The following is a 48,889-nucleotide window of genomic DNA, read 5'->3' as shown; positions in this document are numbered from 1 at the left end:
AGTGCCCTGTTTGCGGCGATATAGTCTGTATGGTTATTTCAATAAAACTGTCTGTAGGTCAATGCTGACAGGCATCAATCAATAATTTGGTTTTTTGAACTTTTTTCTGTCTTGTCCTGAGGCTTATAACTACATGTTCATCGGAAGTTACTTGCTTACTTGCTGAGGGCAGTAGGGGATCATTCGTTGGCGTTGAAAGTTTGAACCCATAACGTCCTGTGCTGTAACAGCGCAGACAGGGTAGAGCGCTTAATGATTCATTTATTAACAAGACAGGTACTGAAAGATGTTCAAGAAAATCACTGTTGCTATCCCTTTGGCTGTACTGGCGTTCACGTCGAGCGCAGCATTCGCCGCGGGTGAAGCCAGTCACTCGATCAGCATTGTCGGCCACGTGCCGACCAATGGCTTCTACGTGGTGCCTGTCGACCCGGACCTGGTCAACAAGGATCAGCGCATGGACTTCCGTCCAAGCACCGGCACCATGGATGAAGTCACTGGCTTCTTCGATGTGCGTAACAACAATGGTTCGGTACATGCCAGTGTCCTGACTGCACCGAAACTGCTGGCGGGTGCCGAGAGCATCGACTTGAAAGTTGAAATCAACGGCAAAGAACTCACCACCACTCCGCAAATGGTCGTGGGCGAGGCCGAGTCCGATGTGAACTATCGCGCGCCACTGCGTATCAGCGCCAAAGGCACCACGTTTGCACCGGGCGACTACACCGGTGTGGTTGCCATGATGTTTGACGCGGTAACACCGGTCGCTCGCTAACGTTGCGATCAGCGTCAACCGGCGGGCAAACAACTGTCTGCCTGCCGGACTTCTTATTTTTGTCTGTAATCAGAGTATGTGTTCATGTTCCCGATGACACCCATCGCGGCTGCGCTTGCGCTGTTGTTTTGCGCCAGTGCGGTGGCGGCTCCGGTTCCTGCCGGTTCTACACCGCGAAGCCTGTTGGCCCAGGCCAAAGGTTTGCCGGCGGATTTCGAGGAGCACTTTTTTGATGTGCCTCTGGCGGTTCGCGTGGAACTCGATCAACAACCGTTGGGCGAGGCGATGGTCGTACTGTCGCGCGATGACCGCATCACCCTGCTCGAATTTACCGACACCAGTGAAAGCCGACTCAGTGCCGCCGAGCGCGAGACCTGGGCCACGTACCTGAAACCGGGTGTGGCGCTGGGCGACTGCGTCGGGCACTGCCCGGAACAGATGTTGGCGGTGCACTACAACCTGGAAAATTCACTGGTGTCGATCCTCACCGAAAATGCTGAGCGCGACACCGGGGTCAAGCGTTACCACGACCAACCGGAAAACGGCAGCAGCGGCCTGATGTTGCGCAACCAGCTCAACCTCAATGGCGGCCAGGACCAGGACCTGGGCGGACGCTTTGGCCTGGAAGCCAGCGGCAGCCTGGGCAGTTGGAGCCAGACCTTCAACATGCAACTGGCCCGTCTCGGCGGCCCGGATGACCAGCTCTACCACGCGGTCCACGAGCTCTACACCCAGCGTGAATTACAGGGCCAGTTCTTGCGCCTGGGTTACTTCACCCCCAGCTCGGAAGGGTTGACCCGCCAGCCCCGCACCTTTGGCACCAGCCCCGACACGACGGTGGGCGTCATGTACGGCAGCTCCGACAGCCTGGCGATCAATAGCCCGATGCCCAGCGTGTACCCGATCTACGTCACGGCCAACCGCCAGGCGTCGGTGGAAATCTACCGCGACGGTTTGCTGATCAATACCCAATCGGTGCCCGCCGGCCTGCAGACCCTCGACACCCGGCCCATGCCCGGTGGCATCTACGAAGTCGAAGTGCGCCTGATCGAAGACGGCCAGATCACCAGCACCACCCAGGAATTGGTCTACAAGCCCAACAACTGGCGCAACCTCGATGAGCGCTGGCGTTACAACCTGTTTGCCGGGCAGGAAACCAAACTGCTCAGCAATTGGGACCAGCAGGCCAGCGGCAGCGCGACGGCCGGGGCCTCGCTCAATTACTTGCTGCATCCACGGGTGATTCTCGGGCTGTCGGCGCGCCAGATCCGCGAAAAAATGCAATACGGCACGTCCATCGACTGGACGTTGGCCAACCACATCAGCGTGTATGCCAACGTCTACCAGACGCAAGACCACGGCACCGGCGTCGATCTGCAAAGCCTCTACAACTATGGCTCCGGCAGTCTGGTGATCAGTCATAACCGTAGCTGGCTCGATACCACCAATACCTACGACACCCTGCCGGACGGCACCCGTGTGCGGCAACGTAATGTGTTTGTCGGCGAAACCAGCAACTCGTCCCTGGCGCTGAACCATCGCATCAGCAGCAAAAACTCGTTGAACGCCCGGGTGTCCCACAGCGAAGGCAACGTCGAAGGCCTCGGCGTGGACCTGGGCTGGACCCAGCGCACCGAGCTGTTTGGCAGCGACGCGAACTGGCGGTTGTCCCTGTTTGATCGCCCCGGCAGCTACAGCAGCGGCGATGCGCGCAATCGCGGGGTCGACCTGAGCCTCAACCTGGCGTTGGGCGCACCGGGCCAGCAGATCACCGGCAGCATCGGCTCGCGCACGGCCCGGGATGGCAGCCGCGATAACAACGCCTCCCTAGGCTGGCGCAAAGACTTGAAGGATCACGTGCTGCAAAACGTCTCGGTCACCGCGCTGACCGACACCTATGGCATGGGCCTGTCGAGCCTGGCCAGTTTTCGCGCCGACACCATCAGCGGCGATGGCTTTGTTCAGCGTTCGTCCTACAACGGCAACTTTACCGGTGGCTTGAACATGGACAGCACCCTGGCCATCGGCGGTGAATACATGGTCCTGACCAGTCAGCCTGATGTTCGAGGTGCGGGGCTGATTGTCGATGTGGAATCCGATATCGACGGCATCGTCTTGCGCGCCGACGACTTGAGCGGTGGCAGCGCGGCGTTGCGCCCGGGGCGTAACTTCATCCCGATCACCGCGTACCAGAACAGCTCGGTGAGTTTCGATTTCGAAGGCAATCACGTGCCGGCCGCCAGCATTTCGCCGCCGCGCACCCGCTATCACCTGAACAAGGGCGGCGTGGAATATCGCAAGGTCCAGGTGATGAAAACCCTGACGGTGCTGGGGCGTCTGGTCGACCCGCAAGGGCGACCGCTCAAGGGCCATCACGTGATCAACCATGCCAGCCGTGGCGTGACCGAAGTCGACGGGTTTTTCTCCATGGAAATGAACGCCGGTTCGCCGACCCTGGAAGTGCGGCGCGGCGAGCAGTTGCTGTGTCAGTTCCGTCTCGATGCGAATCGCCACCGCAGTGAAAACAACGTGTTGATGATCGGTGACCTGCGGTGCACGCCAGACACCCTGGCCGACGTCACCTCCACCGAGCAGAAGGCAGGTTGAAACCTATGAAAAAGTCGATGTACGGGCTCGGCATGATGCTGGCACTGGCGGCGCCAGCGGCCGAAGCCATCAACCAGGAGATCCGGGCCCTGTTCACGCCGGACCCGGCTCAGCCGCAGCGCAACGTATTTATCAACAAGACCCCGAACAGCGGTTATTGCGCGACGTATCCAGTGCAGTGCGAGCGGTACAACACGTTCAGTATCCAGTTGCCGATCCAGTTCGGGCCCAGCCAGCCCATCGAGGCCGGTACGCCGGTATCGATCAAGGTCCCGGCCAACTGGCGGCAACTGACGGTGATAAACAAAGACACCGGGGAAACGGAAACCGTGGAAGTGCGTATCGCCGGCATCGGTTCCCGTCACTACTACAGCGACCCGGTCACCACCCTGACCGGTGAGTCAGACGTACTCTCGGGGCACCGAAAACTGTGGGGCGGCAGGAGTTGGGTAAACGCTCCGGCGCCTTGTCAGAACAGCGGTGTCGGGGCGTATTCGCCGATATCCTACCTGTTTTTCTGGCAAACCCCGGTGGAGGCGTCCTGTTCCAAAACAGTGGCGTTCCGCATTCCGCATATGTATTTCAACACCATCGATTTCGCCTACGAGCTGCGCACGCCCAACCCGTTGGGCATGTCGAGCGGGCTGTACACCGGCTCGATGAATTACAGCATCGGCCCCGGTCTGGATTTCGACATGGGGGGCATTAATTCCAATGACGACAGCCTGACCCTGGACTTCGTCCTCGACGTGCAACACACCCTCAAAGTGGATATTCCACCGGGCGGCAATAAAGTCATCCTGGAGCCCCAGGGCGGGTGGCAGAGCTGGCTGGATCAGGGGCGCAAACCGGTTCGTTTAATGCGTGACCAGACCTTTCTGATCTCGGCCTCATCCAGGTTCACGATGCGGCTGGAGTGTGAGTTCGATCAAGTCGAAGGCTGCGCAATCACGGATCGCCAGTCCGGTTACACGGGGGTGGTGAATGTCAGCGTCAGTTTGCCCCATGGCCTGATGAACAGTAGCGGGCAACCCGTCAAACGCATGCTGTTGGGCCGCATGGCAAGCGCACCGTTCCAGCCCGGCATTTATGTCGATCGCAAACCGGGAACCTTGCACTTTGAAGTGCCCGAACGCGACACCAACTGGTTAATCACCAACGCCCAGGGCCGCCCCTTCAAGGGCAACATCACCGTGATCTGGGATTCGGAAGTTTGACCTTCCGCGATCGCGACTTTTTATTCTTACGAGGTTCAAGACGATGAAACGTCTGTTGTGGATGGGGGCGCTCAGTGTGTTTGCCCTGACGGTTCAGGCCGGGCCGCAGATCAATGTCGGCACGGTGTACGACTACCTGGATGGCGATAAAAGTACCTACCTCAAGCGCGTGTTCAACAGTGGCGACGCCACGGCGTTCGTGAAAATCAACGTGTTGGAAATCCTCTACGACGCCGACGGTTCGGCCCGGGAAGTCCCGATCGAGAACGCGGCGGATGGCGCCGCGCGCAAGGGCATCATGGCCAGCCCGGCCCGATTGATCGTGCCGGCCAAAGGCATGCAGGGCACGCGCTTGCTGTACATGGGCGAGCGGGACAGCGAGCGTTACTTTCGCGTGCGTTTCGTGCCCGTGGTCCCGGAAAAAGAAGATGAATTCGTCCTCTCCAATGAAGAACGCGACGACTATAAAAAGAGCCTGTCAGCGGGGGTCAACGTGATGACCGGGTTTGGCACGATCTTCTTTGTGCGGCCCAAAAATGCGCGCTTCGACACGGCGATCAACGACACCCCCAGCCGTTATGAACTGCGCAACAACGGCAACACAGTGATGGTGGTCGACGAGTTCAAAAGCTGCTCGATCCGCGATGAAAACGACTGCGGCCCGACCACCAAACATCATGTGCTGGCGGGCAAGTCCTTCGGTTTCGACAAGGAAAAGGGCCGTGAGTATCGGTTCATGGTGGTCGAGGGCGACACCAAGAAAGTGCTGAAGATAGCGAGTCAATAACGGTTCACCGGCCAGTCAAGACGAACACCTTGTGGGAGCGGGCTTGCTCGCGAAGACGGCGTGTCAGTCGACATAAGCGTTAACTGATACTCCGTCTTCACGAGCAGGCCTGCTCCCACAGAGAAGTACTTTTCCAGGGCTTAACTGATCGGCATTAGCCAACAGTGGCTGCTTTTAATGGACGTTGTGGGTAACCAACATGATCAAGCAATGCACAGTCGTCGCGCTGATGGCTGCCACGGGGCTGATGAGTCTTTGGGCCGTGGCGGCTCGCGAGGAACATACTTTCGAAGTGTCCGTGACGGTGCCGACACGGACGTTTTATGTGGTGCCGGCCGACCCGACCTGGATTCACCGCCAGCAGATCCTGCCGTGGAATGTGGCCACCTCAAAACTGGGCAGCCTGCGCAAATATTTTGATGTGCGCCACGACACCAGTGCGATCGAAGCGCGCCTGGAACTCAGGCCCTACTTGTCCAATGGCCGGGACGCCGACGATATTGCTTTGAGCGTGCGGTTCAACGGGGTCGAACTCAGTCATGACCTGACGCCGCGTCAGGTGGTGTCGGCGGCCGACGCGGCGGTGGGGTCGCGGGTGTTGCTGGAAATCGAGCCGCAGCAACCGGCCGGGGGCTATCACCCCGGCGATTACTACGGCAGCGTATTGCTACTGTTCAACGCCCGGGCGCCGGGCGGATGAGTCCTCCAGGCCGTATTGTTTCAACAGGTCGCGCGTCAGCCGGCGTCCCAGGGCCTGTCTGTTGTAGGCCAGTTCGTTGAGCGTCAGCGAGTAAACCTGATCGGTCATCGGCGGGTTATTACCGGGGTTGCTGCGCTGTTCTTCCAGCGCGTCCACTTGCCGATCAAAGGATTGATCGTTGGCCTGCCATTGCTCGGGGTAGGTTTCGCGCAAGTAGTTTTCCCAGAACGGTTGTTCGAGCATGCCGTTGACCAGCCCGTCGCCGGCCTCGCGCTCCAGTACGGTGTCGTAGGCCCGTTCGATGGCGTCGTCCGACACCGCCGCCAGGGTTCTGTAAAGCATGGAGTCGGACTGCCAGGGCAGGTCAAGACGTCGCGCCAGTGCGGTTTGATACGCCAGGTAGATTTCCACTTCTTCGGCCCGACTGGGGCGCGACAAGGAATCGGCCAGGGCGATTTCGTTAACCCGATCCAGGCGCGTGGCGCCTTTGCTCAACTTCACCATCAGCGGTTCGAGTTCAGTGGCGGAGGTCGAATAGGCGTAAGCCTGGGACACCAGCGCCTGCACGCCCATGCGGTTGAAGATCTCGGAGCTGGCGTCCTCGCAGTTTTCCGGGTTTTCGGCGGTGCGGAACAGTTTTTCGCGCAGGGGCGTGTCCAGGTCCATGGCATCGATCAACTCCCAGACCCGCCGCGACAGTTGTTCGCGTACCCAACCGCCGGCCCGGTAATCGGCCGAGGTGGTCAGGCTGTCGATGAGCCGGAAAAAACCTTGGCTGTTGGTTTCGCTCATCAGGTTGTCCCAGGCTTCGACCCGCCAGGTGCCCAGGCCGGGAGAGCGGTTGCCCCACATCGATGAATCGTCATTCAGCGGCCACTTGTCCCGCCTGCTTTGGGCAAGGGGTTCGTAGGCGTTCTCCCGGGGCAAGCCCACCGAGCGGCGATATTCGTATAACGCCATGCGGTGGGCGTCCAGCAGTTTTCCGGCGTCCAGTCGCGCCCGGGCGACGGTCCAGGCGTTGTTCGAGCCGCGCACGGCCCGGGGAATGGTTCTGATCGGGTTGCCCGACAGGTCGAGGAAAAAGCCCCGGGGACGATGCCTGCCCAGCAACCCCTCGGGCCAGGCGTCGATGCCGGTGTTGGCCAGGTTCAGGACCCTCAGGCGCGGCATGCGCCGCACGTTCGGTGCCAGGCCCAACGAGTTGTATTCCAGGCGCAGGGTTTGCAGGCGGGTCAGGTTTCCCAGTTGCACCACGGCTTCGTCGGTCAGCCGGATGCGGTTATCGCTCAGGCGCAGGGTTTCGAGCGCCGGCATTTTCCCGACGCCGGCCGGCAGCCCGGTCAGGCCGCAGCGGCGCGCGCTGAACTGACGCAGTTGGGTGAAGTCTTTCAACATGTCGTCCGAGCGTTGCGAGAACTCCATGCCATCCAGATTCAGGGTGGTGACCTGATCGAGCCAGACCTTGAGGTCCGGCAGTTTTCGCCACCAGCGTTCCAGGTTGTAACGGCGCAGATCGCTGGACAGGTCCAGCGCATAACCGCCGGTGAGGGGGGCGCTGCGCTCATCGAACACCCGTGGCTTTCTTTCGAAGCATTCGGCGAGGCGTTCGGCCAGGTGCTTGACGGCATCGGGTGCAATGGCTGAATCGTCGGGCAGTGTCGCGACTATCTGATCCCGCCAGACGCTGAGCACATTGCGCAGTACGTTCAGTTCGCGTTTGAGGGTCGAGAGCACCTGCACCGGGTCGGCATCACGGGGCAGTGAACGGATGAAGGCACTCACCTCCCGTTCGTTGAGGTGTGGATACAGGTCCTTCACCCGCTGCTCAAGGGTTCGGGCTTCCCGGGTCAGCGAAGCGCCACGCAACAGCAACGTCGTCTCCCATTCCGCCACCGGCCGGATCGGCGGCGCCAGCAACGCCGTACGGCGTTCGGCCGGTGCCTCGGATTTGGCGATCAGCCACTCCTTGAACCAGGCGCCCTGGCCGGGGCGAAAACCGAGTTCCAGACGCGCCGCTTCGGGTATGGCGCGCAGGATCGACTCGTACAGATTGAAGGACTTTTGCAACTTGCGATTGTTCCGGTCACGCCCCTCGTAGCGCCCGCGTTCGTCACGGACCAGCACCTTGACGGTGGTGGCCTGATCGGCCCCGACCTGGCAGCGCAAGGGACCGTCGAAAGTGCCGTCACGCACTTCGATGCGCAGTTCATTGAAGGTGTCGCTGTTGAGCCGCAACACGTTCAGGGCCAGGCGCTCGGTGTCGGCAGTTATCCGGGCGTTCTGGAAATAACCCTCACACGCTCTTGCCGCCCGGGTTTCAAATGCACATTCGCGGGCCTGGCCCTTGAGGCGCAGGGGGATGCGTTGCTGGTGGGCCAGCGTGTCCAGTTCGGTGCTCCGGGCGCCGGCCATCAGGGTTTCGGCAATGTCGGTCGGCAGGTCGGGATATTGCTGCTGCAAGCGCTGAACGTTGGCGTCCTGGCTGACCTCCCTGGCGCGATACAGGTAGTCCGAGAGATCGCCTCTGCGTCCCTCGACCCGCGCCGCCAAACGATCTCGCAATGTTTGCACACGCTCATCGGTCGGCAGATGTGAACCGAGCAAGTCGGCCAATTGCGCTTCGTCCAGAAAACCCACCACCCGTTCCGGGAGTCGCCCCGCCATCACCTCGCCGAGACTGATTTTCAATGTCTGACGGGTGGAGGCCCGGGCATGGCCGTAGGTGCGGAACAGGCCGGTCAGGTTCGGGCGTTCATAGACATTCAGTGCGTAATCCGCCGGCCAGCCAGGCAGTTCGGTGACCAGTTGTTCGAACCAGAAGGACGACGGGTCCATGGGCGCCCCGGTACGAATTTGCTCCCGGGCCACGCCAATGTCCTTGAAGGCTTTGTAGCGTTTGAGGGTGTCGTCCAGCAGCAACGGCGGCGGGGTTTGCTCGACGTGCATGCGGCGCAACACCCCTTCATCCGTGCCGCTGACCCGGCGGATGTTTTCCAGTTGCTCGGCGTTGAAACCATCGGTGCGATGGCCCAGGCGTTTCATCAGGGTGTTGGCGTCCCAGTCGCGAGGGTTTTCCCCTTCGAGCAGCCAGGCACCGTGCCCGTTGTGGGTGATCTTCGGTGAGTAGGCGTCCGGGCGGGCGGGGTGCTGGATGCGATGGGCGGCGGTCTCGGGGTCTTTTGTTACGGCGTAGAACCCATCGTCCAGCGGCAAGATGTCCTGACCGCCAATTCGGTGCAGGCCCAGGGGATCGGGCGTCGAGTCTTTGCTCAGGCTGATCTGCTTTTGCTCATACGGGCCAAGGTCGGGGTTCCACAACTGGGTGTCACCGCCGGGCATTTGTACCGGCGTCATGCCTTCGATCAGCGGCGAAAGCTTGAGCTTGAACTCATTGCCGATGGCGCCACCGACGCCGAACGCGGCCAGTTGAATCACGTCGGTGACCACGCCGACCACATGGTCGGCGGCTTCGGCATACAAGCCTTCGGCCAGATCGACCACGCCCTCGATCACATCGGTGGTCAGTTGATAGGCGGTGTAGGCCAGCATCAGTTCACCCAGGCCCGGCACGAACGGCGTCACCACCATCAGCGCGACATTGAAAATATCCGAGAGGATTTTCTTGAAGTTGTCCCACCAGGCCCACCGCGCACGGCTGTCGGCGTCGGCGGTGGAGACGGCGATCTCGCGGCCATCGTTGAGGATCTTGTTCAGGGCTCGCTGGTACAGGTGCTCCCAGAGCGGCGCGCTGATCGGCAACACGGACACTTGCAGGTTGGGCCTGGACAGCGGTGTTTCACGCCAGCTCGGGCTGGGGTCGTCAGGCTGCTTTTCGTGCCATTTGACCTGGCTCAGGCGTTGCTCCAGGCCGGCGAAAAAATGCCCGCGCTGTTGCTGGTCGACGAACTGGCTGAAGAACTGCCGATAGGTCTGGCCGGTGGACGGCAACACCTTGTTTGCCAGCAGTTGGCGGGTGATTTGCGTCATGCAGGCGGTCGCCGACGGGTATTCCTTGAGCGGGTGTTCGGGGTCGTGGGGGACGTAGGCCAGCACCCGGCTGGTGCCCAGGTTCTGCTGTTGTTTCACCGGGGTGAACACCACGATGCCGGTCAGGGTGGTGTCCATCAGGCGCAGGTCACAGGCCTGCATGACTTTGCCGTCCAGGGTCAGGTTCGTGAGCCCGTGGATCAGCCCCAGCACCAGGCTGTGGGCATTTTGGCCGATGTCGTTTTTGTGCAGCGCCAGGTGGGCGGCCGCTCTGAGTGCGGATTTCTGGCTGAGGCTGACCCAGTGCTGCAAGACCCCGGCGGCCACGGGGCTGGCCGGTAGCAGGATCTGTTCAAGATGACGCTTGTAACGGGCGCCGATGTCCAGTTCGCGGCACAGTGTCTGGAATTGTTTAATGCTCATTTGTTGATTGATCGGCAGCGAGTCAAAGTGCCCGCGATGATCGGGCCGGGTAATAAATCCCGACGGTGGTTCGAATGTTTCTGACTTTGAAAAGTTATGCAGCGCCGCATCCAGTAAAGACACCGTTCGAGTGACGACGGCATCGGAAGTATTAATCACATACCACGGCAGTTCTTTGGGGATGTAGAGCCGCAGCCAAGTTGCCTGAACATCCAGATCCAATCCGTAACGCTGTTTCAGTGCGGCACGTAGCAACGGCTCGGCAAACCCGCGGATGTCCTGAACCGAATCGAGCAGTCGATCTACCGCATTCTGGTTGTTCCAGGCCTCAATGTTGGCACTTGCCAGCTCCTGCCCGGCGCTGCGGTACCAGGATTCGCGGCCGAATGGGACATTGCCCAGTGCAGCGGCTCTTTTGCCGGTGGCCTGGGTAAAACAGTTGTTGAGGGTGTTTTTAATCAGGGCGTAATGACGCCCTTTATTGTTATTGGAGTTGTCTGGCTCAGCCCGGTTGATTACTGTTTGTAACTGAAACATGGTGAGTAGTCTTCACGTTAGAGGAAGTCTTAAAACTATCCACTGGCGTGAGGAATAAAAGTCTAAATCTCTGCTGCTGAAGCAGGAGGGGCGGCGTGTGAATGATTAAGAATTAGAGAGTCGAAAATAATTAATTACCACCCTTGGTACTAATGCGGTTTTCGGCGTAGGAAACATCGACAACACGCGCGGCCATTATCGCCACGCGACCGTCGGTGCCTGGCACTGAGTGTCGCTGCCCGGTTGCAAATACGGCGTCAGGATCGGCGCCATTCCTTTCAGGACTTGTACGGGCAACGCTGAAGTGAATTTGAATGTTTCAGCCGAGCGGCCCGGCACGAATGCGGTCAGGGTGCCGAAGTGGTGATCGCCGATGTAGAACACGAAGGTCGCGGTCCGGTTGATCGATTTCGAACTGAGAATCCGCCCACCGGCACCAATTGCTTCGATGCGGTTATCCCCGGTGCCGGTCTTGCCGCCCATGGCCAGCGGTGTACCGTCGGGCAATTTGAAGCTGCCGGAGACCCGTTTGGCGGTACCGGCGTCCACCACTTGCGACAGGGCTTCGCGCATGGCCGTGGCCACTTCGGACGGCATCACCCGTTTGCCGACGTTCGGGTCGTTGACCAATTGGGTTTCATACGGCGTGTTGGCCGCGAAGTGCAGGCTGTCGATGCGCAGGGTCGGCATGCGCACGCCGTCGTTGAGGATGGTGCCGATCAGCTCGGCCAGCGCGGCGGGGCGGTCGCCGGAACTGCCGATGGCCGTGGCCAGGGACGGCACGAGGTGATCGAACGGGTAGCCGACTTTCTGCCAGCGCTGGTGAATATCCAGGAACGCTTCGATCTCCAGCATGGTGCGGATGCGGCTGTCCCGGGCGCCTTTGTGCTTGCTCTTGAACAGCCAGCTATAGACTTCCTGGCGTTCGAACTGACTGGCGGTGACGATCTCGCTCCACTTGGCATCGGGGTGGTTGAGCAAGTAGCCGATCAACCACAGGTCCAGCGGGTGGACCTTGGCGATAAAGCCCTGGTCTGGCAGGTCGTACGAGCCGGGGCCATAGCTCAGATAGAGCCGCTCAAGGCGTTCGTCGGTGAGTTTTTCGGTGAGCTTGGTGCCTTTGAGGTGTGCGCGCACGAAGGTGTTGAAGGCGGCCTGTTCGGCGTCCGGGTAGAGATAGCGATGCACGGCGGCCATGCGGATCGGGGTCGGGCGCATGCTATCGAGAAAGGTTTCCAGGCGTGCGTCGGAGTCTTTGTTTTTGTACTTCTTCCAGAACTTCAGCAAAAACGAAGTGCCTTCCTTGTCGGCGAACCCGGCCAGGTATTCCTGGCGGCGCGGATCACGGTCGTCCAAGAGCAACTCGGCGCTGCTGTTGGGGCCGGAGTAGGTGGTGTAACGCACGATATCGCGCATCAGCCGAATGAACGGCAGGTTGATCGATTCGCGTATCGCATCGCGCAGGCTTGGCATGCGGCCATTGTCTTCGTTGCGAAAGTTATGGAACACGTGCAGCCCGCCACCGGTGAAAAACGCTTCGCCGGGGCTGGCCGAGTATTTGCGATCCAGGGCGGCGCCGAGCATTTTCGGCAGGCTGCGGTCGGTGTTCTGGATCAGGTAATCGACCACCCAGCGGGTCAGGCGATCCTGATCCGGGACGTTGGTTTTCTTCAGCTCGGCCACGGTTTTGTCGCCGTACTTGTCGTGCAGCTCGGAGATGATCTGCAAGTAGGTGGTCAGCACCCGCATCTTGGCGGTGGAGCCCAGCTCCAGTTTGCTGCCCTCATTGATGTCGAACGGTTGATCGGTGCTGTCGGTCTGCACCCGCACGCGGGAGCCGTCCGGGGTCAGTTCGAACAGGGTGAAGCTGTAGCGCACCGCCGTGGTGCTGGTGGGGGTGAGCAGGCGTTCGCCGATCAGGCCGATCTGCCCGGCGAACGCCGGGTCCGCCAGGTGCTTGAGGTATTCGGTGGCCTGGGCCTGCAAGTCGCTCTGCAAGGTGCTGGTGGCCGAGAGGTCAAGGCGATCGAGGTCATACAGCGGACGGTTGAGCATCGAGGCCAACCGGCTGCGGGCGGTGCTGATGCCTTTGTTGGTTTCGATTGGCTGGATGGTCGGCTGGGTCTGCCAGTCGCGGTAGGTCACTTGACTGGCCAGCGCGGCGGCGGCGAATTGTGCATCGATGACGTTGTTCTGGGCGAGCAGGCGAATGTGGCTGTCGGTGAGGTCGGCCAGTTCTTCGTGGCCTTTGGTCAGGTAATGAGAAGGGCGACGCTGGGCGATCATCAAGGACAACATTTCACGCAGGGCCAGGCCTTTGGCGGCCATGGTTTTTGCATCGGTGGCGGTGCTGGCCAGGGTTTCGTTGGCCTTGTTGAAATCGGCGCCGTACCAGACCCGCAAGCCTTCGGCCATGCCATGCACTTCACCATGCCCGGGGACCGCCGACAGTGGCACGCTGTTGAGGTAGTCGCGCACCACATTCTGCCGCGCCTGCAAGGTTTGCGGGCCGGGCTGATAGGCGCGCACGCTGGCGGAAATCATCTGCCGGATCTTCTCCGCGCCCGACACGGTCAAGCCATCGGGGGAGTGGCGGTATTTCTCCAGTTGCGTCGCCAGGGTACTGCCGCCCGCCGATTGCCCCGGCAAGTGCATCAGCTTGGCCACTTGCGACCACGCGGCCATGCCGAATCGCGGCCAGTCCACGGCCGGGTTGGCCAAAGGTTGCTTGGGGTCGAGCAAAAAGCGGTTTTCGATGAACAGCAAGCTGTTGACCACCACCGGCGGGATCGACTCGAAGCTGGAATAGAGTTGTTGCGGGTAATTGAACTTGTACAGCGGCGCTGCACGGCAATCTGTGATCGTCAGTCCGGCCTGGATTTTCTCCGGATAGGGCACGAAAAAGCCGCGTTCGCTGTACTTCATCAACGCCGGAGAAAAACGGGTTTGCGCGGCAATCACATAGTTGCGCTTGATCAGCCTGGGCAGAAAATCCCCCATTGAGCTATAGCCCAGGCGCAAATCAAACGGCCCGGCGCCGGGGTAGCGAATGGCATCGCTGGGACCGGGTTGCAGGTCATAACTCAGGGACGCGGCAAATTTGCTGACTTCCCGGGCCTGAAACTTCGAGGTGCGCATCTCCCTGGCGGCGGCCAGGCCCAGCGCGATCAGAATAATCAGCAGCAACAACCAGAAGGCTTTCCAGCCATGCCGGGTACGACGGGGTTTTTCAGGTGGAGGCGCGTCATCCATACGTTCAGTCGGAACTTCGGTCTTGCTCGAATCGGTTTGCCATAGCGCGCCCATAGTCGACTGATCCATTCACGCAGATTGATCGGACTTGTCTGAAGCTTAGACGGTGGTTGGCGCCGGTGAAAAAATTGTGAATAGAGAAATTTCGAAAGGGCATGAGTGGTTATGCAAGGGATTGCCCTAAACACCGCCCATCTCTGTAGGAGCAAAGCTTGCTCGCGATAGCGGTCTTACAGTCGAAAGGTGCATTGGCTGTCTGACCGCCATCGCGAGCAAGCTTTGCTCCTACAGAGGTCCGTAACAGCCGAGATAGACACGTCAGCAGGTAAATACGACTTAGGTCGGCGCATGACGATGCACCAAAGCTGTGCAATACTCGGCGGCGTTTTTGCAGCGGATAAAAGGGCAAAATCCCAGGTAATGCCCCTCCGTAAACCGGACTTTTGGCGGGAGTTGTCGCTGAATGTTGTGGTTTATAGAGTGAAAACCCCTGCAATAAGCTTTTTATACTGCACGCCCCGCTGATCTTGCAGGTTTTGTCCTACAAGACGGGTTTGCCCAAAAGGCAGGCCCGGTTTCAGACAAGCAACGGCTTATCGGTCGACGCTTGGGTACTCGGTGGTCACATCCAATAACAAGACGAGGTTGCACCCCTATGCCCGTTGGCAATCACCTGCCCCACGGCGAGACCGCTCAGGGCGGCCCGCTTAAACGCGAACTCGGCGAACGGCATATTCGCCTGATGGCCCTCGGCGCCTGTATCGGCGTCGGTCTGTTTCTCGGTTCGGCCAAGGCCATCGAAATGGCCGGCCCGGCGATCATGCTGTCCTACATCATCGGCGGTCTGGCGATCCTGGTGATCATGCGTGCCCTCGGCGAAATGGCCGTGCACAACCCGGTCGCCGGCTCCTTCAGCCGTTATGCCCAAGACTATCTCGGCCCGTTGGCGGGTTTCCTCACCGGTTGGAATTACTGGTTCCTGTGGCTGGTGACCTGCGTCGCGGAAATCACGGCGGTGGCGGTGTACATGGGCGTCTGGTTCCCCGACGTACCACGCTGGATCTGGGCGCTGTCGGCGCTGGTCAGCATGGGCACCATCAACCTGATCGCGGTGAAAGCCTTCGGTGAATTCGAGTTCTGGTTCGCCCTGATCAAGATCGTCACCATCATTGCGATGGTGATCGGCGGTATCGGCATCATCGCCTTCGGCTTTGGCAATGACGGTGTGGCGCTGGGGATTTCCAACCTCTGGGAACACGGCGGCTTCATGCCCAACGGCGTGCAAGGCGTGCTGATGTCCCTGCAAATGGTGATGTTCGCTTACCTCGGCGTCGAGATGATCGGCCTGACCGCCGGTGAAGCGAAGAACCCGCAGAAGACCATTCCCAACGCGATTGGCTCGGTGTTCTGGCGGATTCTGTTGTTCTACGTCGGCGCGCTGTTCGTGATCCTGTCCATCTACCCGTGGAACGAAATCGGCACCCAGGGCAGCCCGTTCGTGATGACCTTTGAGCGTCTTGGGATCAAAACGGCGGCGGGCATCATCAACTTCGTGGTCATCACCGCCGCGCTGTCGTCCTGCAACGGCGGGATTTTCAGCACCGGTCGCATGCTCTACAGTCTGGCGCAGAACGGCCAGGCCCCGGCCGGTTTCGCCACAACCTCGAGTAACGGCGTGCCCCGTCGTGCCCTGCTGCTGTCGATTTTCGTGCTGTTGCTGGGGGTGCTGCTCAACTACATGGTTCCGGAGAAAGTCTTCGTCTGGGTGACGGCGATTGCCACGTTCGGCGCGATCTGGACCTGGGTGATGATCCTGCTGGCGCAACTCAAGTTCCGCAAAGGCCTGAGCGCCAGTGAACGGGCCGGGCTGAAATACAAGATGTGGTTGTACCCGGTCAGTTCGTACCTGGCGCTGGCGTTTCTGGTGCTGGTGGTCGGCCTGATGGCGTACTTCCCGGACACCCGCGTCGCGCTGTATGTCGGCCCGGCATTCCTGGTGCTGCTGACGGTGTTGTTCTACGTGTTCAAGCTGCAACCGACCAATGTGACGCAAGGTGCGGTGCGTTCGATTTCTTGAAGCTCTGATGCCTGAAACGCAAAAGCCCCGGTCGTGATGATCGGGGCTTTTTGTTTTTGAAGATCAAAAGATCGCAGCCTTCGGCAGCTCCTACAGGGGAAGGCGTTTAACCGATGGTTGGCCGGTTGAACGCTTCTCCTGTAGGAGCTGCCGCAGACTGCGATCTTTTGACGTTAAGCAGGCACCACCGAAACCGACCGGTTCAACCGCTTGTTGAAATCCAGCCACGCCCCCAGCAACGCCATCAACCCGGCCCCCACCAGTGCGGTGAAGATCTGCATGGCAAACGCGTCATCCGTCATGGCATTGACCATGTCCGCCAACGGCGCCAGCAACACGCCCAGGCAAAAGATTTCCAGCGAGTAACGCCCCATCCGACAGCTTTGTTGCGCCAGCCAATTCCGCGTCCAGCCGTTGTCGGGCAACCACTTGGCGGTGACATAGGCCAGGGCCAGGAAGTGCAGCAGCCGCACCGGCGACAGGTCGGTCTTGCTGATCGGGTACAACAGATTGCTCAGCCACCCCGGCATCACCGCGTCGTGGATTTCCGGCCAGCGCCAGGAGATCGTGATCACCCCGGCGAGCACCGCATACACCGCCGCGCCGACAAACAACGGCTGGCGCATCAGTGGTCGGGCGTCGGGCAAGCGTGGTCGCTGCCCGTGAATCGCCGCCGCGCCACCGAGCACAAACAGCAGTTGCCAGACCACCGGGTTGAAATACCACACGCCATCCTTGATGGCCGCCAGGTTCCAGCCAAACCACGGCGCCAGCAGGTACACCGTCAACGACACCGCCACCACCGCCCAGGCTTTGCGCACAAGCATTGGCAGCACCAGCGGCAAACCGGCCAGCAGCACGATGTACAGCGGCAGCGGGTCCATGAGGTTCGGTTTAAAGCGCAATAGCAACTCATCTGTCAGCGCTTGCTGGGGGTTGGTGATGAAGTGGTGCATGCCCATTTCTTCCACCAGGTCGCGGGTTTCCACATGGCTGTTGGCGAAGAACACGATGCCCATCAGCATCGCCAGCAAGAAGATATGCACCACGTAAAGCACCCAGGCGCGGCGCAGAATCTTCACGCAAGCGATCAGGTAACCATCGCGCTGGAGAATCTTGCCGTAGGCCAGCACTGCCGCATACCCGGCCAGAAACACGAAGATTTCCGCCGCATCGCTGAAGCCGAAGTTGCGCGGGGTGATTTGGCCCAGAGGGTTGTGGGGCACGTGATCCCAGAAAATGAAGATCAGGGCCAGGCCTCGGAAAAAGTCGATTCGGTGATCGCGTCCAGACGTCATGACGGAAAGCTCTTGAACGGGTTTTGATAAGGAGCGTTGTACGGCGCAAAAGGTTGCGTGCCGCACATCGGCGGCGGCAGGGTGCAGGGATCGGCCGGTAATTGCAAAGTCGGGATATTACGGGATGTCTCCGGGGCTGTCCCGGAGCAACCGTCGGTCTAAACGCGGGTCATCAAACGCCTGGGCGCCGAGCGGTACAAGGCGCGCTACAGGCCAGTAATCAGGTTTGAAAAAGGTAGAACGTCAGAACGCATCCATCAGCAAGACGATGCAATCTTTGGCCTGAAATTGGTTGATCTGCGGCACCAGGCGCCGGAAATGCTCGGACTGGCAATGCGCATCCAGCGCCGCCTGGTCCGGCCATTGCTCGACGAATATGAAGTGCCCGGGGGCTTTCTGATCGACGAACAGGTCGTAGGCGATGCAGTCCGGCTCCAACCGGGTTTTCTCGACCAGTTCGGCGTACCACGGTCGAACGGTTTCGATGTGTTGCGGTTTGATGAAGTCTTCGGCGATCACTTTCAGCATGGTGTTCTTCCTTGATGTGCGCCAGCCTTCCCATGAGGCTGGCGTCTAGATATTCCTTAAGCGGCCGCCACCTCATTGGGCTCAAAACTGTCCGCCCGCGCCATTTGCCACATCCGCGAATAAAACTCGCCGTTCACTTCCCCGGTGAGCAATTCCCCCGGTTTCAAAAATACATGCAACTGCGAGAACAACTTGATCTCGGTCGCCGACATGCGTCGCACCAAATGCTTGGCGGACAGTTGCGAAGGGTGTTCGAGCCCGGCGGCGGCGAGCATTTCAGCTAAAGCTTTCAACGTATTGCGATGGAAGTTGAATACGCGCTGGGCCTTGTCCGGCACCACCAGCGCCCGTTGACGCAGGGCGTCCTGAGTCGCAACGCCCGTCGGGCATTTGTTGGTGTGGCAGCTTTGCGACTGGATGCAGCCGATGGCGAACATGAAGCCGCGCGCCGAGTTGGCCCAGTCGGCGCCGATGGCCAAGACGCTGGCGATGTCGAAGGCACTGACGATTTTGCCGCTGGCGCCAAGTTTGATCTTGTCCCGCAGGTTCAGGCCCACCAGGGTGTTATGCACGAACAACAAGCCTTCGCGCATGGGGACGCCGATGTGGTCGGTGAATTCCACGGGCGCGGCGCCGGTCCCGCCTTCCTTGCCGTCGACGACAATGAAGTCCGGAAGGATGCCGGTTTCCAGCATGGCTTTGGCGATGCCCATGAATTCCCATGGGTGACCGAGACAGAACTTGAAGCCCACCGGTTTGCCGCCGGACAGTTCACGCAGTTGCTGGATGAAGTGCATCAGTTCAATCGGCGTGGAAAACGCGCTGTGGCGTGACGGTGAGACGCAGTCTTCGCCCATCAGGATGCCGCGTGTCTCGGCGATTTCCTTGGTGACTTTGTGCTTGGGCAAGATCCCGCCGTGGCCGGGTTTGGCACCTTGGGACATCTTGATTTCAATCATCCGCACTTGCGGCGTTTGCGCCTGGGCGGCGAAGCGTTCCGGGTCGAAGCGGCCGTCAGCGGTGCGGCAGCCGAAGTAGCCGCTGCCCAGTTCCCAAGTCAGGTCGCCGCCGTTTTCCCGGTGATAGGCGCTGATGCTGCCTTCGCCGGTGTCGTGGGCGAAGTTGCCGAGTTTGGCGCCCTGGTTCAACGCACGAATGGCGTTGGCGCTGAGGGAGCCGAAGCTCATGGCCGAGATGTTGAACACCGACGCCGAATACGGCCGGGAGCACTGCGGGCCGCCAACCATGACCCGGAAACTGCTCGGGTCGCTCAGCGGTGCCGGGCGCATGGAGTGGCCGATGAATTCGAAACCCGACTGGTACACGTCGATGAGGGTACCGAACGGTTTGTCGGCGCTTTCGTTCTTGGCCCGGGAATACACCAGCGAACGCTGGGCCCGGGAGAAGGGCAGGGCGTCGCTGTCGGATTCGAGCAGGTACTGGCGGATTTCCGGGCGAATGCCTTCGACCAGATAACGAATGTTGCCGAGGATCGGGTAGTTGCGCCGCACCGCGTGGGGGCTTTGCAGCAGGTCGAACAGGCCGATCAGGCTCAGGACGCCGGTGATGGCGGTAAACGGCCAGAGCCAGTCGTGTTGCAGGAACGGCAGGCTGGCGAGGGTGAAAATCACGCAAGCGGCAAAGAAGGCGTAGCGGCTCAGGAGTGACAGGCTCATACGGTTTCCTTGGGTTCGGACTCGGGTTTTAAAAGATCGCAGCCTTCGGCAGCTCCTACAGGTCCGTGCACGGTTCGGCTTTTGTAGGAGCTGCCGAAGGCTGCGATCTTTTCAGGCAATCAGGCATTCTGGGCCTGCAGGAATATCGAAAACAGCTCGGACTGGGATTTGATCCCCAGTTTGCTGTACATGTGTTTCTTATGGACTTTCACGGTTTCGACGGAGATTTCCAGCTTACGGGCGATTTCTTTACTGGAGCAACCGCTGAGCATCAAACGCCCGACATCCAGCTCCCGAGCGGTCAATTGCGCGCCTTTGAGTTGCTGCACCGAGGCTTCCAGTTGTACTCGCCAATCAACCTGGGGTGGCGCCGGGGCCAGGGCCACGACTTCGTTGATTTCATAGGGCAGGCGCTGGCGCAACAAGCCAAGCACCCACGGCTGGATCAGCGACAGCAAGGCAATCTGCTGACCACTGAAACGCTGCTTGCTGCCCAGGGACAGGCACAGCGTACGGTCGCCTTCGAGCTGGCAATTGAACTGGATTTCGTCGGCCACCACATTCAGACGAAAGTAGCGCTGGTAATACTCGGTCAGCTCGAAATGCTCCGGTGCCACCTCCGACAGGCGATACAGCCCGGTGCGCGATTGCTCGCGGCAGGCGATGTAGAACGGGTCGAGCAGGTACAAGCCGCGCAAATAATCCTGAAACAACTGATCGGGGCTGCCGTCCTCGCCGGGGCATTCGGCGAACACCTGCGGGTGCTGGTCGGCGCTGAACAGCAGCACCACCCAACTGTCGAAATCCACGTATTGATCCAGCAGCCGGACCAATTGCGTCCAGAAATTCGGCTTGTCCAGGGCGTCGATCAATTGCCCCACCGAACGGTGCCAGGCGATGTCATCCAGCGAGAGTGTCATGCGTCTACCCCTATCGGGTTACCCCAGCCGCGTAATTCCCTGGCCGGTTGCTTGCTGCGCATACTGGCGCACAGACACCGACCGGGCAATCTTTCTCCCTGCCCGGTCTTAGAACAAGGAATACCCATGAAGGTCGAACTCTCGCAATTGGCGGGCCGTGACAACGACACGGCTTACAACCTCGAACGCGCACTGGCGGCGATTGCTGTCTGCGCCGCCGACACGCAGTTGATTATGTTTCCCGAAGGCCACTTGATGGGCTTTGCCTCGGAAGAGACCGTGGCCCAGGTCGCCGAAGCGCTGGACGGCCCGACCGTCAGTGCGGTGATCGACGCGGCCCGTGAACGCAATATCGCCGTGGTCGTCGGCATGGCCGAGAACGATAACGGTCGCTTCTACAACACCACGCTGCTGATCACCCCCGAAGGCATTGCGCTGCGCTACCGCAAGACGCATTTGTGGGCCTCGGACCGTGGCGTTTACGCGCCGGGTGATCGTTACGCGACTTGCCTGTGGAACGGTGTGCGGGTCGGCTTGCTGATTTGCTACGACATCGAATTCCCCGAGACCGCCCGTGCCCTGGCGCAACTGGGCGCGGAATTGCTGTTGGTCACCAACGGCAACATGGACCCCTACGGCCCGACCCACCGCACCGCAATCATGGCCCGCGCCCAGGAAAACCAGGCGTTCGCGCTGATGGTCAACCGGGTGGAAGAGGGCGATGGCGGGTTGTTGTTTGCCGGCGGCAGTGCGTTGGTCGATCCGTTGGGCACGCTGCTGTTCGAAGCCGGACGCGAGGCGGGGCAGTTCGCGGTGGAGCTGGACCTGAATCAACTGACGGCGGCGCGCCAGGATTATCGCTACCTGGATGATCAGCGGCTGAAGTTGCCGGGGGAGATTGTTGAGCATGCTTCTGGATTGCGGGAGCTGATGATTCCTAAAAGCTGAGGATCAAAAGATCGCAGCCTTCGGCAGTTCCTGCGCCGAACGCGATTTCCCTGTAGGAGCTGCCGAAGGCTGCGATCTTCTCGGCGCTCCACGATTCACCGGAAAACACCGAAAAACAACAACGCAACACCCGACATTTTGCGCCGAACTCGGCTCTGCCATAAATCTAATAAATTCGGAGTAGTCGCTCATGGCTCGTTTGCAACGCACCCTGTCATTGGGTTCGGTGGTGCTGTTCGGCATCGCCTACATGACGCCAATCATTGTGCTTGGCACCTTTGGCATCCTCGCTCAATCCACCGCCGGCATGGTCCCGGCCGCTTACCTGGCGGCGCTGGTGGCGATGTTCTTCACCGCCATGAGCTACGGGCGCATGGCCGCCGCGTTCCCGGTCGCCGGCTCGGCCTACAGCTATGTGCGCAAAGCCATCAGCCCGAAACTCGGCTTTATCGCCGGTTGGGCGGTGTTGCTCGATTACCTGTTCCTGCCGATGGCGATCTGGCTGATTGGCGCGGCGTACCTCAACTCCGCGTTCCCGGCGGTGCCGCAGTGGGTCTGGGTATTGGCGTTTATCGGCATCACCAGCGCGATCAACATCGTCGGCCTGAAACTGGCCAACGGCATCAACGCCTTGCTGATGCTGGTGCAAGCGCTGGTGCTGATCGCCTTCGTCGTGCTGTGTATCCATTACATCGGCGGCGATGCGAGCACGCCACTGTGGACGGTCAAACCGTTCTTCAACGGCGACATGCAAATGCCGCTGATCATGAGCGGCGCGGCCATCGCCTGTTATTCGTTCCTCGGTTTTGACGCGGTCAGCACCCTGACCGAAGAAACCCGCGACCCACGCCGCACCATTCCACGGGCGATCATGCTGATTACCCTGATCGGCGGTTTGATTTTCGTCGGCGTGTCGTACTTCGTGCAGATCGCCCATCCGGCGTTCCAGTTCGAGAACGTTGACTCGGCGGCCTATGAGATCGCCCGCAACATCGGTGGCGACCTGTTCGTGTCGATCTTCCTGATTGGCCTGATCGTCGGTCAGTTTGCGTCGGGCTTGTCGGCCCAGGCCAGCGGTTCGCGGTTGCTGTTCGCCATGGGCCGCGACGGGGTGCTGCCCAAGTCGTTCTTCGGCACCTTGCATGAGAAATTCGGCACGCCGGTCAATAGCATCCTGCTGTGTGCAGTGGTGGCGTTGCTGGCGCTGAAACTGGACGTGACCACGTCGACGTCGTTCATCAACTTCGGTGCGTTCCTGGCGTTCAGCCTGGTGAACCTGTCGGTGATCTTCCATTACTGGATCGGCGGCGAGAAAAAAGGCCCGCGTGAACTGGTGTTGTTCCTGGTGTTCCCGTTCATTGGCCTGGTTGCTGATTTGTGGCTGATGGTCAGCCTCGATCACCTGGCGATTTACCTGGGCCTGAGCTGGCTGGCGATTGGCGTGGTGTACCTGGCCGTATTGACCGGCGGCTTCCGCCGTCAGCCACCAGAAATGGATTTCCAGGAAGCCACCTGACCCACCCCCGGGGTAGGAGCTGCCGCAGGCTGCGATCTTTTGATCTTGATTTTCGGCGGCCTCTGAATCGCCAAGATCAAGATCAAAAGATCGCAGCCTGCGGCAGCTCCTACCCCGGGGTTAGCTCGCCAGTTTGGTTTGGCGCACTGGGAGCCCGACCCTGAAGGTCGTCCCCACCCCGACTTCACTGCGCACCGAAATATCCCCGTGATGCTTTTTCACAATCCCGTAGGACAGCGACAACCCGAGCCCGGTCCCTTGGCCTATCGGTTTGGTGGTGAAGAACGGGTCGAATATTTTCTGCAAGGTCTGCGGTTCAATGCCCGAGCCGGTGTCGGCGACTTCGATCCACACAGTTTCACCTTCCAGCCCGGTGCGCAGGGTGATGGTGCCCCGGTCCGGCCCGATGGCCTGAGAGGCGTTGACGATCAGGTTCATGATCACTTGGTTGATCTGGGACGGCAGGCACTCGATGTCCGGCAGCACGTTGTATTGCTTCACCACGTCGGCCTTGTACTTGAGTTCATTGGCGACGATGTTCAGGGTCGATTCGATGCCCTGTTGCAGGTTGGCCCACTGCCATTCCTGGTTGGAGTCCACCCGGGAGAAATCCTTCAGATCCTTGACGATCTGCCCGACGCGGTTGATGCCGTCCTTGGATTCCTTGATCAGCAACGGAATGTCTTCGCGCAGGAATTCCAGCTCGACCCGTTCGCGCAGCACCCCCAATCGTTCGAGCACTTCGGTTGAAGCAATCGCCTCTTCAGCACTGCGGTAGGCATCGAGCATTTCCTGAAGCTGCTTGAAGTAGCCGTCCAGGCACCCGAGGTTGGAAGAAATAAAGCCAATCGGGTTGTTGATTTCATGGGCCACCCCGGCGGCCAGTTGCCCGAGGGAGGCGAGTTTTTCCGATTGCACCAGTTGCTATTCCAACTGTTTGCGCTCGTCGATTTCCCGTTGCAGTTCGACGCTGGCCTCTTTGAACTGCCGCGTCCGGCGTTCGACCATTTGCCCCAAATGATCGACCTGCACGCTGGCCCGTTCGGTCATGTCCCATTTGGTCAGCAAGGTATTGGCCATCTGCTGGACTTCAATGTTGTCGAACGGCTTTTTCAGGATCAGCAGCCGGTCATGGGCCTGCAAACGGTCCAGCAGTTCATCCCACGAATAGTCGGAGTACGCGGTACACACCACCACTTGCAGGCGCGGGTCTTGTTGCCACAGGTGTTCGATGGTTTGGGCGCCGTCCCAGCCGTCCGGCATGCGCATGTCGACAAAAGCCATGGCGTACGGGCGGTTTTCCTTCAGGGCGAAATTGAGTTTGCCCAGGCCTTCCTGGCCGCCGAACGCCGAATCCAGTTCGAACAGTGCGCTGGCGGACTTCGGTTCGGCGCCGAACAGCGCCGTTTCCATCTCATCCAGCTCCACGTGTTGCACCGGGGTGGGGGTGAGGATCTTGCGAAAATCCACATGGATGGACGGTGTGTCATCGATCAACAAAATGCGTCGATTCGAGGGTTTGCTCATGCGTCACCTGCCACGGTTTTCAAGGGGATTTGCAAGATGAACTGCGCGCCCTTGCCCGGTCCGTCGCTGTGGGCGGTGAGGTGGCCGTTCATTTCGATGGCGGCCAGGGCGCAGCTGTGCAGGCCAAAGCCGTGGCCTTCCTTGCGGGTGGTGAAGCCGTGGGCAAAGATGCGCGTCATGTTTTCCTCGGGGATGCCTTCGCCGTCGTCCTTGACGCTGACTTGCAGCAGCGTGTCGTCGACGATTTTCACCCCAAGGGTCATCTGTCGCGGCCGGTCGCTGAGGTCGGACATCGCGTACTTGGCGTTGCTGATCAGGTTGATCAGGATCAGCAGCAAACGGTGCTTGTCGCCCATGACCCGAGGCACGTCGCTGTACTCCTTGACCACCGTGACATGGTGGCGGGTCAGGGCACCGGAGTTCATGCGCAGTGCGTCCTCCAGCAATTCGCTGATGTGCACCGGTTCCATCAGGCTGTTGGCGCCGGCATAGGACTGCTGCGTGGCGACGATGTCCTTGATGTGGTCCACGCTTTTGGTCAGTTGCGCCAGTTCGTCGGTCATGCCCTGCTGTTCGAGGGCGATGGCGTCCACCAGTTGATTGAGGTAACCGGGCAGCAATTTACCTTTTTCATCCTCGGTCAAGAAGCTGCCCAGGTCCGTCGGATGCTCATTGATCAGTTGCATCGCCTTGCCCAACCCCAGGGCCTTGCTGCTGCGCAGTTTGCGGGTGACCAGGTCGGCGGAAATGTTCACGCTGTTGAGCACGTTACCGACGTTGTGCAGCACGTTGGTGGCGATCTCGGCCATGCCGGCCTGGCGCGCCGTGTCGAGCAGTTCGCTCTGGGTATCCTTGAGTTCCTGGGTGCGTTGTTCGACGCGCAGCTCCAGCTCGTCATTGGCGGTTTGCAGGGCTTTGTTGACGCGGCTGATCTCGGTAAAGCTGCGCATCAAGCGAATCGCCAGGTACACCAGCACCAACACCAGCAAGGTCGAAAACACCAGCATGTACAAGTGGTAGCGCTGATACACCGCATCGGCCTGTTGCTGATCGGTGTTCAGCAACCGGGTAATGTCGTCCAGGCGTTCGGCCACGGGAATGGCTTCGATGTTATCCAGCAGGCGATTGACGATCGGTTGCTCGCGCAGAATCAGGGCGATGTGGTTGCTCAAGATATCGATGGGGCCATGGAACGGCTCCGGCAGCCGCAGTTTGTTCACCCCCAGTTTGTTCAAGCCCAGCAGGATGTCGGCGGCTTTGTCATCGGAGGTGACCTGGGCGAATTCCAGGGCGCTGAGCAGCAAGTCGTAAGTGTCGGTGGCGATGTTTTGCAGTTGCAGTTTGTCGCCATCCACCAGTTGGGTCAGGGGTTGCTGGATGTCGTCCTCGGCAGTTGGCAGGAACGCCAGGGAATTGCGCAGCACCGCGTTGTGCGACTTGAATTGTTCCACCAGCCGGGTCTTTTCCTGGATGGCCGCCAGGTACGCATCATGGCTGTCTTTCCAGAGCGGCGAATCGTTGCGCCCGTGATCCGATTCCATGCTGTCGAAGCGTTCCCACAACCGGGTCATTTCGGTCAGCGGTGTGACCAGCGGATCGTAGTTGTGATTGATGGTGATCCGCGCCTTGAGAATTTCGGTTTCCCATTGCGCGTTGAGTTGTTTCATCCGGCCGATCAAATCCCGGGACTCGGTGTAGGTCGAGGTCTGGTCGGAGCTGGATTTCAAATACAGAAACAACAGGATCGAGGCCAGCGCCAGGGCGACAAGGCTCAGCAAGGCGAGGCTGCGACGTCGGGACATTTTCATAGCGGCTTGCCCTCCCATTCACCGGTCAGGGTCTTGAGAAACTGGATGATCAGGGTCTTGTCGTCGGCCGAAGGCACACGGCCGAGCTGGAACTTGAACATCACATCCACCGCTTCTTCGAGGGTGTTCGCCGAGGCGTCGTGGAAATACGGTGCGGTCACGGCCACGTTGCGCAGGCTCGGGACCTTGAACACGTTGCGGTCCTCTTCATCCTTGGTCACCAGGTAACGACCCAGGTCGGATTCGGTCGGGTTGCCCCGGGCCTGGAAGTAATCACCCATGACCCCGAACTTCTGGAACATGTTGCCGCCGATATTCACCCCTTGATGGCAGGAAATGCAGCCGTAGTCCTTGAAGCGCTGATAACCGTATTTTTCGTCGAGGGTCAGAATGTCGGTGTTGCCTTGCAGGTATTGATCGAAGCGCGAATTGGCGCTGAGCAGCGTGCGCTCGTAGCTGGCCAGGGCGCTTTGCACATTGCCCATGGTCACGCCGTCCGGGTAGGCATTGGTGAATGCGGCTTTATAGGTCGGGTCGCTGGCCAGGGTCTGGACCACGTGTTCCCAGTTGCTGCCCATTTCGGCGGGGCTCTGCACCACTTCGTGGATCTGGGCTTCCAGGGTATCGGCCCGGCCATCCCAGAACTGGCGGAAATTGAGGCTGGCGTTGAACACGCTGGGGGTATTGATCGGCACGGGCTGGCCGTTGGACCCGATGGAAAACGCCTTGTTGTCGGCGCCGCCGGTTTCCATTCGATGGCAACTGGCGCAGGACAGATTGCCGTTGACCGACAAGCGCGGTTCATTGAACAACTGACGGCCGAGTTCGACCCGCAGCGGATTTTGCCTGGGCGCGGCAGGCAGCGGTTTGAGCGGTTCGTCCAGCGGTGCGCCGCTGGCGTTCAGGCTCATGGCCAACAAAAAAACCGGAAGCAGGAAGGCACAGTTCGGCGACATCAAATGTTTCCTTGGCGAGTGGCCTGAGTGTCGTTGTGCGTCGTTCATGTCTCGGCGGAGGGCAGCGGTTTCACCGACATCAGAAAATGCGCAAAAGCATCCGGCGCCACGGCTTTGCTGAAGTAGTAACCCTGGCCTTCCTCGCAATGATGAGCCTTGAGGAAGTCTAGCTGTTCGAGGGTTTCCACCCCTTCGGCGATGACGGTCAGCTTGAGGCTCTTGCCCAGGCTGATGATCGCGTTGACCAGGGCTGCATCACTGCTGTCACGGCTCAAGCCACGGATGAACGACTGGTCGATTTTCAGCACGTCGATGGGAAACCGCCGCAGGTAGCTCAGGCTCGAATAACCCGTGCCGAAGTCATCGATGGCCAGTCGCACACCCAAGGCCTTGATCCGGTTCAGCGCGGTCACGGTGGCATCGACGTTCTGCATCAACACACCTTCGGTGATTTCCAGCTCCAGCAACGTCGGCTCCATGCCGGTCTGCTTGAGGATCTGCTCGATACTCTCGACAAAGTCTCGCTGCCGAAAATCGATGGCCGAGACGTTGACCGATATGCAGACCTTCGGCAGCCCGGCGGTCTGCCACAGGCACGCCTGACGACAGGCCTGGGCCATGACCCATTTGGTCAGCGGCACAATCAAGCCGCTGTCTTCGGCCACGGCAATGAAATCCGAGGGGTAGACCCAGCCTTGCCCCGGTTTTTTCCAGCGGATCAACGCTTCGGCGCCGACCACCTGGCCCGTGCTCAGGTCCATTTTCGGCTGGTAGTGCAGAACAAATTCGTTGCGCTCCAGGGCCAGGCGAATACCCGATTCGATGCTCTGCTGTTCCCGGGCCCGCTGGTTCATTTCGTCGATGAAAAAGCTGAAATCGTTCGGGCCGTTTTCCTTGACGTTGCGCATCGCGGTTTCGGCTTTCTTGATCAGCACGATGGCGTCCAGGCCGTCTTCAGGGTAAATGCTGATGCCCAGGCTGGCGGTCACGCTCAGGTCGTGGCCGGCGATGTGCTGCGGCGCGCGGATCGCATTCAAGAGTTTTTCGGCGATGCCCTTGGTCTGCTGCGGGTGGCGAATGTCGGCGAGGATCACCACGAATTCATCGGAGCCATAGCGAAACACCGAATCGGATTCACGCACCGTGGCCACCAGGTTCTGCCCGACCCGTTTGAGCATCTCGTCGCCGGCCGGATGGCCCAGGGCATTGTTGATGCGCTTGAAACGGTCCAGGCCCAGAAACATCACCGCCAGTTGCTTGTCATGGCGTCGGGACAGGGCCAGGGACTGATTCAGCCGATCACCGAGCAAGGTGCTGTTGGGCAATTCGGTGAGCACGTCGTACTGCAACAGGTGCGAAACCTTGAGCAGTTCATGCACCCGAGCCTCGATGGTCTGTTCCAGGCTCAGCACTTTCATCGCCGCGTCCTGGGCCATCTGCCATTTCCAGGTCAGGGCGCTGGCCATCTGGCGGATTTCCAGGCTGTCGAAAGGTTTTTTCAACACCAATAGCTGATCGCCGAATTCGAGCCGTTCGGCCATCGCTTCCCAGCTGTAATCGGAGAACGCGGTGCACAGGGCGATTTGCAGGTTGGGATCGGCCTTCCACAGCTCTTCGATAGTCTCCAGTCCGTCCCAGCCCGGTGGCATGCGCATGTCGGTAAACGCCAGGGCATAAGGGCGTCCTTCGGCCCGGGCGCGTTTCACCAGTTCCAGGGCTTCCTGGCCCTGGTAGGCGGAATCGAGCTGGAAGGTCAGCCGGTCCGGTTGCACGGTGCCGAACAGCACTTCTTCGGCGCTGGCCAGGGCCTGCTCATCGTCAGGGTCGAGGATTTTGCGAAAGTCCTGATGAATCGACGGTGTGTCATCGATGATCAGGATGCGCCGGTTAGTCCGCACGAAAGGTGCTTTCATCCGTTTTCCTCCGTGGAATGCCGCGGATCGTCCAGCGGTGGGCCGGGTTCGCCACCCGTGGGCACGATGCTCCCGGCTTTCAGCAGTTCGGCGGCCTGTTGGCTGCTGACCGCTTTGCTGAAGAAGTAGCCCTGGGCGTTCATCGGGGAACCGGTGGCCATTAGCGAACTGCGTTGCTCCTGGGTTTCGACACCTTCGGCAATGATTCCGATCCCTACATCACGGGCGAAATTGATGATGGCCCGCAAAGTGGTAGCGCTGGCCGGGTCCTGGGCGGCGCTATCGATGAAGGCCTGGGCGAGTTTCAGGTGATTGACCTGGTAGGTCTTGAGGTAGTCGAACGAGGAATATTCGGTGCCGAAGTCGTCGATGGCGATCTTCACCCCCAACTCACGCAGGCGTGGCAGCACATCGTTGTGGGTCCATTTGGTCTGGGCCAGGGTCGCTTCGGTGACGTCGAAGCGCAGGTCCCAGGGGCATAGTTCCCAGCGCGCGGTGGTGCGCAGCACGTCATAGATCAGCTCCGGCCCGCTCTTGAGCTGGGCCAGGGACAACTTGATCGCAATCACCGGCGGCGCCATGCCTTCGTCGCGCCACTGGCGCATCTGCTGGCAGGCGCGGTCCAGCACCCAGTGGCCGAGGGCGACAATGGTCCCGGTTTTTTCGGCGGCCGGCAGGAACGCCGGACCTTCCAGAACCCCGCGCGTGGGGTGGTTCCAGGTGACCTGGGCTTCCATGCCGAGGATCTTGCCGGTGCTCAGGTCCACTTCCGGCCAGTAATTCAATTCGAGTTCTTCGTGTTCGATGGCCGATTTGAGGTCGCTGGCGATGGTCATGCGCTCGACCACTTCCTGATTGATCTCCTCGGAATGGAAGTGGTACTGGTTGCGGCCCTGTTCCTTGGAGCGATACAGCGCCATGTCGGCCTGGGTCAGCAAGCTGTCGGCACTGAGGATGTCCGGGGTGCAACTGCTGATGCCGATGCTGACCGAGGCCCGCACATCGTTGCCGCCCAGGGAGTAGGGCAGCACCAGCGCATCGCGGACCTTGACCGCCAGCGCTGCGGATTGGGTCGGGTCGCCGACATCGAGTTGCAGGATCGCGAACTCGTCACCGCCCAGGCGTGCGACCACGTCGTTTTCGCGCACACAGGCCTTGATGCGCCGGGCGACTTCTTGCAACAACAGGTCGCCCAGCGGATGGCCGAGGGTGTCGTTGATGCGCTTGAAGTGATCCAGGTCCAGGTAAAAAATCGCAAACGCTGCCGCCCCGCGCCGCGCCGCCGCGAAAGCCTGATGCAGCCGCTCGATCAGGGTGGCGCGGTTGGCCAGCCCGGTCAGCCCGTCGGTGCGGGCCAGCAGGGCGATTTTCTCTTCGGCCAGTTTGCGCTCGGTGATGTCGAGGATGATGCCTTCGACCTCCAGCAAGCGACCTTCGGCGTCGCGCACCGGGATGTAGCGGTTTTCGACCCAGCGCCAGGCCCCGTCGCCGGTGCGCATGCGGAACTCGATGGAGGCGCCCTGGGCATGGCGGTCCAGCACCCGCGCCATGGCGCTGTCGACTTTGGGCAAGTCTTCGGGGTGAATCAGCTCCTTGGCCCAATTGGCCGACGCCACCAGTCTGGCCGCGATGTGCCCGTACTTGGTGATGTTGTGGGAGATGTACATCAGCGGGAACGACGGCTCGCCGCGCAACCGATACAAAATGGTCGGGCTGTTCTGCACGATGATGTTGGCGTCGGACAACTCTCGGGTGCGTTCTTCGACCGCTTGCTCAAGCAGCGACATTTTCAGCGCCGCGTCTTCGGTCATTTGCCATTTGGCGGTGAGCGCACTGGCCATCTGGCGGATTTCGATGGCATCGAAGGGCTTTTTCAGGATCAGCAGGCGATCACCCAGTTCGAGGCGTTCGTCGATGTCTTCCCAGGAGTAGTCGGAATAGGCCGTGCACAGCGCCACTTGCAGTTTGGGGTCGGCCTGCCACAGCCGTTCGATGGTTTCCAGGCCATCCCAGCCTGGCGGCATGCGCATGTCGATGAAGGCCATGGCGTAGGGCAGGTCGTTGGCCAGCGCCGATTCGACCTTGTTCAAGGCTTCGAGGCCCTGGAATGCCGAATCGAGGTTAAAGCTTTGCAGCGTGATGGCCGCCGTTGATCCGAAAAGCGCCCGTTCGGTGCTGTCCAGATCGTCGTCCTCGATGGTTTGAGGGCTGAGGATCTTCGCGAAATCCTGATGGATCGAGGCGGTATCGTCGACGATGAGAATGCGCCGGTTGGTCCGGTCAAGCAGCGTATTCATTGGCATACGCCTGGACCGACAGCAATTCGAAACGGTCTGTTCATAGGGGCATCCTTTCCCTGATCACCTGGCCGAACGGGTACAGATTTGTGGATCCGAGTTCGCTGAGCATAGCCCCCTTGTCTGGAGTTCGCTTGGGTGCGTGGAATCAATCAGTTGCCGGCAGTGTCTGAAAATCATCTAGCCTGTAGGGCAGGCTCCGGCAAGAGAGGAGGTTTGCCGTTGGTCTGACAATACGAAAGGCCCGTTCCACTCGAGGTGACGTCATGGAAGAGCAAATCCCTACGAATTTGGCCGATAAGCCCAAGGTATTACTGGTCGACGACGAGGAATCGATCCTCAACAGTCTTCGGCGACTATTACGCGGCCAGCCCTATGACATTCTGTTGGCCAGCAGCGGCGCCCAGGCCCTGGAAATCATGGCGCAGCACCGCATCGACCTGGTCATGACCGACGCGCGCATGCCCAACATGGATGGCGCCACGTTGCTGGCCAACATCCATCAGCTCTACCCGACGACAACCCGTATTCTGCTCACCGGTTACGCCGATCTGCCGACGATCATCAAGGCGATCAATGAAGGGCAGATTCACCGTTACATCAGCAAACCCTGGAACGACGAGGAATTGCTCCTGACCCTGCGCCAGGCCCTGGATCACCAGCATTCCGAGCGCGAACGCCGGCGCCTGGTGCAACTGACCCGGCAGCAGAACGAGCAACTGAAAACCCTCAATACCACCCTGGAAAAACACGTCGCGGCCCGTACTTCAGAGCTGCAACAGACCGCCGACATGCTCGACCTGGCGTACGAAGAGCTCAAGCACAGCTATGTCACCGGCACCGAGGTGTTTTCGTTGCTGGCCAACCTACGCCTGCCGCCGGCCAAGCAGACCAATCGGCAGATCATCGAACTGGTGCGGGTGTACTGCAAACTCCATGGCCTGGACGAGGGCACCAGCCGCGACCTGACCATGGCCGCCGCGCTGTACAACATCGGCAAGCTGAGCTGGACCGACAGCATGATGAGCACGCCGTCGGACCTGCTCCATCACATCGATCGTGACCGTTATCGCGAGTATCCGAAGCAGAGCGAGTCGCTGCTGATGACCCTCGACCCGATGAAGGACGCGGCCCGTTTGATCCTGCACCATCAGGAGCGTTGGGACGGCAGCGGTTTCCCCGACCGGCTCAAGGGCGAGGCGATTCCGTTCGGTTCGCGGTTGCTGAAACTGGCGGTGGACTTCATCGAATTGCAGCGCGGGCTGATCCTTGAACGGCAGATGAACAGCGATGAAGCGCTGGTGTATATCCGGCAGTACGCCGGGCGGCTCTACGATCCGGAACTGGTGGAGGATTTCATTCAGGTCTGCGCCGCGTACCTGAGCGATGTGACGCTGGCTGATCCGTCGGTCAAGGTGCTGACCACCCGCGACTTGGTCGCGGGCATGATCCTGGCGCGCAACCTTAACGCCGACAACGGCATGTTGCTGCTCAATGCCGGCAAGGTGTTGAACGGGCCGCTGGTGGACAAACTGATCGCCTTCGAAACCATGGAAGGGGCCAAGTACAGCGTCTTCGTGAAAATCCCCGAAGAAGTCGAAGCGCTGTTGGAGCGCGCCACTTCCTGAACCCCGCAACGCAAACCTGTAGGAGCAAGGCTTGCCCGCGATGGCGATTTCAAAAACGCCATCGCGAGCAAGCCTCGCTCCTACAGGTTATTCTTGCGCCTTTTGACCAAGGCCAATCCTGCCCATGAACCGCATCATCCACATCGCCGCCGCCCTGCTGATCGGCCCCGACGGCCGCACCTTGCTGGTCCGCAAACGCGGCACCGAAGCGTTCATGCAACCGGGTGGCAAGATCGAGGCCCACGAGCAACCGGCCCGCGCCCTGGCCCGGGAACTCGAAGAGGAACTGGGCCTGGTCATCGATCCGACACACGCCAGTTATCTAGGCTCATTCTCGGCGCCCGCCGCCAACGAGCCGGGTTTTGTCGTGCAGGCCGAACTCTTTCTGCTGACCATCGACGCAAACGTCACCCCAGCCGCCGAGATCGAGGAAGTGCGCTGGATCGACCCGGCCACCGACGGCGACCTCACGCTGGCGCCATTGACACGGGACGTGATCCTGCCGTTTTATCGAGCCTCGCTGACCTCGATCGCCTGATCAAAACAAGACTAAGGACTGTCCCCATGATCCCGCTTCAAGACTTGCTGATTTTCGCCGCCGCTGCGTTGCTGATGGTGCTGACGCCGGGGCCGAACATGATCTACCTGATCTCCCGGTCGATCTGCCAGGGACGCAAGGCGGGCGTGACCTCATTGCTGGGCGTGGTGGCAGGGTTTTTCGTGCATTTGTTCGCCGCTGCGGCGGGTTTGACTGCGGTATTCCTGGCGGTGCCGCTGGCGTATGAAGTGTTGAAGTGGGCGGGCGCCCTGTACCTGGTCTGGCTGGCCTGGCAAGCGGTCAAACCGGGGGCGCGTTCGCCGTTCGAGGCCCGGCAGTTGCCGCCGGACTCGTCGCGCAAACTGATCACCATGGGCTTTCTCACCAGTGCGTTGAACCCGAAGATTGCGGTGTTCTACCTCTCGGTGTTTCCGCAGTTCATCAGCCCGGAACACGGCTCGGTGTTTAACCAGAGCATCATCCTCGGCCTGACTCAAATCAGTGTGAGCTTCTGTGTGAACCTGCTGATTGCAGTGTTCGCCGCCGGGATCGCCTCGTGGTTCGTCAAAAACCCGAGCTGGCTGGCGGTGCAGCGTTACGTCATGGGTTTCGTATTGGCGGCACTGGCGGTGCGGCTGATGCTTGAACAACGCAAGGCCGCCTGAACATGTGGATTGAACGCCTGGATGCCAGCCACGCCCTGGACTATCGGGAGCTAATGCTCGAAGCCTACGATCGGCATCCGCAAGCGTTCACCTCCAGCGTGCGCGAGCGCGCCGCGATGCCGCTGATTTGGTGGGAATCGCGCTTGACCAGCAAGCTGGACGTGGTGTTCGGTGCGTTCGAGGATGGCCGGTTGTCCGGCATTGTCGGCCTGGCCTTCGAACCCCGGGAAAAGGCCCGGCACAAAGCGACGTTGTTTGGCATGTACGTGTCCGGCAACGTCCGCCAGCGCGGGCTCGGGTTTGAACTGGTGCAAGCGGCGTTGGCTGAAGCGCAAAATCATCCGGGGCTGAGGCTGATCCAACTGACGGTCACCGCCGGCAATGAAGCGGCGTTCAAGTTGTACCAGCGCTGCGGCTTTATCCAGTACGGTCTGGAGCCTTTAGCCGTGCGGGTCGGCGAGGACTACTTCGACAAGATCCATATGTGGCGTGAACTCTAAAACCACCACGATGATCGTTCCCACGCGTGGGAACGATTGGTGCAAATAACCTGTAGGAGCGAGGCTTGCCCGCGAAGCTTTTGACTGCCTGAAGCACCCCTTCGCGGGCAAGCCTCGCTCCTACAGGGGGTGTGTCGTGTCAGCGCACCGCGCTAACACCGTCAAGGGTCGAAAACGACGTGTCTTTCGCCGTCAGCAAAAAGTCCCGCATGTACGGCGCGTCGAGCATGTCGGCGCGAATCCCGGCGTACAGCGTCGCAAACAAACCTTTCTCCCCCAGCCGCTTGGCCTTCACGTAACCCCGTGAACTGTATTCATGCAGCGCCCAATGGGGCATGCCGCACACGCCGCGACCGCTGGCCACCAGTTGCATCATCATCACCGTCAGTTCCGAGGTGCGGACCTGGGCCGGTTCGACGTCGGCCGGCTCCAGAAAACGCGTGAAGATGTCCAGCCGATCCCGCTCGACCGGGTAAGTGATCAAGGTTTCGCTGAGCAAATCCTCGGGCACGATGTAGGACTTGTTCGCCAGCCGATGCTGATTGGCCACTGCCAGCATCGCTTCATAAGTGAACAACGGCACATAAGTGATCCCGGCCAGTTCCAGCGGATCAGAGGTCACCACCAGGTCCAGATCGCCACGGGCCAGGGCCGGCAGCGGCGCGAAGGAGAAGCCCGAGGCCAGGTCCAGCTCGACCTCCGGCCAGGCGTCGCGAAACTGATCGATGGTCGGCATCAGCCACTGAAAGCAACTGTGACACTCGATCGCCATGTGCAAACGCCCGGCAGTACCGCCAGCCAGCCGCGCGATGTCACGCTCGGCGCCGCGCAGCAGCGGCAGGGTCGCGTCGGCCAGTTGCAGCAGGCGCAAACCGGCACTGGTGAAACGCACCGGTTTGGTCTTGCGCACGAACAGCGGCATGCCCATGCGCTCCTCCAGTTCCTTGAACTGGTGGGACAGGGCGGACTGGGTCAGGTGCAGGCGGTCGGCCGCATCCACCAGGCTATCGGCTTCGCGCAAGGCGTGCAGGGTCTTCAGGTGACGGATTTCAAGCACCGATGGCTCCATGAGGAAAACTTGTGATGAACACGAAAAGGTTGAGTTTGTCTCATGTTGGGTTGGCTGTCGACAATAGGCACATGTTTTCACAACCTCTTTCACAGGAAGAAACTCACCATGGCACTGGCCCACACACTTGGTTTCCCACGCATCGGCGCTGACCGCGAACTGAAAAAAGCCCTCGAATCCTACTGGAAGGGCGATCTCGATCAGGACGCGTTGAAAGCCGTCGGCCGCCAACTGCGCGCCACCCATTGGCAATTGCAGAAAGACGCCGGCATCGACCTGCTGCCGGTGGGCGACTTCGCCTGGTACGACCAGGTGCTGAGCCATTCCCTGGCCTTCGGCGTGGTGCCCGAGCGTTTCGACGGCACGTTGAATACCAGCGGCCAGCCGACCCTCGACACCCTGTTCGCCATGGCCCGTGGCGCGACCGCCAGTTGCTGCGGTGGCGAACACAGCAAAGCGCAATATGCCCAAGAGCTGACCAAGTGGTTCGACACCAACTACCACTACCTGGTCCCGGAATTCAGCGCCGATCAACAATTCAAACTGAGCTGGGAACAACTGTTTGATGAAGTCGAGGAAGCCAAGGCCCTGGGCCACACCGTCAAACCGGTGATCATTGGCCCGCTGACGTATCTGTGGCTGGGCAAGGCCAAAGGCAATGACTTCGACAAGCTCGAACTGCTCGAACGCCTGCTGCCGGTCTACAACGAAATCCTCGGTCGCCTCGCCGAACAAGGCGTGGAGTGGGTGCAGATCGACGAACCGATCCTGACCCTCGACCTGCCGCAAGCCTGGAAAAGTGCGTTCGAACGCGCTTACCACATCCTTCAATATTCGCCGCTGAAAAAACTCGTGGCGACTTACTTCAGTGGCCTGCAGGACAACCTCGGTCTGGCCGTCGGTTTGCCCGTACAAGGCTTGCACATTGATGCGGTGCGCGCGCCCGACCAACTGCTGCACGTACTCGATCGTCTGCCGACCTACAAGATTCTCTCGGTGGGTCTGGTCAACGGTCGTAACGTCTGGCGCTGCGAACTGGAGCCGGTGCTCGCAAAACTGCAATTCGCCCAGGAGCGCTTTGGCGACAACCTGTGGGTCAGCAGTTCCTGCTCGTTGCTGCACAGCCCGGTGGACCTGGAGCGCGAAGACAAGCTCGACCCGGAATTGAAATCCTGGCTGGCCTTCGCCGTGCAGAAGTGCGGTGAAATCGCCGTGCTGCGCGATGCCCTCAACGACCCGCAATCGCCCAAGGTGCAAGCCGCGCTGGCCGAAAGCCGCGCGATTCAGGCCAGTCGCGAGCAATCGCCGCGTATTCACAAAGCCGCTGTCCAGGCCCGAATCGACGCCATCGGCGCCAAGGACAGCCAACGCCATTCACCGTTCGCCAAACGCGTCGAGCAACAACGTGCGCGTCTGAAACTGCCCGCGTTCCCGACCACCACCATCGGTTCGTTCCCGCAGACCGGTTCGATTCGTCTGGCCCGTCAGGCGTTCAAGCAAGGCAAGCTGTCGGCCAACGACTATACCGACGCCATGCACAGCGAAATCCGCCACGCGGTGCAAGTCCAGGAACGCCTGGGTCTGGACGTGCTGGTGCACGGTGAAGCCGAGCGCAACGACATGGTCGAGTACTTCGCCGAGCAACTGGACGGCTACCTGTTCACCCGCTTCGGCTGGGTGCAGAGCTACGGTTCCCGTTGCGTGAAACCGGCGATCATCTACGGCGACCTGAGCCGCCCGAACGCCATGACGGTGGACTGGATCACCTACGCACAAAGCCTGACCGACAAGGTCATGAAAGGCATGCTCACCGGTCCCGTGACCATGCTGATGTGGTCGTTCCCCCGCGAAGACGTGTCGCGCAAAATCCAGGCGCAGCAACTGGCCCTGGCCCTGCGCGACGAAGTGGTGGACCTGGAAAACGCCGGGATCAAAATCGTCCAGATCGACGAAGCTGCGTTCCGCGAAGGCTTGCCGCTGCGCCGGGCGCAATGGCAGGAGTACCTCGACTGGGCGGTGGAAGCGTTCCGCCTCACGGCGTCCGGTGTGCGGGATGAAACCCAGATCCACACCCACATGTGCTACAGCGAATTCAACGACGTGATTGAGGCCATCGCGGCGATGGATGCCGACGTGATTACCATCGAAACCTCGCGTTCGGACATGGAATTGCTCGAAGCCTTCGAAGCGTTCGACTACCCGAATGACATCGGCCCGGGCGTGTATGACATCCACTCGCCACGGGTGCCGGACACCGCCGAAATGGTCAAGTTGATGAGCAAAGCGGTGCAGCGCATTCCCGCCGAGCGCTTGTGGGTCAACCCCGATTGCGGCCTGAAAACCCGCGCCTGGCCTGAGACTGAAGCGGCATTGGTGAACATGGTGGCGGCGGCGCGGCAGTTGCGCAGTCAGTTGGCTTGATTTGAACCGTTAGATCGTCACTCAATAAGCGCTCTGTTGTAAAAAAGCAGAGCGCTTTTTCAATTGGCATTATCAACTTGGATAATGCGGGTTATCGTTTTTATTTAAATGACTAAGTTGTTATTTCGAATGCTTCTAAGCGTTTTGTTTGAACCTGTCAACTCTGACAGTAGCCGACGGTACTGCTTTGAAGTTCAATGAGCTTGTCATTTACATTAATGAGAGGGTGAAATCATGGGGCAGTTGAAGGATATCAGGCGTGAGGCAACGGACGAGTTTGAGTTGATTGGGATTGAAGATTTGAAAGACTTCAAGTTAGGCGAGTTTAAAGAGCTCGATGGCTTGTATTTCAAGCTTACAGTCGATGCCTATGGGAACGGTGTCAAAACCGAAGTCGTTGAAGTCGCCGGCACCAGGGCTATTGTCATGCAGCGCCGGGGCGCGGTGGCGTTCGCGGAGTCACGAGGGCCGGAATTTCCAACTACCATCGAAATACTTTTCAAGTCGAATGAAATTCAACGGTTAGAACTTTTTGCTCAAGGCCAGGATTCGTGGAATGGCCTCGTTTTTTATGACGGCAATGGTAATAATTTGGGCGGCGGGGAGCGTCTGCCGGGTAATTGGCATAGGTGTGAACTACCAAATAATAAACAGCACATTAAAAAGGTTGAACTTAATTACTTGCCGGGCTATGGGGCGTTGAGTGTGCTTTCTTCGTTTTACATGTGGAGCAGGAAGTAATTGAAGGCTATGGGTAACCCTGATTATTCCTCACGATGAAACGGTTGCTCAGGTATGAAATTCAGTACAAATGAAAACACGCGAAAGGGAGAGGTTCGCGTGTTTTCTTATGGGCGAAAGCTCAAAGCGGTGCCAGGTATTTATACGCAACCCAAGGCCTTCTCAGGCGAGTCGTACCAGATGCCTTTCAGGTGGTGGCGTGATCGAATTGACGATCAGCCCTAGGGCTCAGGCACGACCACTCGGCAATCTTCATCAAACTGTCACGCAACTGTGGCAGCGCGCTTGAACAAACTTCATCAGACTCGCGCTCTACTGGGGTTCTGCGTTTCGGTGTTTTTCATGCGTGTATTTCTATTCCTGGCAGCGCTGCTGTTCAGCCTGCCGTCCTTTGCGGCTTCGCGTTGCGATGTCAACGTTCCGACCGAGCATGCCGACCTGGCGCAGGTGAGCCTGGCGTACCAGAGCATTGGCCGTGCGTCCGATCCGGCGTTGCTGCTGGTGATGGGGCTGGGCGGGCAACTGATCCACTGGCCCGACGAGGTGGTGGTTGCGCTGTGTCAGCAGGGCTTTCGGGTGATTCGTTACGACAATCGCGATGTCGGCCTGTCCACATGGCGCCAGGCCCCGGCCAACGCCAATCTGACGTTCGAAGTGCTGCGCTACAAACTCGGGTTGCCGGTGGCGGCGCCGTACACGTTGACGGACATGTCCGAGGACGCGCTCGGGCTGATGGACGCCCTGCACATCGAGCAATTCCACGTACTGGGCGCGAGCATGGGCGGGATGATCGCCCAGCACCTGGCGGCCATGGCGCCGCAACGGGTCGAGAGCCTGACGCTGATCATGACCAGCTCCGGGGCCGAAGGCTTGCCGGCTCCGAGTGCGGCGCTGGTGCAGTTGCTGTCGCGCCGTGGGGCGCCGAACCGCGAAGTGGCGCTGGAGCAGCAAGCCGATTTGCTCGCGGCCCTGAGCAGCCCTTCGGTGAGCGATGACCGGCAGGTGTTGCTGCAACAAGCGGCGGCGTCGTATGACCGGGCCTTCAACCCCGAAGGCGTGAAGCGCCAGATCATGGCGATCCTCGCCGAGCCGAGCCGGGTCGCGTTGCTCAACCAGTTACGGGTGCCGACCCTGGTGGTGCATGGCACCGCCGATCCGCTGTTGCCGGTGATGCACGGCGTGCACCTGGCGGCGCACATTCGCGGCAGTCAGTTGAAGCTGATTCCGGGCATGGCCCATCGTTTCCAGGAAGCGTTCAAGGCGCCGTTGCTGGCGGCGGTGTTGCCGTACTTGCAAACCCACCGCGAAGACACCTCCCATTGGGCGCAGATTGAGCCGGTGGCTGCGCCGAACCTCCTGTAGGAGCAAAGCTTGCTCGCGATTACGATCTGCCTGCCACATCAATGCTGACTGACACAGCGCTTTCGCGAGCAAGCTTTGCTCCTACGGGGGATATGAGGACAGGGATCTGCTGCACGCTCAGGTCCGTCGGGTGTATCGTTCGGACTTTCCGGCCCGATGTAAGTCCGCGAGGTGTGCGATGAGTAACTCCCTGAAAATCGATTTTGTCAGCGACGTGTCTTGCCCCTGGTGTGTGGTGGGCCTGTATGGCCTGACCCGGGCGCTGGACCAGTTGGGGGACGAGGTGCAGGCCGAGATCCGTTTTCAGCCGTTCGAACTCAACCCGAACATGGGCCCCGATGGCCAGAACATCACCGAACACATCACCGAGAAGTACGGCTCCACGCCTGAACAATCGCAAAAGAACCGCGAGATGATCCGCGCCCGTGGCGCCGAGGTCGGATTTGCCTTTCGCACTGACGGCAACAGCCGCATCTACAACACCTTCGACGCCCACCGCTTGCTCTACTGGGCAGGGCTGGAAGGCTTGCAGTTCAACCTGAAAGAAGCGCTGTTCAAGGCCTATTTCACCGACGGCGGTAACCCGTCCGACCCGCAGCAATTGGCCCTGATCGCGGAAAGCGTCGGGCTGGATCGCACGCGGGCCGAGGCGATTCTGGCGTCGGACGAATACGCCAAAGAGGTGCATGAGGAAGAGCAATTGTGGCTGTCGCGCGGGGTGAGTTCGGTGCCGACCGTGGTGTTCAACGGCCAATACGCCGTGACGGGCGGGCAACCGGTGGAAACCTTTGTCGGGGCGATCCGGCAAATCATGAGTGAGGCCAAGGGCGGCACCGTCAACAACTGACACCGCCCCCCGTAGGAGCTGCCGAAGGCTGCGATCTTTTGATCTTGATCTTTTTGACGCCGCCAAGAAGCAAGATCAAAAGATCGCAGCCTTCGGCAGCTCCTACGTAGAGCGGGGTTTAGCGGACGATTTTGTCCACGTGAATGCCGAGTTTTTTCAGGCGATACCAGAAGCTGCGCTCGGAGATTCCAATCAGTTGCGCTGCTGCGGCTTGCACGCCGTTGCTCTGTTGCAGCGCCGCCAGAATGTAATCTTTCTCGACCTGCGCCAGCGCCGCTTCCAGGTCTGCCGGCACGCCGTTGTTCTCCACCAGCGGAGCGCCACCCTCACTGGGCCGCGAAGCGAACAGATACGCTGGCAAGTCATCGTCCTCAATCACCGAGCCACTGGCGACAATGGTCGCGCGCTCGACACAGTTTTGCAGTTCGCGAATATTCCCCGGCCATGAATAACTGGCCATCGCCTGCAACGCCTCGGCACTGAACCCGCTAAAACGCTTACCCGCCGCCGCACCCAGGGTATGGGCGAAATGCCGGGCCAGCGGGGCGATGTCTTCGACCCGTTCACGCAGGGCCGGCAGCGGAATCGGGAACACATTGAGGCGGTAATACAAGTCTTCGCGAAACTCCTTGTTGGCCACTGCGTCCAGCAGATTTTTGTTGGTAGCGGCAATCACCCGCACATCAACCTTGCGTTCGCGTGGATCGCCCACCGGTTCGATCACTCGTTCCTGCAAGGCGCGGAGAATTTTCGCCTGCAAGGCCAAGGGCATCTCGCCGATCTCATCGAGAAACAGCGTGCCCTTGTCGGCCTGCTGAAAGCGCCCGATCCGATCCGTCACCGCGCCGGTAAACGCGCCTTTGCGGTGGCCGAACATTTCGCTTTCCAGCAAGCCTTCGGGGATCGCCGCGCAGTTGACCGCGACGAACGGTTTGTCGGCGCGATTGCCGTGTTTGTGGATCGCCCGGGCGACCATTTCCTTGCCGGTGCCGCTTTCGCCAGTCAGCAGAATGGTCGCGCTGCTTTCGCGCACCGAATCGATGGCTTGCAGCACCCGGCGGAAACTCGGGCTGTCCCCCACCAGGCTGTCGATCTGCTGGTGTTCGTCGAGTTCGGCGCGCATGCGCTGGTTGTCTTTGAGGATGTCGCGAAATTGCAGGGCCTTGCTGACAGTGATGTCCAGCTCATCGATGTCGAACGGCTTGGCGATGTAATCGAAAGCGCCGTTGCGCATCGACTGCACGGCGTTTTTCACCGTGCTGTAGGCGGTCATGACGATCACCGGCAACTGCGGGAAACGGTTTTTGATTTCCGCCAGCAATTGCGGGCCGTCCATGCCGGGCATGCGCCAGTCGCTGATCACCAGGTCGATGTCTTCGGCTTCCAGCACTTTGAGCGCGTGCAGGCCGTTGCCGGCGGTGAACACCGTGATGCCGTTCTGACTCAGGGCCGATGCCAGCAAGTCGCAGAGCTTGGGCTCGTCGTCGACCACCAGTACGTTATGTGTCATCGCTCGCCTCGTCGAAGTCGTCGCCATTGGCCGGAATGTACAGGGTGAAGGTGGCCCCGGCATCTTTTTCGCTGGTGCATTCGATGCGCCCGTCATGGTTTTCCATGATCGAAAACACTTTGGCCAGGCCCAGGCCGGTGCCGGAAGCCTTGGTAGTGACGAACGGGGTGAAGATCCGTTCCAGCATGTCCGGCTCGATGCCCTGGCCGGTGTCGGCCACGCTGATCAGGGTGTGGGTGGCGTCGCGGTGGATGCCCAGGGTCAGTTGCCCGCCGTCGGGCATGGCGTCGATGGCGTTGACGATCAGGTTCAGCCCGGCCTGCTTGAGCTGGCGCGCATCGGCGTACAGCGTCGCGCCGGGGGCCTGATCATCGATGCGCAGTTCAATGTTGTGGCTGGCCAGCTCTGGCGCGCAAAACCCGGCCAGTTCATCCACCAGCGGCCGCGCAGCCTGGGTGGTGCGCAGCGGCGCGCTGGGTTTGGCGAAGTCGAGAAAATCGGTGATCAGGTCGTTGATCCGGCTGACTTCGCTGACCACGTATTGCAGATGACGCTTGTCGGTCTCGGGCAAATCGGCGCGCCGGTGCAGCAGTTGGGTGGCGGTCTTGATGATGCCCAGCGGGTTGCGGATTTCATGGGCCAGACCCATGGCGACTTCGCCCAACGCGTGCAAACGGTCGCGGCGACGCAGTTGCGATTCAAGGTTTTGCAACTCCCCCAGGCGTTCGCTCATGTGGTTGAAGGTGCTGCTTAACTCGGCCAGTTCATCGCCGCCGGTCACCGGCAAGCGCTGGCGATAATCCCCGGCAATCACCGCTTGCACGCCGTTGGACAGCCCGCGCAACGGCTTGGTCAAACGCTGGGACACCAGCCAGCCCACCGCCAGGGACGCCGCCGAACTGAGGATGAAAATCAGGATGAACAGGTTGCTCTGGTTGACCAGTCCGACCAGGCTCGTATGGCGCAACAAACCGCTGAAAATCACCCCTTGAAGGTCGCCGTTTTCATTGAGGATCGGCCGGTAGATGCCGCTGAAACGGCTGGTGAATTGTTCAGTCGGTTGCTTGGTGGTGCGCAGGATCTGTTCGATTTTTTCCGGCACCGCCGCCGGGTGATCTTCGAAACGCTGACTGGAAAAGATTTCGGAAAAGTCCTCGCCCTTGGCCAGGTACAGGCGCAAGTCCAGCGAGTGCACATCGGAAACGCTGGTCAAAAAGCTGTTGTCGAGGTAGGTGGCAATCACCAGTTTGTAATCGACGCCGGCCTGTTCGGTCTCGAAGGTCGAGATCACCGTGCCGGTCGCCACGCCGCCGATTTGCAAGGTTTGCAATACGGCTTTGGGCGCGGTGCTGATTTGCCGGACGATGTCGTCGGCGGCGGTGCTGAACACCACTTTGTGATCGCTGTTGCGCACCAGGGCGACCACGTCGATGCCCATGGAATCGGCGATGTCGGTGGTCAATCGGTCGTGACGCACCGATAACTTATCCACCGGTGGTTGGGTGTAACGCAGGAACAACTGCGCGGCCCGGGCGTTGTCCCGCAGGATTTCGCTGATCTCGTCCTCGACAATTTTGGTCGATTCCTGCAGCCATATGCGCACGTTGCTGTCGAAGATCTGCGACAGAGTGGTGGCTGCCAATTCGGCGGCGATCATGGTCGGAATGACGCTGACCAGCCAGAAGGCCAGGACCAGTTTGCGTTGCAGGCTCCAGCCGGAGAGGGCGAAGGGTCGGGCGTTGGCGGGTCGGTGTTTGGTCATCGGGTTTCGCTTGTCGAAAGCCATGGCGGGATAAATCGTGGTGCCTGGTTCAATACAGTAGCCGACATTGCCCCGCCGGTGGCGACCCGTCTGCAACCGGGCTCGCCAAGGGCTCAGGCCAGTTGCCGATATTCGCGTCGCAGGGGTTGTGGCACGGAACGTTGCTGGATGAAGCGCTGGTGGATGAAGTCCACGCTCAGGTCGATTACCCGTTGGTATTGCAGGTCGACGGTAATCATGTGATAGCAGTCGTCCAGCAACACCTTGACCACCGGCCCGCCGAGCTTGCGTTCGACATAATCGGCATTCCAGCGGCTGGTGATGTCGTCTTCCAGGGAGTGCAGGACCAACGTCGGCGTGGTGATCGACGGCATGCGTTTTTTCACCACGGCGTTGAGTCGATGCAGTTCGCGCACGGTCACGCCTTCCATGGTCAGCAACCCGGCCGCGCTGCTTTCGCCTTGCTTCATCTGGCGCTCGACGATGGCCCGCAGGCGTTCATTCTTGATGCCGTAGGGCGGCTTTTCTTCGAAGCTGCACAGGTGCACGCCGAACGGGATTTTCATCAGCAACGGCGTGAGGAACGCCAGTTTGTTGATGCTCCAGCCGTCGTAGCGCAGGGTCGTGGAATACAGCAGCAAGCCTTCGATTTGCCCCGGATGCTCGGCGGCCAGGTACATCGACAGCACCGCGCCCATGGACAAACCACCGACGAATACCCGCTCGTGCTTGCGCCGCACGCCGACGAAGGTGTTGCGCGCGCTTTCGTACCAGTCGCGCCACCCCGTGGCTTGCAGGTCGGCATTGCCGCCGCAATGCCCGGCCAGGGTCGGCACGTAGACCGTGTGCCCGGCTTTCGCCAGGCCCATGGCCACCCGACGGAGTTCCGTCGGGGTGCCGGTGAGGCCGTGGATCAACAGCACCGCGACCTCGCCCGAGCCGAGAACGAAACCGGCGTTGCCTTCGCCTAGATCGATCTCGACCTCGTTCATCGTTTCATGGCCCGATGCAGCAGACGGTCGAGGAGGGCGATACCCAGGTCGATTTCCGGGTAGCTGATTTCCAGCGACGGGGCCAGGGTGATCACGTTCTTGTAGTAACCGCCCACGTCGAGGATCAGGCCCAGGCGTTTGCCGTCGATTTCGATGTCGCCCTTCATGCCTTCATCGACCATGAAATCCAGGGTCGCCTTGTCCGGCGTGAAACCGTCCGGGCCACAGATTTCGCAGCGCAGCGCCAGGCCCAGGCCATCGACGTCGCCGATGATCGGGTAGCGTTTTTGCAGGTCTTTCAGGCCTTCCAGGAAGTATTTGCCCTTGGCCATGACCATCGCGCCGTAATCGACTTCGCTGGTCATCTTGAACATTTCCAGGCCGACTGCCGTGCCCAACGGGTTGGACGCGAATGTGGAATGAGTCGAACCCGGCGGGAAGATTTTCGGGTTGATCAGTTCTTCCTTGGCCCAGATGCCGCCCAGCGGGTTGAGGCCGTTGGTCAGTGCTTTACCGAAGACGATCACGTCGGGTTTGACGTCAAAGTGTTCGATCGACCACAGCTTGCCGGTGCGCCAGAAACCCATCTGGATTTCGTCGACCACCATCAGGATGCCGTGCTGATCCAGCACATGCTTGAGTTCGCTGTAGAAGTTCATCGGCGGGATCACGTAGCCGCCGGTGCCCTGGATCGGCTCCACGTAAAACGCTGCGTATTCGCACTGGTTGGTTTTCGGGTCCCAGACGCCGTTGTATTCGGTCTCGAACAGGCGAGCGAAATTCTTCACGCACTCGCTACCGTATTCTTCCTTGGTCATGCCTTTCGGGCCGCGGAAGTGGTACGGGAACGGGATGAAGTTGGCGCGCTCGCCGAAGTGACCGTAGCGGCGACGATAGCGGAAGCTGGAGGTGATCGACGAGGCGCCGAGGGTACGGCCGTGGTAGCCACCTTCGAAGGCGAACATCAGGCTCTTGCCGTTGGACGCGTTACGCACGACTTTCAGCGAGTCTTCGATGGACTGCGAACCGCCGACGTTGAAGTGCACGCGACCGTCGAGGCCGAACTTGTTCTTCGCGTCGACCGCGATCATTTCCGAGAGCTCGATCTTGCCTTTGTGCAGGTATTGGCTGGCGATTTGCGGCAGGGTGTCGATCTGCTGTTTCAGCGCGTTGTTCAGGCGCGGGTTGGCGTAACCGAAGTTGACCGCCGAGTACCACATTTGCAGGTCGAGGTAGGCCTGGTCTTCGGTGTCCCACACGTACGAGCCTTCGCAACGGCTGAAAATACGCGGCGGGTCGATGTAGTGAACGGTGTCGCCGTAGGAGCAGTATTTGGCTTCTTTATCCAGAAGGATCTGGTCTTCGGCGGTAGCGATTCGAATATCAGACATGGTGGAAGAGTTCCTGTGTGTCTACGTTGAAAGAGGTGGCGTTGGCGGCGCTGGCGGCTGGCAATCTGGCCAGCAGGGCCGGGAGTTCGGCGAAGCTGTCGAAGCGGGCATAGGCAATGCCGTTGCGCTCGCAGTGCTCGGCCAGGCGATCCTTGGCAAACACGAAATCGGCGGTGGAGGCCACGCACATGTCGGATTGACCGTCACCGATTACCAGCACGCGTTTGGTCTTGGGCGTGGACTTGCATTTGCAGTTGCCGGAGGCGGCGCGGCAGGCGTCGCTGGAATACGGGAAGTCGATGCGCCAGCTCTCGTGATCGAGTTGACGCAAGCGATTGGCGAGGATCGGCAGTAGGGTCACGTAGTGGCGGGCGAGGATGCGGGCGATGCCTTGCTCGATGCCGTCGCTGACCACTTCCAGGGTGGCGCCGAGGCCAATCACATGGTCGACGAAGTCGGGGAAATCCGGGTCGATGTCGATCGTGTCGAAGAACGCGAGCAGTTCGGTCGGCGTGGCCTTGACCAGCGAGAGCTGGCGGCTGAGGCATTCACGGGAACCGATGTCGCCTTGCAGCCACTCGTTTTCGATCGCTTCCCAGCTCGGGTCGGCGAAACGCTGGAGGATGCTGTCGATCACGTCGGTGCGGGTGATGGTCCCGTCGAAATCACACACGATGTGCCAGTCATTCATCTTTATTACCTATTTGGCAGGACGCGCTGTTTGCGCTTGCCAAGGGGGTAGAGCAGGGACTGTGCCAACCGGGTCTGGCCCCGTAATACCGGGGGTGTGACGGGGGTTTGTGTCGGCGAAGCTACAATTTTTGTAGGTCGCTACAAACAACATGAGTGCTTGCGCGGGGGCGGTTAAAAGAGGATTGATGCGCGCATGTCTTGTTAAGGAAGTGCCTCATGTCGAGGATTACGGTTGCTCTGTTTGCAGCGCTGACGTGTGTGTCGGCCAATGTCCTGGCCGATGGCATCACCGGGGAGGCCGGTGCGGGGTTGAGTTATCAGCCCCACGACCCGACCGGCAGCCGTCATGAAGTCCGGCCGGTGCCGTATCTCGATCTGGACTGGGGTGATGTCAGCCTCAGCACCGACGACGGGCTGACCTGGAACGCCTTTAAGGCCAACGGCTTCAGCGCCGGGCCGTTCCTCAATTACCTGCCCGGGCGCACCGCCAACGGCGATTTGCAAGGTTTGCACGATGTGCCGGACATGGGCGTCGTCGGTGGCTTCGTGCAGTACGCCCCGGCTGATTTCTGGCGGGTGTTTGCGTCTGTAGGCGAGGCGGTTGGCGGGCCTGACGGCGTTGTTGGCCGTTTGGGCGGAGAGATCGGTTATCCACTGGGCGGCGGGGTGATCGGCAGCAGCAACCTGACCGCACACTTTGCCGATAGTCAGCAGAATCAGGCGTTTTACGGCGTCAGTGCGGCGGCGTCCCAGGCCTCGGGCATTGCCCGCTACAACGCCGGTGGCGGTTTGCAGAACGTGGCATTGACCCAGAGTTTCGAGTTTCCGCTAGACCCGCACTGGTCATTGCTGACCAGTGCCAGTTGGATTCACCTGACCGGTTCGGCGGCGGACAGCAGCATTGTCAAACAGGTCGGGCAGCAGGATCAGGGAGAAGTGCAAGCAGCGGTGGCCTACAAATTCAACTGACCACCGCTAACCCCCGTAGGAGCTGCCGAAGGCTGCGATCTTTTAATCCCCG

Annotated in this window: 35 protein-coding genes; 17 read left to right on the top strand and 18 right to left on the bottom strand. The window is 60.1% G+C overall.

The window, feature by feature from the left end; all coding sequences use genetic code 11:
* Nucleotides 1-286: 286 nt before the first annotated feature.
* The 5 genes from V5E99_RS27820 to V5E99_RS27800 all read left to right on the top strand — a co-directional run bounded on the left by V5E99_RS27820 (nt 287) and on the right by V5E99_RS27800 (nt 6,086).
* A complete protein-coding gene (locus V5E99_RS27820) occupies nt 287-775 on the top strand; it encodes a CS1 type fimbrial major subunit (protein WP_499805556.1) in 489 nt (162 codons plus the stop codon).
* An 84-nt stretch (nt 776-859) separates the two neighbouring features.
* The gene (locus tag V5E99_RS27815; protein WP_499805555.1) at nt 860-3,382 is read left to right on the top strand and encodes a CS1-pili formation C-terminal domain-containing protein; all 2,523 of its coding nucleotides are present in this window, start codon (nt 860-862) and stop codon (nt 3,380-3,382) included.
* A 5-nt stretch (nt 3,383-3,387) separates the two neighbouring features.
* Nucleotides 3,388-4,599 carry a hypothetical protein gene (locus tag V5E99_RS27810; RefSeq protein WP_499805553.1) on the top strand — a complete coding sequence of 404 codons (1,212 nt, stop codon included), beginning with the start codon at nt 3,388-3,390 and terminating at the stop codon, nt 4,597-4,599.
* Nucleotides 4,600-4,642: 43 nt separating this feature from the next.
* Complete coding sequence (locus V5E99_RS27805; protein ID WP_499805551.1) at nt 4,643-5,386, top strand: fimbria/pilus periplasmic chaperone; 744 nt, start codon at nt 4,643-4,645, stop codon at nt 5,384-5,386.
* A gap of 199 nt (nt 5,387-5,585) precedes the next feature.
* The gene (locus V5E99_RS27800) at nt 5,586-6,086 is read left to right on the top strand and encodes a CS1 type fimbrial major subunit (RefSeq protein WP_499805549.1); all 501 of its coding nucleotides are present in this window, start codon (nt 5,586-5,588) and stop codon (nt 6,084-6,086) included.
* Here the strand turns inward: V5E99_RS27800 and V5E99_RS27795 are convergent.
* Both V5E99_RS27795 and V5E99_RS27790 read right to left on the bottom strand, forming a co-directional pair.
* Nucleotides 6,054-11,033, bottom strand: a complete 4,980-nt coding sequence (locus tag V5E99_RS27795; protein WP_499805547.1) for an NEL-type E3 ubiquitin ligase domain-containing protein — start codon at nt 11,031-11,033, stop codon at nt 6,054-6,056. The genes V5E99_RS27800 and V5E99_RS27795 overlap by 33 nt on opposite strands.
* Nucleotides 11,034-11,228: 195 nt before the next feature.
* A complete protein-coding gene (locus V5E99_RS27790; RefSeq protein ID WP_499805546.1) occupies nt 11,229-14,339 on the bottom strand; it encodes a transglycosylase domain-containing protein in 3,111 nt (1,036 codons plus the stop codon).
* A gap of 601 nt (nt 14,340-14,940) precedes the next feature.
* Here V5E99_RS27790 and V5E99_RS27785 point away from each other — a divergent pair.
* On the top strand, nt 14,941-16,362 hold the full coding sequence (locus tag V5E99_RS27785) for an amino acid permease (RefSeq protein WP_499805544.1): 1,422 nt from the start codon (nt 14,941-14,943) through the stop codon (nt 16,360-16,362).
* A gap of 173 nt (nt 16,363-16,535) precedes the next feature.
* On the opposite strand, the gene V5E99_RS27780 is transcribed toward V5E99_RS27785, so the two are convergent.
* The 4 genes from V5E99_RS27780 to V5E99_RS27765 all read right to left on the bottom strand — a co-directional run bounded on the left by V5E99_RS27780 (nt 16,536) and on the right by V5E99_RS27765 (nt 20,784).
* Nucleotides 16,536-17,660: an OpgC family protein gene (locus V5E99_RS27780; protein WP_499805542.1), complete on the bottom strand. Its 1,125-nt coding sequence runs from the start codon at nt 17,658-17,660 to the stop codon at nt 16,536-16,538.
* A gap of 243 nt (nt 17,661-17,903) precedes the next feature.
* Nucleotides 17,904-18,188, bottom strand: coding sequence for a putative quinol monooxygenase (locus tag V5E99_RS27775; protein ID WP_499805540.1), 285 nt, complete (start codon nt 18,186-18,188; stop codon nt 17,904-17,906).
* A 56-nt stretch (nt 18,189-18,244) separates the two neighbouring features.
* Nucleotides 18,245-19,864: an FMN-binding glutamate synthase family protein gene (locus V5E99_RS27770; protein WP_499805539.1), complete on the bottom strand. Its 1,620-nt coding sequence runs from the start codon at nt 19,862-19,864 to the stop codon at nt 18,245-18,247.
* Between the two features lie 119 nt (nt 19,865-19,983).
* A complete protein-coding gene (locus V5E99_RS27765; protein WP_169373278.1) occupies nt 19,984-20,784 on the bottom strand; it encodes a helix-turn-helix transcriptional regulator in 801 nt (266 codons plus the stop codon).
* A 126-nt stretch (nt 20,785-20,910) separates the two neighbouring features.
* Between V5E99_RS27765 and V5E99_RS27760 the strand changes: the two genes are divergently transcribed.
* On the top strand, nt 20,911-21,732 hold the full coding sequence (locus V5E99_RS27760; RefSeq protein WP_499805537.1) for a carbon-nitrogen hydrolase family protein: 822 nt from the start codon (nt 20,911-20,913) through the stop codon (nt 21,730-21,732).
* A 190-nt stretch (nt 21,733-21,922) separates the two neighbouring features.
* Nucleotides 21,923-23,248: an APC family permease gene (locus tag V5E99_RS27755; protein ID WP_499805536.1), complete on the top strand. Its 1,326-nt coding sequence runs from the start codon at nt 21,923-21,925 to the stop codon at nt 23,246-23,248.
* Nucleotides 23,249-23,368: 120 nt separating this feature from the next.
* Here the strand turns inward: V5E99_RS27755 and V5E99_RS27750 are convergent, their stop codons facing one another.
* The 6 genes from V5E99_RS27750 to V5E99_RS27725 are packed head-to-tail and all read right to left on the bottom strand — an operon-like array spanning nt 23,369 to nt 31,749.
* A complete protein-coding gene (locus tag V5E99_RS27750) occupies nt 23,369-24,166 on the bottom strand; it encodes an ATP-binding protein (protein ID WP_499805534.1) in 798 nt (265 codons plus the stop codon).
* A gap of 6 nt (nt 24,167-24,172) precedes the next feature.
* On the bottom strand, nt 24,173-24,775 hold the full coding sequence (locus tag V5E99_RS27745; protein ID WP_499805532.1) for a response regulator: 603 nt from the start codon (nt 24,773-24,775) through the stop codon (nt 24,173-24,175).
* Complete coding sequence (locus tag V5E99_RS27740) at nt 24,772-26,583, bottom strand: DAHL domain-containing sensor histidine kinase (protein ID WP_499805531.1); 1,812 nt, start codon at nt 26,581-26,583, stop codon at nt 24,772-24,774. The genes V5E99_RS27745 and V5E99_RS27740 overlap by 4 nt, the downstream gene beginning before the upstream one ends.
* Nucleotides 26,580-27,539, bottom strand: a complete 960-nt coding sequence (locus tag V5E99_RS27735) for a cytochrome-c peroxidase (RefSeq protein WP_499805530.1) — start codon at nt 27,537-27,539, stop codon at nt 26,580-26,582. Before V5E99_RS27735 ends, V5E99_RS27740 begins: the two co-directional genes overlap by 4 nt.
* Nucleotides 27,540-27,583: 44 nt before the next feature.
* Nucleotides 27,584-29,452 (bottom strand): putative bifunctional diguanylate cyclase/phosphodiesterase, encoded by a 1,869-nt coding sequence (locus tag V5E99_RS27730; protein ID WP_499805529.1) that lies wholly within the window; start codon nt 29,450-29,452, stop codon nt 27,584-27,586.
* Nucleotides 29,449-31,749 carry a GGDEF/EAL domain-containing response regulator gene (locus V5E99_RS27725; RefSeq protein WP_499805527.1) on the bottom strand — a complete coding sequence of 767 codons (2,301 nt, stop codon included), beginning with the start codon at nt 31,747-31,749 and terminating at the stop codon, nt 29,449-29,451. The genes V5E99_RS27730 and V5E99_RS27725 overlap by 4 nt, the downstream gene beginning before the upstream one ends.
* 266 nt (nt 31,750-32,015) lie before the next feature.
* On the opposite strand from V5E99_RS27725, the gene nosR reads away from it, so the two are divergent.
* The 4 genes from nosR (at nt 32,016) to V5E99_RS27705 (ending at nt 35,080) form a co-directional block, all read left to right on the top strand.
* Complete coding sequence (gene nosR / locus V5E99_RS27720; protein WP_499805526.1) at nt 32,016-33,377, top strand: response regulator c-di-GMP phosphodiesterase, NosR family; 1,362 nt, start codon at nt 32,016-32,018, stop codon at nt 33,375-33,377.
* 124 nt (nt 33,378-33,501) lie between these two features.
* On the top strand, nt 33,502-33,915 hold the full coding sequence (locus V5E99_RS27715; RefSeq protein ID WP_499805525.1) for an NUDIX hydrolase: 414 nt from the start codon (nt 33,502-33,504) through the stop codon (nt 33,913-33,915).
* A 26-nt stretch (nt 33,916-33,941) separates the two neighbouring features.
* Nucleotides 33,942-34,580 (top strand): LysE family translocator, encoded by a 639-nt coding sequence (locus V5E99_RS27710; RefSeq protein ID WP_499805524.1) that lies wholly within the window; start codon nt 33,942-33,944, stop codon nt 34,578-34,580.
* A 2-nt stretch (nt 34,581-34,582) separates the two neighbouring features.
* A complete protein-coding gene (locus V5E99_RS27705) occupies nt 34,583-35,080 on the top strand; it encodes a GNAT family N-acetyltransferase (protein ID WP_499805523.1) in 498 nt (165 codons plus the stop codon).
* A gap of 139 nt (nt 35,081-35,219) precedes the next feature.
* On the opposite strand, the gene metR is transcribed toward V5E99_RS27705, so the two are convergent.
* Complete coding sequence (gene metR / locus V5E99_RS27700; RefSeq protein WP_499805522.1) at nt 35,220-36,137, bottom strand: transcriptional regulator MetR; 918 nt, start codon at nt 36,135-36,137, stop codon at nt 35,220-35,222.
* A 120-nt stretch (nt 36,138-36,257) separates the two neighbouring features.
* Between metR and metE the strand changes: the two genes are divergently transcribed.
* From metE to V5E99_RS27680, 4 genes are all read left to right on the top strand, one after another.
* The gene (gene metE / locus V5E99_RS27695; RefSeq protein WP_499805520.1) at nt 36,258-38,570 is read left to right on the top strand and encodes a 5-methyltetrahydropteroyltriglutamate--homocysteine S-methyltransferase; all 2,313 of its coding nucleotides are present in this window, start codon (nt 36,258-36,260) and stop codon (nt 38,568-38,570) included.
* A gap of 234 nt (nt 38,571-38,804) precedes the next feature.
* Nucleotides 38,805-39,311 (top strand): hypothetical protein, encoded by a 507-nt coding sequence (locus V5E99_RS27690; RefSeq protein ID WP_499805519.1) that lies wholly within the window; start codon nt 38,805-38,807, stop codon nt 39,309-39,311.
* A gap of 342 nt (nt 39,312-39,653) precedes the next feature.
* Complete coding sequence (locus tag V5E99_RS27685) at nt 39,654-40,673, top strand: alpha/beta fold hydrolase (protein ID WP_499805518.1); 1,020 nt, start codon at nt 39,654-39,656, stop codon at nt 40,671-40,673.
* 178 nt (nt 40,674-40,851) lie between these two features.
* Nucleotides 40,852-41,520 carry a DsbA family oxidoreductase gene (locus V5E99_RS27680; RefSeq protein ID WP_499805517.1) on the top strand — a complete coding sequence of 223 codons (669 nt, stop codon included), beginning with the start codon at nt 40,852-40,854 and terminating at the stop codon, nt 41,518-41,520.
* A gap of 118 nt (nt 41,521-41,638) precedes the next feature.
* Here the strand turns inward: V5E99_RS27680 and V5E99_RS27675 are convergent, their stop codons facing one another.
* The 5 genes from V5E99_RS27675 to V5E99_RS27655 form a co-directional block, all read right to left on the bottom strand.
* Nucleotides 41,639-43,030 (bottom strand): sigma-54-dependent transcriptional regulator, encoded by a 1,392-nt coding sequence (locus V5E99_RS27675; RefSeq protein WP_499805516.1) that lies wholly within the window; start codon nt 43,028-43,030, stop codon nt 41,639-41,641.
* Complete coding sequence (locus V5E99_RS27670; protein ID WP_499805515.1) at nt 43,020-44,792, bottom strand: sensor histidine kinase; 1,773 nt, start codon at nt 44,790-44,792, stop codon at nt 43,020-43,022. Before V5E99_RS27670 ends, V5E99_RS27675 begins: the two co-directional genes overlap by 11 nt.
* Before the next feature lie 113 nt (nt 44,793-44,905).
* Entirely contained in the window at nt 44,906-45,784 is an 879-nt protein-coding gene (locus V5E99_RS27665) for an alpha/beta hydrolase (RefSeq protein WP_499805513.1), read from the bottom strand.
* Complete coding sequence (locus V5E99_RS27660) at nt 45,781-47,175, bottom strand: aspartate aminotransferase family protein (RefSeq protein WP_499805512.1); 1,395 nt, start codon at nt 47,173-47,175, stop codon at nt 45,781-45,783. Before V5E99_RS27660 ends, V5E99_RS27665 begins: the two co-directional genes overlap by 4 nt.
* Nucleotides 47,168-47,866 carry an MtnX-like HAD-IB family phosphatase gene (locus V5E99_RS27655; protein WP_499805511.1) on the bottom strand — a complete coding sequence of 233 codons (699 nt, stop codon included), beginning with the start codon at nt 47,864-47,866 and terminating at the stop codon, nt 47,168-47,170. The genes V5E99_RS27660 and V5E99_RS27655 overlap by 8 nt, the downstream gene beginning before the upstream one ends.
* 218 nt (nt 47,867-48,084) lie before the next feature.
* On the opposite strand from V5E99_RS27655, the gene V5E99_RS27650 reads away from it, so the two are divergent.
* A complete protein-coding gene (locus tag V5E99_RS27650; RefSeq protein ID WP_499805510.1) occupies nt 48,085-48,837 on the top strand; it encodes a MipA/OmpV family protein in 753 nt (250 codons plus the stop codon).
* The last annotated feature ends 52 nt before the right edge of the window (nt 48,838-48,889 follow it).

The organism is Janthinobacterium sp. LPB2021202312-11-4 (genome assembly GCF_037049705.1).
GTDB lineage: Bacteria > Pseudomonadota > Gammaproteobacteria > Pseudomonadales > Pseudomonadaceae > Aquipseudomonas.
The sequence above is the reverse complement of the archived record's forward strand: the minus strand, read 5'-3'. Positions and strand labels throughout refer to the sequence as shown.

Bases quoted from the DNA above. Each gene is read 5' to 3' on its own strand.
- V5E99_RS27660 (WP_499805512.1), bottom strand. From the start codon at position 47,175: ATGTCTGATATTCGAATCGCTACCGCCGAAGACCAGATCCTTCTGGAT.
- V5E99_RS27705 (WP_499805523.1), top strand. From the start codon at position 34,583: ATGTGGATTGAACGCCTGGATGCCAGCCACGCCCTGGACTATCGGGAG.
- V5E99_RS27740 (WP_499805531.1), bottom strand. From the start codon at position 26,583: ATGAAAATGTCCCGACGTCGCAGCCTCGCCTTGCTGAGCCTTGTCGCC.
- V5E99_RS27710 (WP_499805524.1), top strand. From the start codon at position 33,942: ATGATCCCGCTTCAAGACTTGCTGATTTTCGCCGCCGCTGCGTTGCTG.
- V5E99_RS27800 (WP_499805549.1), top strand. From the start codon at position 5,586: ATGATCAAGCAATGCACAGTCGTCGCGCTGATGGCTGCCACGGGGCTG.
- V5E99_RS27730 (WP_499805529.1), bottom strand. From the start codon at position 29,452: ATGAAAGCACCTTTCGTGCGGACTAACCGGCGCATCCTGATCATCGAT.
- V5E99_RS27735 (WP_499805530.1), bottom strand. From the start codon at position 27,539: ATGTCGCCGAACTGTGCCTTCCTGCTTCCGGTTTTTTTGTTGGCCATG.
- V5E99_RS27765 (WP_169373278.1), bottom strand. From the start codon at position 20,784: ATGACACTCTCGCTGGATGACATCGCCTGGCACCGTTCGGTGGGGCAA.
- V5E99_RS27655 (WP_499805511.1), bottom strand. From the start codon at position 47,866: ATGAATGACTGGCACATCGTGTGTGATTTCGACGGGACCATCACCCGC.
- V5E99_RS27715 (WP_499805525.1), top strand. From the start codon at position 33,502: ATGAACCGCATCATCCACATCGCCGCCGCCCTGCTGATCGGCCCCGAC.
- V5E99_RS27820 (WP_499805556.1), top strand. From the start codon at position 287: ATGTTCAAGAAAATCACTGTTGCTATCCCTTTGGCTGTACTGGCGTTC.
- V5E99_RS27815 (WP_499805555.1), top strand. From the start codon at position 860: ATGTTCCCGATGACACCCATCGCGGCTGCGCTTGCGCTGTTGTTTTGC.
- V5E99_RS27725 (WP_499805527.1), bottom strand. From the start codon at position 31,749: ATGAATACGCTGCTTGACCGGACCAACCGGCGCATTCTCATCGTCGAC.
- V5E99_RS27805 (WP_499805551.1), top strand. From the start codon at position 4,643: ATGAAACGTCTGTTGTGGATGGGGGCGCTCAGTGTGTTTGCCCTGACG.
- V5E99_RS27755 (WP_499805536.1), top strand. From the start codon at position 21,923: ATGGCTCGTTTGCAACGCACCCTGTCATTGGGTTCGGTGGTGCTGTTC.
- V5E99_RS27775 (WP_499805540.1), bottom strand. From the start codon at position 18,188: ATGCTGAAAGTGATCGCCGAAGACTTCATCAAACCGCAACACATCGAA.
- V5E99_RS27675 (WP_499805516.1), bottom strand. From the start codon at position 43,030: ATGACACATAACGTACTGGTGGTCGACGACGAGCCCAAGCTCTGCGAC.
- V5E99_RS27760 (WP_499805537.1), top strand. From the start codon at position 20,911: ATGAAGGTCGAACTCTCGCAATTGGCGGGCCGTGACAACGACACGGCT.
- V5E99_RS27795 (WP_499805547.1), bottom strand. From the start codon at position 11,033: ATGTTTCAGTTACAAACAGTAATCAACCGGGCTGAGCCAGACAACTCC.
- V5E99_RS27680 (WP_499805517.1), top strand. From the start codon at position 40,852: ATGAGTAACTCCCTGAAAATCGATTTTGTCAGCGACGTGTCTTGCCCC.
- nosR (WP_499805526.1), top strand. From the start codon at position 32,016: ATGGAAGAGCAAATCCCTACGAATTTGGCCGATAAGCCCAAGGTATTA.
- V5E99_RS27745 (WP_499805532.1), bottom strand. From the start codon at position 24,775: ATGAGCAAACCCTCGAATCGACGCATTTTGTTGATCGATGACACACCG.
- V5E99_RS27790 (WP_499805546.1), bottom strand. From the start codon at position 14,339: ATGGGCGCGCTATGGCAAACCGATTCGAGCAAGACCGAAGTTCCGACT.
- V5E99_RS27650 (WP_499805510.1), top strand. From the start codon at position 48,085: ATGTCGAGGATTACGGTTGCTCTGTTTGCAGCGCTGACGTGTGTGTCG.
- V5E99_RS27810 (WP_499805553.1), top strand. From the start codon at position 3,388: ATGAAAAAGTCGATGTACGGGCTCGGCATGATGCTGGCACTGGCGGCG.
- V5E99_RS27785 (WP_499805544.1), top strand. From the start codon at position 14,941: ATGCCCGTTGGCAATCACCTGCCCCACGGCGAGACCGCTCAGGGCGGC.
- V5E99_RS27670 (WP_499805515.1), bottom strand. From the start codon at position 44,792: ATGACCAAACACCGACCCGCCAACGCCCGACCCTTCGCCCTCTCCGGC.
- V5E99_RS27665 (WP_499805513.1), bottom strand. From the start codon at position 45,784: ATGAACGAGGTCGAGATCGATCTAGGCGAAGGCAACGCCGGTTTCGTT.
- metE (WP_499805520.1), top strand. From the start codon at position 36,258: ATGGCACTGGCCCACACACTTGGTTTCCCACGCATCGGCGCTGACCGC.
- V5E99_RS27685 (WP_499805518.1), top strand. From the start codon at position 39,654: ATGCGTGTATTTCTATTCCTGGCAGCGCTGCTGTTCAGCCTGCCGTCC.
- V5E99_RS27690 (WP_499805519.1), top strand. From the start codon at position 38,805: ATGGGGCAGTTGAAGGATATCAGGCGTGAGGCAACGGACGAGTTTGAG.
- V5E99_RS27780 (WP_499805542.1), bottom strand. From the start codon at position 17,660: ATGACGTCTGGACGCGATCACCGAATCGACTTTTTCCGAGGCCTGGCC.
- V5E99_RS27770 (WP_499805539.1), bottom strand. From the start codon at position 19,864: ATGAGCCTGTCACTCCTGAGCCGCTACGCCTTCTTTGCCGCTTGCGTG.